Source organism: Elusimicrobiales bacterium (assembly GCA_041651175.1).
Classification (GTDB): domain Bacteria; phylum Elusimicrobiota; class Elusimicrobia; order Elusimicrobiales; family Elusimicrobiaceae; genus JAQTYB01.
The window spans coordinates 1-57,671 of the sequence record JBAZJT010000015.1; the positions used below are offsets into that span (position 1 = coordinate 1).

At 59.9% G+C, this 57,671-nt stretch carries 39 protein-coding genes, 1 tRNA gene and 1 riboswitch (1 of these 41 running past the window's edge); of the genes, 23 read left to right on the forward strand and 17 right to left on the reverse strand.

Annotated elements, in window-relative coordinates; translation table 11 throughout:
* Positions 1 to 139: 139 nt before the first annotated feature.
* From WC421_08785 to WC421_08840, 12 genes are all read right to left on the reverse strand, one after another.
* A complete protein-coding gene (locus WC421_08785; protein ID MFA5162328.1) occupies positions 140 to 1,975 on the reverse strand; it encodes a RecQ family ATP-dependent DNA helicase in 1,836 nt (611 codons plus the stop codon).
* A 46-nt stretch (positions 1,976 to 2,021) separates the two neighbouring features.
* On the reverse strand, positions 2,022 to 3,569 hold the full coding sequence (locus WC421_08790; protein MFA5162329.1) for an amino acid permease: 1,548 nt from the start codon (positions 3,567 to 3,569) through the stop codon (positions 2,022 to 2,024).
* Positions 3,570 to 3,632: 63 nt separating this feature from the next.
* Positions 3,633 to 4,439 carry an FKBP-type peptidyl-prolyl cis-trans isomerase gene (locus tag WC421_08795; GenBank protein MFA5162330.1) on the reverse strand — a complete coding sequence of 269 codons (807 nt, stop codon included), beginning with the start codon at positions 4,437 to 4,439 and terminating at the stop codon, positions 3,633 to 3,635.
* A gap of 147 nt (positions 4,440 to 4,586) precedes the next feature.
* Positions 4,587 to 4,844 (reverse strand): bacteriophage holin, encoded by a 258-nt coding sequence (locus WC421_08800; protein ID MFA5162331.1) that lies wholly within the window; start codon positions 4,842 to 4,844, stop codon positions 4,587 to 4,589.
* A 54-nt stretch (positions 4,845 to 4,898) separates the two neighbouring features.
* On the reverse strand, positions 4,899 to 5,936 hold the full coding sequence (locus WC421_08805; GenBank protein ID MFA5162332.1) for a PorV/PorQ family protein: 1,038 nt from the start codon (positions 5,934 to 5,936) through the stop codon (positions 4,899 to 4,901).
* Positions 5,933 to 11,380, reverse strand: coding sequence for a kelch repeat-containing protein (locus WC421_08810; GenBank protein MFA5162333.1), 5,448 nt, complete (start codon positions 11,378 to 11,380; stop codon positions 5,933 to 5,935). The genes WC421_08805 and WC421_08810 overlap by 4 nt, the downstream gene beginning before the upstream one ends.
* 121 nt (positions 11,381 to 11,501) lie before the next feature.
* Positions 11,502 to 11,575: transfer RNA gene (locus WC421_08815), tRNA-Gly, on the reverse strand.
* A gap of 38 nt (positions 11,576 to 11,613) precedes the next feature.
* Entirely contained in the window at positions 11,614 to 12,204 is a 591-nt protein-coding gene (folE, locus tag WC421_08820; protein MFA5162334.1) for a GTP cyclohydrolase I FolE, read from the reverse strand.
* A gap of 38 nt (positions 12,205 to 12,242) precedes the next feature.
* Entirely contained in the window at positions 12,243 to 13,418 is a 1,176-nt protein-coding gene (locus tag WC421_08825) for a PorV/PorQ family protein (protein ID MFA5162335.1), read from the reverse strand.
* Positions 13,415 to 16,900, reverse strand: a complete 3,486-nt coding sequence (locus tag WC421_08830; protein ID MFA5162336.1) for a fibronectin type III domain-containing protein — start codon at positions 16,898 to 16,900, stop codon at positions 13,415 to 13,417. The genes WC421_08825 and WC421_08830 overlap by 4 nt, the downstream gene beginning before the upstream one ends.
* A 24-nt stretch (positions 16,901 to 16,924) precedes the next feature.
* Entirely contained in the window at positions 16,925 to 17,296 is a 372-nt protein-coding gene (locus WC421_08835; protein MFA5162337.1) for an STAS domain-containing protein, read from the reverse strand.
* The gene (locus tag WC421_08840) at positions 17,293 to 19,617 is read right to left on the reverse strand and encodes a SpoIIE family protein phosphatase (GenBank protein ID MFA5162338.1); all 2,325 of its coding nucleotides are present in this window, start codon (positions 19,615 to 19,617) and stop codon (positions 17,293 to 17,295) included. The genes WC421_08835 and WC421_08840 overlap by 4 nt, the downstream gene beginning before the upstream one ends.
* Before the next feature lie 133 nt (positions 19,618 to 19,750).
* Here WC421_08840 and WC421_08845 point away from each other — a divergent pair, with 133 nt between their 5' ends.
* Positions 19,751 to 20,563, forward strand: coding sequence for a hypothetical protein (locus tag WC421_08845; GenBank protein MFA5162339.1), 813 nt, complete (start codon positions 19,751 to 19,753; stop codon positions 20,561 to 20,563).
* A gap of 62 nt (positions 20,564 to 20,625) precedes the next feature.
* Here WC421_08845 and WC421_08850 read toward each other — a convergent pair whose 3' ends face one another.
* Genes WC421_08850 through WC421_08860 form a run of 3 tightly spaced genes read right to left on the reverse strand, consistent with a single transcriptional unit; the run spans position 20,626 to position 25,365 of the window.
* Positions 20,626 to 22,086 carry an MFS transporter gene (locus tag WC421_08850; GenBank protein ID MFA5162340.1) on the reverse strand — a complete coding sequence of 487 codons (1,461 nt, stop codon included), beginning with the start codon at positions 22,084 to 22,086 and terminating at the stop codon, positions 20,626 to 20,628.
* Positions 22,070 to 24,214, reverse strand: coding sequence for an OPT/YSL family transporter (locus tag WC421_08855; GenBank protein ID MFA5162341.1), 2,145 nt, complete (start codon positions 24,212 to 24,214; stop codon positions 22,070 to 22,072). Before WC421_08855 ends, WC421_08850 begins: the two co-directional genes overlap by 17 nt.
* Positions 24,211 to 25,365, reverse strand: coding sequence for a M20/M25/M40 family metallo-hydrolase (locus WC421_08860; GenBank protein ID MFA5162342.1), 1,155 nt, complete (start codon positions 25,363 to 25,365; stop codon positions 24,211 to 24,213). The genes WC421_08855 and WC421_08860 overlap by 4 nt, the downstream gene beginning before the upstream one ends.
* A 243-nt stretch (positions 25,366 to 25,608) precedes the next feature.
* On the opposite strand from WC421_08860, the gene WC421_08865 reads away from it, so the two are divergent.
* The 6 genes from WC421_08865 (at position 25,609) to WC421_08890 (ending at position 30,486) form a co-directional block, all read left to right on the forward strand.
* Positions 25,609 to 25,854 carry a hypothetical protein gene (locus tag WC421_08865; protein MFA5162343.1) on the forward strand — a complete coding sequence of 82 codons (246 nt, stop codon included), beginning with the start codon at positions 25,609 to 25,611 and terminating at the stop codon, positions 25,852 to 25,854.
* Complete coding sequence (locus WC421_08870) at positions 25,842 to 26,102, forward strand: type II toxin-antitoxin system RelE/ParE family toxin (protein ID MFA5162344.1); 261 nt, start codon at positions 25,842 to 25,844, stop codon at positions 26,100 to 26,102. Before WC421_08865 ends, WC421_08870 begins: the two co-directional genes overlap by 13 nt.
* Before the next feature lie 171 nt (positions 26,103 to 26,273).
* The gene (gene typA, locus WC421_08875) at positions 26,274 to 28,106 is read left to right on the forward strand and encodes a translational GTPase TypA (protein ID MFA5162345.1); all 1,833 of its coding nucleotides are present in this window, start codon (positions 26,274 to 26,276) and stop codon (positions 28,104 to 28,106) included.
* Positions 28,107 to 28,316: 210 nt separating this feature from the next.
* Positions 28,317 to 28,922: a type II toxin-antitoxin system RelE/ParE family toxin gene (locus WC421_08880; GenBank protein MFA5162346.1), complete on the forward strand. Its 606-nt coding sequence runs from the start codon at positions 28,317 to 28,319 to the stop codon at positions 28,920 to 28,922.
* Complete coding sequence (locus WC421_08885) at positions 28,919 to 29,203, forward strand: helix-turn-helix transcriptional regulator (GenBank protein MFA5162347.1); 285 nt, start codon at positions 28,919 to 28,921, stop codon at positions 29,201 to 29,203. The genes WC421_08880 and WC421_08885 overlap by 4 nt, the downstream gene beginning before the upstream one ends.
* Before the next feature lie 356 nt (positions 29,204 to 29,559).
* On the forward strand, positions 29,560 to 30,486 hold the full coding sequence (locus WC421_08890; GenBank protein ID MFA5162348.1) for a hypothetical protein: 927 nt from the start codon (positions 29,560 to 29,562) through the stop codon (positions 30,484 to 30,486).
* A gap of 429 nt (positions 30,487 to 30,915) precedes the next feature.
* Here WC421_08890 and WC421_08895 read toward each other — a convergent pair whose 3' ends face one another.
* Positions 30,916 to 32,412, reverse strand: a complete 1,497-nt coding sequence (locus WC421_08895; GenBank protein ID MFA5162349.1) for an AAA family ATPase — start codon at positions 32,410 to 32,412, stop codon at positions 30,916 to 30,918.
* Positions 32,413 to 32,611: 199 nt separating this feature from the next.
* On the opposite strand from WC421_08895, the gene WC421_08900 reads away from it, so the two are divergent.
* From WC421_08900 to WC421_08970, 15 genes are all read left to right on the forward strand, one after another.
* Positions 32,612 to 41,410: an SDR family NAD(P)-dependent oxidoreductase gene (locus tag WC421_08900; GenBank protein MFA5162350.1), complete on the forward strand. Its 8,799-nt coding sequence runs from the start codon at positions 32,612 to 32,614 to the stop codon at positions 41,408 to 41,410.
* Between the two features lie 28 nt (positions 41,411 to 41,438).
* Positions 41,439 to 42,077 carry a 4'-phosphopantetheinyl transferase superfamily protein gene (locus tag WC421_08905; protein MFA5162351.1) on the forward strand — a complete coding sequence of 213 codons (639 nt, stop codon included), beginning with the start codon at positions 41,439 to 41,441 and terminating at the stop codon, positions 42,075 to 42,077.
* A 9-nt stretch (positions 42,078 to 42,086) separates the two neighbouring features.
* Positions 42,087 to 43,721, forward strand: a complete 1,635-nt coding sequence (locus WC421_08910) for an acyl-CoA carboxylase subunit beta (GenBank protein ID MFA5162352.1) — start codon at positions 42,087 to 42,089, stop codon at positions 43,719 to 43,721.
* The gene (gene dtd, locus WC421_08915) at positions 43,718 to 44,158 is read left to right on the forward strand and encodes a D-aminoacyl-tRNA deacylase (GenBank protein MFA5162353.1); all 441 of its coding nucleotides are present in this window, start codon (positions 43,718 to 43,720) and stop codon (positions 44,156 to 44,158) included. The genes WC421_08910 and dtd overlap by 4 nt, the downstream gene beginning before the upstream one ends.
* On the forward strand, positions 44,155 to 45,732 hold the full coding sequence (locus tag WC421_08920) for a hypothetical protein (GenBank protein MFA5162354.1): 1,578 nt from the start codon (positions 44,155 to 44,157) through the stop codon (positions 45,730 to 45,732). Before dtd ends, WC421_08920 begins: the two co-directional genes overlap by 4 nt.
* Entirely contained in the window at positions 45,729 to 46,193 is a 465-nt protein-coding gene (locus WC421_08925; protein MFA5162355.1) for a DUF192 domain-containing protein, read from the forward strand. Before WC421_08920 ends, WC421_08925 begins: the two co-directional genes overlap by 4 nt.
* Before the next feature lie 188 nt (positions 46,194 to 46,381).
* Positions 46,382 to 47,788: a M20/M25/M40 family metallo-hydrolase gene (locus WC421_08930; protein MFA5162356.1), complete on the forward strand. Its 1,407-nt coding sequence runs from the start codon at positions 46,382 to 46,384 to the stop codon at positions 47,786 to 47,788.
* Positions 47,789 to 47,810: 22 nt separating this feature from the next.
* Entirely contained in the window at positions 47,811 to 48,875 is a 1,065-nt protein-coding gene (gene asd / locus WC421_08935; protein MFA5162357.1) for an aspartate-semialdehyde dehydrogenase, read from the forward strand.
* A gap of 57 nt (positions 48,876 to 48,932) precedes the next feature.
* Positions 48,933 to 49,478 carry an RNA polymerase sigma factor gene (locus WC421_08940; GenBank protein ID MFA5162358.1) on the forward strand — a complete coding sequence of 182 codons (546 nt, stop codon included), beginning with the start codon at positions 48,933 to 48,935 and terminating at the stop codon, positions 49,476 to 49,478.
* Positions 49,456 to 49,899 (forward strand): zf-HC2 domain-containing protein, encoded by a 444-nt coding sequence (locus WC421_08945; protein MFA5162359.1) that lies wholly within the window; start codon positions 49,456 to 49,458, stop codon positions 49,897 to 49,899. Before WC421_08940 ends, WC421_08945 begins: the two co-directional genes overlap by 23 nt.
* Before the next feature lie 22 nt (positions 49,900 to 49,921).
* On the forward strand, positions 49,922 to 50,539 hold the full coding sequence (locus WC421_08950) for a hypothetical protein (GenBank protein ID MFA5162360.1): 618 nt from the start codon (positions 49,922 to 49,924) through the stop codon (positions 50,537 to 50,539).
* A 56-nt stretch (positions 50,540 to 50,595) separates the two neighbouring features.
* Entirely contained in the window at positions 50,596 to 52,791 is a 2,196-nt protein-coding gene (locus tag WC421_08955) for an autotransporter domain-containing protein (GenBank protein ID MFA5162361.1), read from the forward strand.
* A gap of 27 nt (positions 52,792 to 52,818) precedes the next feature.
* A riboswitch (SAM riboswitch) is annotated at positions 52,819 to 52,921 on the forward strand.
* An 84-nt stretch (positions 52,922 to 53,005) separates the two neighbouring features.
* A complete protein-coding gene (locus WC421_08960; protein ID MFA5162362.1) occupies positions 53,006 to 54,199 on the forward strand; it encodes a homocysteine biosynthesis protein in 1,194 nt (397 codons plus the stop codon).
* A 4-nt stretch (positions 54,200 to 54,203) separates the two neighbouring features.
* Complete coding sequence (locus WC421_08965; protein MFA5162363.1) at positions 54,204 to 54,932, forward strand: UPF0280 family protein; 729 nt, start codon at positions 54,204 to 54,206, stop codon at positions 54,930 to 54,932.
* Entirely contained in the window at positions 54,929 to 56,311 is a 1,383-nt protein-coding gene (locus WC421_08970) for an aspartate kinase (GenBank protein ID MFA5162364.1), read from the forward strand. Before WC421_08965 ends, WC421_08970 begins: the two co-directional genes overlap by 4 nt.
* Here WC421_08970 and WC421_08975 read toward each other — a convergent pair.
* Positions 56,292 to 57,416: a hypothetical protein gene (locus tag WC421_08975; protein ID MFA5162365.1), complete on the reverse strand. Its 1,125-nt coding sequence runs from the start codon at positions 57,414 to 57,416 to the stop codon at positions 56,292 to 56,294. The two genes, WC421_08970 and WC421_08975, sit on opposite strands and share 20 nt — an antisense overlap.
* A gap of 38 nt (positions 57,417 to 57,454) precedes the next feature.
* Here WC421_08975 and WC421_08980 point away from each other — a divergent pair, with 38 nt between their 5' ends.
* On the forward strand, positions 57,455 to 57,671 hold the 5' portion of the coding sequence (locus WC421_08980) for a YggS family pyridoxal phosphate-dependent enzyme (protein MFA5162366.1). Its footprint extends 497 nt past the window's final position; the window shows 217 of its 714 coding nt (coding positions 1-217); its start codon is at positions 57,455 to 57,457; its stop codon lies beyond the right edge, outside the window.

Consider the following 57,671-nt stretch of genomic DNA (forward strand, 5'->3'; position numbering starts at 1 on the left):
ACAGAACCGCTTTTGTTGCGTTTCTTCCTGACAAACATAACTATATTTTATCAACGGGACACCCAAATTCCAATACCCCTCCGACGAGGACGGGCTGATTTTAGAGAGGATTGGCGAAGTCAGGAAAAAAATTCCCTTGTTACGAGTTCACTTGTCCGGCGGCGGATTCGGGGGAATCGCCTGCTATGACGCGCAGGAAAGCGGCGCCGTAGCGCGCCATCTTGGCTTCGCCCACGCCTTTTATTTCCAGGAAAGCCTCCGGCGTCGCCGGCTTGGCGGCGGACATGTCGGCCAATGCCGCGTCGTGAAACACCACATAGGGCGGCAGGCCCAGCCTGTCGGCGATAAGCCGGCGCAACTGGCGCAGCCGCGCAAACAACTCCTGGTCCGGGGATAGGGCGGCCTGCTGCGCCGTTTTGGATTTTTTCCCGGCGCGGCGCGGCGGCGCGGCGGGAACGCCCAGCTGCACGCCCCCCTCCCCCCGGCAGAAGGCGCGCCCGGCTTCGGTTATTTTCAAAAGGGGATAATTGTCGCGCTCTTCCACGGCCAGGAAATCCTGCACTATAAGCTGGTCTATCCAGGAGCGCACCGCCGTCCTGCCGGCATCTTTGAGCAGGCCGAAAACCTTCAGCTTGTCGTGGCCGTTGCGCGAGGCGCGCCCGTCGTCTTTGCCCAGCAGCAGGTCCGACACGTATACCGAGCCGAAGCGGCCTTCTGTGCGCCAGGCGGCGCTGAGGATTTTCTTTGCGGTCAGGACGGCCTCTTCCTCCGGCAGGGCTTTGGTCTCGCCGAGGCAGACATCGCAGGCATTGCAGTTTTGCGCGTCATATTCCGCGCCGAAATGCTTCGCTATCAGCCGGTGGCGGCATAAGGGCGAGACGGCGTAGCGGCCTATGCCGGCTATCTGCCGTTCTATGGCCGCGCGCCGTTCCGGCGGGAGCGCGCCGTCGGCCAGCGCCAGCCGGCGGTGCATGGCAAGGTCCGGGGCCGAAAACAAAAGAACACATTCCGCCGGAAGGCCGTCGCGCCCCGCGCGGCCGGATTCCTGCTGGTAATGTTCCACCGAGCGCGGCGTGTTGGCATGTATCACATATCGCACATTGGAGCGGTCTATGCCCATGCCGAAGGCGATTGTGGCGGCGATGACGTCTATGCGCTCGCGCACGAAGCCGTCCTGCGCCTGCGCCCGCTCCTGTGCGGAAAGGCCGGCGTGGTAAGGCGCGCAGGAAATTCCCGCACGTTTAAGCCCGCCGGCCAGCCGCTCCACCTCTTTGCGGGTTTGCGCGTAGACTATTCCCCCCTCCCCTTTGTGCCGCGACACTATGTCCAGTGTCTGCCCCAACTGGTCGCCGCGCGGGAAGGCGCGGTAAATAAGGTTGGGCCTGTCCGGGTGGCCGCACAGCAGCGCCGGCTCGCGCAGCGCAAGCTGCCGCCGGATGTCCTGCTGGACTTCCGGCGTGGCGGTTGCGGTCAGCGCCATGCGGGCTGCCGAGGGAAACCTGTCCATCACCTGGGTGAGGCGGCGGTATTCGGGGCGGAATTCGTGGCCCCAGTGGGAGACGCAGTGCGCCTCGTCTATGGCGAAAAGAATTGGTTGCGTGGCGAATTCAAATAAATCCCCGGCCAGAAGCCTTTCGGGGCTGACATACAGAAGCTGCGTCCTGCCCGCCGCCAGGCTGCGGTAGGCGGCGCGGCGCTGTTCAGTGTCCAGGTTTGAATGCAGCGCGTCCGCCGCCAGCCCCGCCTCGCGCGCGGCGGCTGTCTGGTCGTCCATAAGCGCGATAAGCGGGGAGATGACTACAACAAGTCCGCGCCCCGCCGCCGCAGGCAGTTGGTAGCAGAGGCTTTTGCCGCCGCCGGTGGCCATGACCAGCAGGCAGTCCCTGCCGGACAACGCGAATTCCGCCGCTTCACGTTGCAGCGGGCGGAAAGACGAATAGCCCCAGTGCCGGCGCAGAATTTCTTCAAGTTTCATGCAATTGGGCGCTGCGCGCGCATGACCGGTTTGTCCCGCCGCAGCGCTATTTGGGATTGTCTTGCGGGGCGCAGCGCAGCGCGCTGTTTTTCATGCCGTAGGCGGCATATATGACAATCCCCAGAATCATCCAGACTACAAGCCGCACCCATGTCTGCCAGGGAAGCGACGCCATCTGGCCCAGCGAAATCAGCACGCCCATCACCGGCACGAAAGGCACCAGCGGCGTCTTAAACGGGCGCGCCCGCTCCGGCTGGGTGCGGCGCAGTATCCAAATCCCCGCGCAGACTATCGCAAAAGCCAGCAATGTGCCGATGGAGACCATTTCCCCCAGTATCCCTATGGGCAGCAGCCCGGCAAGCAATGCCGCCAGCGCGCCGGTTACCATGGTTGTTATATGCGGCGTCCTGAATTTCGGATGCACCTTGCGGAACACCGGCGGCAGCAGCCCGTCGTTGGACATGGAAAAGAATATGCGCGGCTGGCCCAGCAACAGCACCAGCATCACCGAGCTTAACCCCGCCACCGCGCCCAGTTTCACAAACGGCCTAAGCCACATAAGCCCCTGCCCCGCGGCGTCTACGCCCACGGCCATCGGGTCCGGCACGTTGAGCAATTTGTAGCTGACTATGCCGGTAAGCGTCAGCGCGACTAGAATGTAGAGCACCGTGCACGCCGCAAGCGAGCCCAGAATTCCTATGGGCATGTCGCGCTGCGGGTTTTTGGTTTCCTGTGCGGTGGTGGAGACCGCGTCAAAGCCTATATAGGCGAAAAAGATGACGCCCGCGCCGCGCAGAATGCCGCTCCAGCCGAATTCGCCGAACGGGCCGGCATTGGGCGGTATGAAGGGCGACCAGTTGGCGGGGTTGATGAACTTGAACCCGAAGGCGATAAACATCAGCACCACCGCCACCTTTATGCCCACGATGACGCTGTTGAATTTGGCCGATTCCTTTATGCCTACCACCAGAAGCGCCGTTACCGCCGCTATGCCAAGCATAGCGGGAAGGTTTATTATGCCCATGCAGTGCGGCAGCGCCGCCACGTCTAAGCCTTTGGCGGCGAGGGCGGAGGCCGCCTCCCGGGAGAGTATTACCCAGCCCTGTCCCGGCGCCTGCACCAGATGCGCGCCGCAGGCGTTGGTAAGCTCCGGCGGCAGGTTTATGCCGAAATCGCGCAGGAAGCTTACCACATATCCCGACCAGCCCACCGCCACCGTGGCCGCGCCGAAAAGATATTCCAGTATCAGGTCCCAGCCGATTATCCAAGCGGCAAGCTCGCCCAGAGTTGCATAGGCGTAGGTGTAGGCGCTGCCCGCCACCGGCAGCATGGCGGCGAATTCCGCGTAGCAAAGCCCCGCGAAAGCGCAGCCGAATGCGGAGAAAATGAAGGATAAAACTATGCCGGGGCCGGCATACTGCGCGGCGGCCTGGCCGGTAAGCACGAAAATCCCCGCGCCTATGATGCCGCCTATTCCAAGCAGCGTCAGGTCCAGCGCGGTCAGGCTTTTCTTCAGAGAATGGTCTTTGTCCGAGGAAAGACAGATAAGTTCGTCTATTGATTTGACCTGAAACAGCTTTTTCCCGATGCTCATGCGCGGCCTCCGATAAAACAGCGGCGGGCGGAGTTTGCTCCGCCCGCCGCATCGCTCAATGGTTTATTTGTCCGTCTTTTTGTCCGCCGCGGGCTGCGCGGAAGCCGCCGGAGCGGCGGGAGCCTGGGCCGGCGCCGCTTCCTGCGGGGCGGCCGGCGGCATGATCTCAAGCAGTTCCACTTCAAAAACCAGCGTCGCGCCGCCGGGTATTTTGGGGCGGCGTCCTTCGTCGCGGTAGGCGGTATCGGAGGGGCAGACCAGTTTGGCCTTGCCGCCGGCTTTCATTTTCTGCAGCGCCTCGGCCCAGCAGGGTATTATGCCCTGGAGCGGAAACACCGCCGGCGTGCCGCGCTTTACCGAACTGTCAAAAACCCGGCCGTCTATAAGCGTGCCGTGATAATGCACTTTCACGGTGTCGGTAATCGCGGGAGATGCGCCTGTGCCCTCTTTAACCGGCACTATGACCACGCCGTCCGGCAGAACCGCCGCGCCCTTTTCCTGGGCGGCCTTGCCGGCGAATTTTTTGCCCTTTTCCTTCATGAGGGCGATATGTTTCGGGCTTCTGTCCTGCGCCATGGTTTCTATGTCTTTTTGCGCGTCCTCGAAATTCTTTGCCGGTTTTTTGCCCTGGGCCGCGTCGGCGAAACCTTTCTGTACCTTTGCGTATTCATCGGGGGTGAGCATGAATATGTCCAGCCCCTGCCCCGCCCAGTATCCGAGCGAGTAGAACACGCTGTCTCCCGCCTTCTGTTCGGCCTTGGGAGCGCTTTTGGCCTTTTCCGCTGTTTTTACCGCGGCAGCGCCGGCTTGCGCCGATGCCAGCACCGGGCACGCAACCGCCGCCGCGATAGCAAATGACAATGTTCTCATCATATTCCCCTTGTCTTACCCGTTTTCCTGCTGCGGCAACGGGTTTAAGATATGCGCCAATTTCATGCGCGCATTTCCTGTTACTCTACAAAATGCGGCGCGCAAAAGCAAAAAAACGCGCCGCCAGCCGCCGATGCGCGGCAACTGCTATTCGCTCGCGCCGGAAAACTTGTTGTAAAGCCAGGCGACCAGCAGGCCGCCGATGCCGGCATCGGCAAAGCCCCATATCCCGCCGACAATGCTGCCCGCAAAAGTGGGCTTGTAGCCGATGTAGAAAGTTGACATCGCCTGCGCTATGCCGTTGCCCCAGCCGCAGAAAATGTTTATCAGGCCAAGCAGGAATATGCTTGCGCCCCACACGATGCCAAGGCTGAGCGCGAACGCGCGCTCATTGAGTTTATTCATACTATCCCTCTCTGTTCGTTGATTTGCGGTCGCGGTGGGCATGCGCTCCCCGGCCTATTGAGCGGCAGCCGACGGCGCTATTTCTTGGAATTCGCTGAACACCGTCTTGTCCTTGCGCTGGAACACAGGCAGCCAGTACGGGAAGTCAAAGCTCAGCGAAATTCTGTGGGTGTAGCCCAGTTCCCCCATCGGCACGAATGCGTAGTCCAGGTTGAAAAATTGCAGGCCTATGCCCGCGCCAAGCGAAATGCCGCTTGCTCCGCCGGTTATCTTCATCTGCTGCGAGTTGATGCCGGCGCGCAGGCTCAGGCGCATGTTTTCCTGGGCAATGGTGCTGTATTGGGCTCCCAGTGTGAAATAATATGGCCCGGCTTTCTGCAGCACCAAATCGCTTGCCACCAGAAAATCCGGGAACGGCGATATGGAGCCGCCCAGCTTTACGTTAAGTGGCAGCGGATCCACCTGCTGGTCAAACTGCGGGCCGCGCCCGAGATTTTGCAGCACAAAGCCAAGCCGGTACGGCAATTCGGAAAAATAATAGGCCATGAGGCCGAAATCCATCATATAGGCGCTGGCGGATTCCATTATCCGGGAGTTGACATACCGCATGGTAACACCCATGGACACGTCGTGATCCTTGTCCGACAGTTCCAATATGGCGCGGCTGTATGTGAGATTGTATGCCATGTCGCGCGGGCTGAAAGTGGAGCCGGTCAACGTGCCGTCCATGTCCGCATAGGGGATGTCGCCTATGTTGGTCATCAGCAGCGAGGCGCCCAGGACCGAGTAATAGTTAAGCCTCTGCGCATACGCCATGTACTGGTATGAGATGTCCGCCGCGTAGTTTGCGCGCATGAAGGTTGCGGAATATTTGTTGGTCTGCACCAATCCTGCGGGATTCCAGTAGCAGGCGGAGGCGCCTTCGGCCACTGCGGTATACGCCCCCCCCATGCCGGCGGCTTTGGCGTCCACTCCCAAGTTCAGAAAATCCATCGCCGCGGTGCCGGCGTTGTTGACGGTGAACGCCTGCGCCCGCGCCTGCTGGGCCAGCGCGGCCAGCGCGCACAGCGACGCCAAAAGGAGGCGGCTCATCTTTCCACCGCCAGCTTGAGAATTTTAGAGCCGCCCGCCCCGTTGAGCACCGCCAGATATACCCCGCTGGCAACGTCGGCGCCGCCGGAATTCTTGCCCGGCCAGGAAATAGCGGTGGACCCCGCGCCTTCCCATACTTTGACCCCGCTGAGCGTGTATATCCGCACCGAAGTGTTCGGCGGCAGATTGCGGAAAGTAACCGAGCCCTGCCCCCTGTTGGGATAGAACGGATTGGGCGATACGTACGCGGAGTCCAGATTGGTTATGGGCGCAGGTTGTATGATTTGCAGTCTGGAGACTCTGTCCAGCGCCACGGAAAATTGTTTCGCGGATGAATTTACTGTGGTTTGCATCGGCTTGCATTGGTTAACATCATTTAACCGCGCCAGCGCAAGCAGACTTTTGTCGGTTATTGCGGCAAACTCGTCTGCGGTGTTGTTTGTGGAATAACCTATGGTGATTTGCAGCGGCGTGCGCGGCTGTATATTGTCAGTCGTGTATATTGAAAACGACGGGCATGTGGTGGAGGCGGTCACGCCGTGATTGCAGACATGGCTGGCTCCGGTTCCCACGCAGGTGTCGGTGCCGAATGCGTCCTCCGAAACCGCAACCAACGTGGCGGTTGACAAAAACGCGCCTGCCGGTACGGTAAGCTGCAAAGTCCGCCCGTCGGTAAACGCGCCGGAGAGCTGCCCATCCCCCGCCGCCAGCACCAGTGAGCCTGCCGGCGCGCACTGCCCCGACCCTTTGCACGGCCCCGCGCCGGTAACAATATAGCCGTTTGGGAACAGCGGCGTAACCAGAGTGTTCACGCCCGCCTTGTTTTGCGTCATTACGGAGAAATAATAGGTGGATTGCGAGCGCAGCCCCGTAACCACATAAGTGGAAAGCGTCAGGTTGGTGGATGTGTCCACCAGCAGCTGGAAAGTGCCGGAAGTCCCGGACGGGTCGGTGGACATGTAGATTATATACTGGGTGTAATCGGGATTTTTCTGCGGGTCCCACACCAGCTTTGCTGTGGACGCGGTGACTTCAGCGGCGACAAATCCGGTGTTGCCCGGCGCCTGGGCGCGGGTGTATGTGGAGGTGGTCAGATACACCGGCGGAGTGGTTTGCACCTCCTGGGTGTTTACCGCGGTAACCCTCATGGCATAGCTGGTATTTGGGATAAGCGTCGTCGCAGCTCCGGTTATGGGCGCGGTGCTGGGTGCGGTTTGTGCTATGGTTTCGGTGAATATCTCGCTGGTGGATGAGAACGCCGCGTCAGTTGAAATTTCCAGTATGTATGTTGTTCCGGGCGGGTTGTGTATGGCGTACCAAGTGCCGGTCATGCTGGATTCGGACACCGTTACCGCCTGCGTCGGATGCGGGGTGGCCGGTTCCGCCATTGTATAGGTGGTCGGGCTGGAGACCAACGCGGTCTGCATGTCGCAGTTTAAATTGTTGCAGGTCTGCACCATTATGGAATAGGCCGTGTTGGGCAAGAGGCCGCCCTCGTTGTAGAAAGGCGTGTAATCGGCGGGTATGATGGCTATGCTGCTGGAGGTGGACGTGAATATCCTGTAGGCGTACGGTGTGGTGGTGGAGGCCGCCGGAACAGCGGCATTCCAGTTCCAGTGCACCACGGTGGAACTGAAAGCCACGCCGTTGATGGTTTCCGGCGCGCTGATTGCAAGCGCCGGCAGCGGAGTGCCGACATACAGCGGCCATGCGTTGGAGTATTGCGCGTTCTCTCCCACGCGGAACTGGTACCAGCCGTTGGGCAGATTGGGAATGTCTATGGTTATGGAGGACGGCAAAAGCGACCAGTTTGCCAGGCTGTCCGCCGGGTGGTAGGTGTCTGTGGACAAAAGCGCGGTCGCGTACACGTAGGTGCTCAGGTCCAGCATGTAGCCGCTGGGCGTGTCTGTCATGTATATGCAGACGCGCGGATGGTTGTGGGAGGTGTTGCTTGTCCCCCCGCCGGAGGCTTCCGTTATGCCGAAAAACGTTGTTGTCGCGCTGCGCAGCGTTATCGGCGCGCCGGTGTTGCTGTATACGGTGGTGTCGGCTGAAAGCTCCGTGGGGCTGCGCATAAGAGGCGGGTCGGTGGCGTCGCGCGGTTCCATGAAATAGGATGTTTCCGTGCTGGGCAGATAATGGTGGTTGCCGTCGTATCCGCCGGCAATTATCATGTTCCCGTCCGGCATGATGGTGGTGGTGTGGTCCACCCTGGAAACGCCAAGTTCATATGATGAGCCTGGTTGATTGAGAATGCGGCCAATCATAGTGTTGGGAAGTTCCGTGTATTGCAACGACACTATGCCCTGAGCCTGAACGAGCGATGAATCCGCCCCCGCCGCGCTGGCTCTTGCCCCGCCGATGAACATGATGTTCCCGTTTGGCAGCAGAGTGGCGGTATGACGATAACGCGGAACGTCCACGCGGTCCTGCACGGATGGTGTTTCCAGATCGTACTTTACCGGGAAATTCATCTGCGTCCAGGTGTCTGTGTCCGGGTCATATATTTCCTCGCTGAAAATTTCGCCCAGATTATTGCTTCCCCCTGCCACAAGGACGTTGCCGAATCTTGTCAGTGTGGCCGTGTGGTAATAGCGCGCCGTGTTCATGGCATGGACCGCTGTCCATGTATTGGCGGCGGGATTGTATATTTCTGCGGATGACAATGCCTGCCCGCCGTTGTATCCGCCGGCGACAAGTATTCTGCCATCATGCAATATCGTGGCGGTGTGGTAGGTTCGCGCCGCGTTCATGGAGGCCAGCGTTACCCATGCTGCGGTGCTCACCTGTGTCGCGGGGTTTACAGTTGAGAAATAAACCTCGCAGGAGGAGGTGTAACTGCCGCTGTTGGCCCTGCCGCCCATGACCATGACTCTTCCGGCGTACGGCCCTGACGGCAGAAGCACTGTGGTATGGCCCTGCCTTGCCGTGTTCATGGAGGATGTTTGCACGAAAGCGTTGGCTCCAGTGTAATAGATATCCGTGTTTGCCGCTATGCCGGTTGAGACTCCTTGCGTATAGCCGCCTGTGACCAGCACATTTCCGTCGGACATGAGTGTCGCCGCATGCCCGGTTCTAGGCAAGGAAAGCCTGCCGTTTGCCAGCGTCCAGACATTTGTGCCCTGGGCATAATATTCGCCGGTGTTGTGTGTCGCAAAACCATCGGAACCGCCAATTACAAGCAGCCGGTTGTCCGGGAGCAACGTTGCGGTATGCCCGCCCCTGGCATAATTCATTATCGCGCCAGAGTTCCAAACCGGAGGCCAGTATGACAGGGCGCCGGAAACATTTGTGGATTCCGTGCCTGAACAATCGTTATAGGGGTATGCGCCGGTGGGTATGCATTTTTTTCCGCCGGCGGCCAGCATGATGGAACCGGGTGTGTACAAAGACGAGTTTGCAAGAGTGCCGTACACATTGGCAAACATGGAACTGGCCGGGTCTGCCGGAATGCTGGCGTTGGGACTGCCACCTATCACCCAGTGATGCGCGCCGGTGTTGGTTGCCAGACTGTCTCCGCCCGGGTTTACCCTGTATGAGACGAAATCCGAGGAAATCATGCCGGCTATGACGACAGTCGCCGTTTGCGTGTTAAAGGAGTCGCTGGCTGTTACAGGGGAGATGAAATACAAAGCCGCTCCGCCTATGTCGCTGTTGGCGAATATGTTCGGGGCAATGGTGATAGGGCTGGAGTTGATGATGCCGCTGCTTGTGGTTATTGTGCCCTCAATTCCAACGAACTGCATGGTTACCTGCACTTCCGGCATCCCGGTGAGCGCGTTAATAACCACCGGTGTTGACAACCCCACGCTGAGCGCTGTCCCGCTTGTGATTGCCACGGTCAGCGTGCCAACATCGTAGGCCCCTGTTAGTGTACCGGATTGCAGTATGGCATACGCCTGCTTCAACTGCGATGTGCCGTCGGCCACGTAGTCGGTTTCTTTAAGCGGTATGGTAAACATCAGTGTGCAGTAGGAGTTGTTCGGATCCAGATTGACGGTTTGTCCCTCCGCCAGCGGAGCATTGAATGCCAACTGGCAGGCTTCGGGATTTGTGGTGGTGCCGGAAAAATCTCCGGGCTTGAATGACGCCGTCCCGCTGGGTGATTGCAGGTATAACGGATATGAAAACGAATCGTCCGGTGTTATCGGCGCCATGAAGGTGCCTTTGAGAACCTGATGGTTGACAAGCTGCGACATCGGAGATGTAAAATCCAGGTTTAAATCGGAATTCTCAATATAATGCTGCGTTATATCCGACGGGCGGCTGAAATATGCCTGGCCGTTGGCTATTATGCCCGTGGCCGACATTGTCCATGAATGCGTGCCTCTCAGGGCAATAACGGAGTTGGAGTTTATTGTGCCGTTGCTGTACGGGTATGTGGAAATCGGTGTCAGGTATATTTTCGTTACATCTCCCTGTATTTTCAGCGGACCGGAAAAATACTGGGTGGTGACATTGCCGAGTCCGCCGTAAAGCACGACTTTTCCCTGCGTATCCAGCGCCGCGCTGTGGGAGGCAAGCCGCACCGGCATATTCTCTCCGGGAATGACGGCGCTGGTGTACGGGTCGTAGAATTCCGTTGAGTCTATGTACCCCATGCAGTTGCCGAAAATATATTGGTTGCCGGCATTGTAGCCGCCGGCTACAAGCACTCTGCCGTTGTTCATGGCTGTGGCCGTGTGGAATGCGCGTGCGCGGCCCAGCGCCGGACCGCCGGCGACGCTTTGTTTGTCCGGTAGGTAGAGTTCGGTGGTTGAGATGTAATAGCTTGTGGTCGAGGCGCCAAGCGCCGGATTATATCCCCCTGCCAAAAATACCGTGCCGCTTGGCAGCAAAGTGGCGGTGTGGCCCCACCTGGCCGTGGCCAACGTGGCCGAAAGCGGGGTTACGGTGGGCAATACCGCGGGCAGCGGGTTCACAAGCTCAAGCGAGTTCAGCGCGTTCCCGGAGGCATCCCTGCCTCCGGCTATGAGAACCGTGCCGTCTTTAAGCAACGTGGCGGTGTGCGCGGTGCGCGGTGCGCCGAGGCTGCCGCACCACCTTAGCAAATGTGTCGTGGGATTGTATGTGCAGACGGAATTGGTTGTTACAACGCCGCTGTCGTCTGTGCCGCCGGCCACCAGCACGTCTCCGCTGGGCAGCAACGTGGCCGTGTGCGACGAGCGCGCCAGCGTCGCCACCCCCCCCCACAGCGGCGTATAATTGTGATAGGCGTAATCCTTTACGGAGTATTCCTGTATGGTGCCGGTGTAAGACGGCGAATCGTCGGTGTTGGTGTTTCCGCCGATGACCAGGAAGTTCCCGCTCGGAAGCAGGGTCAGGGTGTGGTTAAACCGCTGGACAAGCTGCGCCTGCGCGGCGGAACAGGCCATAAACACCGCCGCGACGGCTGGCGCCAGCGCTCTGCGCAAAACTGCGGCGTTTCTGGGCAACGCTGTCATCGTAAGGATAGTCTACAAATAGAATCACTGGAAAGCAACAGCAAGTTTTTGCCGCTGCGGAGTGTGTTCTAACCGGCGCCCCTGCGATAAGAGGTATTGCCGAAAAAATTGTTTTGAAATCTGGAGCGGGCGATGGGAATCGAACCCACGTCTAGAGCTTGGGAAGCTCCCATTCTACCATTGAACCACGCCCGCGACAATATAATTCTAACTCAAAATACGGCGGATTGCAACTACACATCGCCTGTCTTGCGTATGAGTCGCAGGAACTCGTCGCGGGCGGCGGCGTCTTTTTTGAGCTCGCCCAGCATGGCGCTGGTGACGCAGTTGGTCTCGGATGATTTTGCGCCGCGCATTTCCATGCACAGATGCCGCGCCTCCACTATGACGGCCACCCCGCGCGGCGAAAGTTTTTTGTCCAGTATGTCGGCTATCTGGCGGGTAAGCCGCTCCTGCACCTGCAGCCGCGCGGCCAGCGCGTGGACCAGCCTGGGCATTTTGGACAGGCCCACTATTTTGCCGTCGGGGATATAACCGATGTGGACCTTGCCGAAAAACGGCAGCATGTGATGCTCGCACATGGAATAAAAGTGGATGCCCGTAACCGCGACCAGGTCGTCGGACTGCACTTTGAAGAAAGCGTTGTTGAACAGCGCGTCAATATCGGCGCGGTAGCCGCAGGTTATCTCGCGCAGCGCCTTGGCGGCGCGCTGCGGCGTTTTCAGGAGGCCTTCGCGCCGGGGGTCTTCGCCCAGGGCGAGCAGAATGTCTTTTACGGCGGGCACAATGGCGTCTTCGTCTGCGGTTCTGATTTTAGTGGTCATAGCAGGACATAATTCTACAAATAAAGCCGCAGGCGCCGCTAATATTCCCGCAGCTTTTTCTCGTATGACGGGACGGCGGGCGTGGCGGAATTGTCCGTATCCGGCTTGATGATAACCGGCGCATCCTGCTTCGGGGCCTCCGGCTTTTTTTCCGGCTTGGGCGCCGGTTTAGGCGAAGGCGGCTTTGGCAGCTCCGGCTTGGGCGGTTTCGCCGCGGGTTCCGGTTCCGGCGCTTCCGCGTCGGTTTCGGTGTCGGAGTATTTGTTGAGCTTGTCCTCAAGCGATAGCCGGCGTTTCCCGAACAGCAGTTCCAGCGAGATTCTGTGCGCCGCGCCCAGCGCGCCGTAGGGCGCGAAGGCATAATCCACGCCCACATTGCCGCGCCTTGCGCCGAAGCCGAAGGCTATGCCGCTTACGCCGCTTACGTCTCCGGCGTTTTTGGTGGTGTAGCCGAATCTCCCGGCCAGTTCGTAACCGACAAACGGCAGCAGCGTCTCCACCCCGGCGGAGATGTACATGCTGTTGTCCCTGGGCATGGTCAAATCCGCGCCGGCGGTGGTCCTGTCGGAGAAGGCGTAGGCCGCGCCGAATCTGGTCGTCTGGGGAAGCGGATCTCCCTCCTGGTCGAATTTCATTTTGCCGCCCAGATTCTGTTCGGTGAAGGCAAGCGTCATTTTTTCGTTCAGGAAAGGCGCCGTGCGCAGCCCGATATCCAGCGCCATGGCGGATGCGGATTCCACAAGGGTGGAGCGGATGTATTTCCCGGTGAATCCTATGTCGCACCAGCCGAACCGGCGCGCGTATGCCACCGACAGCGCAACATCCTTTGGCGCCATGCTGGTTCCCGTGGTATAGCCGGCGTCGTCGGTCTCGGTTATGCTGCCTGCGGACAGATATTGCAGCCCCATTCCCAGCGCGCCGAAACTCCCGAAATTGCGCGCCGCGCCGATAAATTCGTAGCTAAGCTCCCCGAACAGGGATGCGTGCATGAAGGAAAGCGAGGTGTATTTGTCCGAGTCCGCCATGCCGGCGGGATTCCAGTACACCGCCTCCGCGCCGTAGGCCATGGCGCTGTAAGCCTCGGCCAGGCTGGCGGCCCGTGCCCCCACTCCCAGCTTCAGGAACTGCGCGCCGGAGGTTCCGGCGGCGTCGGAACCGGCCGCCGCGCAGCGCGCCGCGGAAAACAACACAAGAGCCAGCAGGCGGAGCCTCATTTTATTATCACCAGCTTTATAATCTTCTTCTCGGAGCCGGAGGTTATCAGCGCCAGATAAACGCCGCTGGCGACCTGCCTGCCGCTGCGGTTCTTGCCGTCCCAGACGGCGGCGCCGCTGGCGTCGGCGTTGGTTTCATGCAGAAGCTCGCCGGTATAGGTGTATATCCTGACATTGGCCGACGCGGTAAGGTTGCGGAAAGTGAATGCCTTGCCAGGCGCGCGCAGCGGGCGCAGCGGATTGGGGCCCACGGTTACGTTGGCAAGCGAGGATTCCGCCGCTCCGGTCATAAGCTGGAACACGGACAGGTGGCAGGCGTCCATATCCGCCGTTTTCGCGGTTTTGTCCTTGTTGGTGGCGAAAGGCGACCATTCGGAATGCGCCGTGTCGTAATACGCGCCGGCAAGGCTGCTTCCGTCGGAAGAACCGATATCCAGCCCGTTGTAGTTGAAGGAAATATTGAGGCAGCCGTAAGGCTGCATGGCGGCGCGGCTGGCCTGGTCATAGGATTCTATCTGCACCGCCAGCGGCTGTGGCAGCGCGACCAGTTTTCCCGTGCCCGGGGGAACCGACACCGGCGTGTTCACCGCCACTATGGCGGGGGTCAGGAATGTGTTTGCGCGTATCGTTATGGTGATGCGTCCGAAATGTATAACGGTTTCAACGCCGGGCTGCACCTGATACTCCGTGGGCGCCACCAGGGTTGAGATAAAAATATCGTAATCCGACGGTGTCCCGTCCCAGTTCACCGCGCGCGCGGCCATGTAGACCATGCCGCCCAGCAGCCCGGTGATGCTGACCGAAGATGTGTTGGCCGCCGTCAGTGTTTCCGTTGATTCGTAAAGCCGCCAGTACTTGATTTCGTAGGCCGTGCCGTCCGGGTTGCCGTTGGCGTTCCAGCTTACCGTGGCGGAACTGGACCACAGCGCGTCCACCGCGAAGCCGGTAGGCGGCATCGCCAGCGTGTGGAATGTTATCGTTGCGGACTGGGTGGAGCCCGCCGCGTTGTAGCATTCCGCGTAGCGGGTGTAGGTGGTGTTTGGCGCAAGCGCGGCGTTTATCCAGTATGTCGTGCCGGATGGCAGGTTATTGGACAGCACCCCGGTGTCGCTGTATACGCGATACTGTTCGAACAGCGCCTGCACCTGCCATTGCAGCGTCGCGGAAGAGGGATTTACCGCCGCCGTTGACAGAATCAGGTTCGCGGGCACCGGCATATAGACGGTCAGAGTGGACACCGCCGCGCTGAAATCCGAATAAACCCCGTCGTGATTTTGCGCGCGGACTTTCAGATAATAGGTGGCGTTGGGCGTCAGTCCCGTAGTCAGCGAGGGGGCCGCGCCGGTGGAGATGGACAGCTTTTCGCTGAAATCGGAGTGTGTGTCGTACCACACCTCGTAAGCCGTGCCTGAGGGGTTGCCGTTGCCGCTCCAGGTGAATGTGAAGGAACTCATCCACACGCTGGAAAACGCCGCCGCCGACGGCGGCATCGCCGCGGTGTATGCGGTTACAAACGGCGACAGCACCGAGCCGGAACTGTTCCAGCATTCCGCCCTGCGGGTGTAGGGCGCGTTGACGCTTAGCGGGTCTTCCGCCCAGAAGGTGGTTCCAGCCGGCAGATTGTTGGCCACAATGCCGCCGGTGTCTGTGTAAATGCGGTAATGCTCGTAGCTGGCGCCGTCTGCCTGCCAGCGCCAGGTTATGGACGACGGGTTCACCGCCGCGGTTGACAGCGTAATCCCCAGCGGCGCGGGTGGATGGGGAGTGGTGGTGGATGTTGTCGCGCTGAAATCCGAGAAAATCCCGTCCCCGTTCTGGGCGCGGACTCTGGCGTAATATGTTGTGTCCGCGTCCAGCCCCGGAATTTCCGCATAGACGCCGCCGGTGGACACGGTTATGCTGCCGCCGAAATCGGAGGCGGTGCTGTACCACAGTTCGTACCAGGTGCCGTCGGGGTTGGTGTTGGCGGACCAGCTCAGCGCGGCGGAACTGGGCCACACCCCGTCAAAAATCAGCGATGCGGGCGGATTGGCCAGAGTGCGTATAGTCAGCGCAAGCGACTGTGTGGAGCCGGAGGCGTTCCAGCAGTCGGCCTGGCGGGTGTAGGTGGTGTTGGGCGTCAGCCCGGTCTCCGGCCAGAAAGTCGTCCCCGCGGGGAGATTGTCCACCACAATCCCGGCGGTGTCGGTATAAAGCCGGTAATGCTCGTATTTGGCCTGCCCGATTGTCCAAGCCCATGTTATGGAGGAGATGTTCACCGCCGCCGTTGAAAGCGCCAGCCCGGAAGGTGGCGGAGGCGCGGTAAGCGTGGATATGGTGCTGGAGAATACCGAATACAGCCCGTCCCAGTTCTCTGCGCGGATTTTGACGTAGTAGGTGGTGTCGCTGTTCAGCCCCGAAAGCAGCGCGGAAACCGCCGATGTGGCAATGGTTATCTTTTCGCCGAAGTCGCTGTGGCTGTCGTACCAGACTTCATACAACGTGCCGGAGGGGTTGCCGTTTGCGTTCCATGCCACCGTTGCGGAACTCATCCAGACATAGGCAAATCCCGGCACGTCCGGAGGCGCGGCCAGAGTGTGTATGGTTACTTGTAGCGAGGAGGTGGAGCCTGTCTCGTTCCAGCATTCGGCATGGCGGGTGTAGGTGGTGTTGGGCGTCAGCGGCGTTTCAATCCAGAAAGTGGTCCCCGCAGGCAGATTGTTTATAACCGCGGTGCCGCTGCCGTCTTTCAGGCGGTACTGCTCAAATTGGGCGGTAACCGTCCATGCCCATGTAACAGACGAGATATTGACCGCCGCTGTTGACAGCACAAGGTCCGCGGGCGGCGGCAGGTATGGCGTGGTTGTGGATATCGGAGTGTCAAAATCGGAATAAACGCCGTCGTAATTCTGCGCGCGGATTTTAAGGTAATAGGTGGTTTCCTGCAGCAGGCCGGTTATGTTCCTGGGCGATTCATAAGGATACACCCGCGTGGAATCGCTGAAGTTGGAATATGTGCTGTACCACAGGTCGTAAAGCGTTCCGTTTGGATTGTTGTTATAAGCCCAGCTTACCGTCATGGAGCTTGGCAGCACTTCTGTGAACGCAAAGCCGGTGGGCGGCGCGGCAAGCGTGCGCGCAATGCCCAGATACACCCAGTCGCTGTGTTCGGTGCCGGAGGTGGCCATGACGCGGTATGCGTGTGCCGTGTTGGGGGTAAGATCCGACCCGCAGCCTCCCGCGCCAAACAGCATGTTGAGCCCGGTGGTGGAGCATGAGGATATCGCGGTGCTGTAACCGTCGGTGGAGTCCTGCACGGTGTACCAGGTGTCCGGCGGGTTTGTGCCGGCGCCCCAGGTTACCGTGGTGCTGCTATAGCCTATGGTTGAAAAGGTCGGCACCGGCGGGCCGATGGACGAGAGGACCTTTGGCGGCATCAAGGCCGCCGCCGGCGCGCAGGCCAGCGGCAACGCAAGACTTAGTGCCAGTAAAGTCCGTCTCATACGCCGGTCCGCTCTCCGGCGGGGTCAGCCGTTTTTCACCCGTTTCTGAATGCTGTCGTAATAGCGGTCCGCCTCTTCCACGCTGGTGAATATGGAATCGTCGTCTATGGCGTTGGCGATTTCAAAAACCTTTTTTATCTGCGGCTGAAGGTTTGTCAGCATAAGAAGGCCGCCGGAGGCTTTCATGTCTTTTATTCCCTTGAACACAGCGCGCAGCCCCATGCTGCTGATATAGTCCAGCAGCGTCATGTCCAGCAGCACCGCGCTGGCGCGGTTTTTAAGAAGCAGGCCAAGCTGCTGTTCAAGCTGCTGGTATGTCCCCGTGTCCAGTTTGCCGATAAGCGACACTTCAAACACTCCGACCCTTCGCTCGGATGATTTCATTACAAGGCTCATTGTATTTCCCTCCCCATGCAGACTGTGGTTATGTTCATGCCGCCGTTGCGGCGGTATCTCATGCTTGAAGACAGTTTCCTCACCAGTTTCAGCCCGGCCCCGCCTTCTGCGCGGTCGCGCGGGGGTTTATCTGCGCCGGCGCACGCGGATGCCGGATCAAAAGGAGTTCCCGTGTCGGAAACCTCTATGATTATGTCCCCCCCCGCCAGCTCCACCCGGATGAACACCTCGCCTCTGGCGCCGCCGTAGGCGTATTTTATCCCGTTGGTGGCCAGTTCCTCCGCGACCAGTCTGGCCTCTCCCGCAGCATCGCCGGAGACCGAGTTGACGCTGAAAAACCCGTCCAGTTCCTCCAGCAGCCGCACGGTTTCCGTCATGTCGTTTTTGAGGACAAGCGACAGAACCGCCTTGCTGTCGCCGCCGCGGCGCAGCACCAGCGCCGTCATGTCGTCAAACTGCGGCGCGTTTCCGGCAAAGCCATGCGCCGCCTGGAACATGCGGTTCAAAATATGCTCCGGGCTGCCGCCGGGGACCTTGCCGGCCAGGGCAAGCAGCCGCTCCTCGCTGAATATCTCGCCGGCCTCGTTCTGGCTTTCGGTGATGCCGTCGGTGTAAAGGACCAGCGCGTTGCCGTCGTGCATGGCCGCGGCGCCTGTTTTGTATACGGCGCGCTCGTCCAGCCCCAGCGGCTTGCCCGGCGGAACCGTCAGGAATTCCACGGTGCTGTCCTTTATAAACAGCGGCGGCGGATGGCCCGCGTTGGAAAATTTCAACTCGCCGGAGCCTGTGTCCAGCGTGGCGCAGAAAACGGTGGCGAACATCATCATGTCGTTGCCGGGGGCCAGCTCCTCGTTGGCCAGGCGCAGTATTTCGGACGGGTACAGCGTGCGCAGCGCCGCCGCGCGCAGCGCGGTTTTTGCCGCTGCCATGAAAAGCGCCGCCGGCATGCCCTTGCCGGACACGTCGCCTATGGCGATAAACAGCCGGCTGTCGTCCGGCATGAAAAAGTCGTAGAAGTCTCCGCCCACGGTTTTTGCCGGCTCCAGCGCCGCCCCCAGCGAGAATCCGGGGCCGCAGGGCGCCTGTTTGGGCAGCAGGCTGGTTTGTATGGCGCGGGCGATTTCAAGCTCGCTTTCCATTTTCTGGCGGGCGGTGGCCTCGCCTTCCAGCGCGCGGATGTACTGCTGTATGTCCCTGCGCATGTTCTCAAAGGAGCGCGACAATTCGCCCACTTCGTCCTGAGAGTCATGCGTTTTAAGCGGCGCGTCAAAATTTCCTTTGGCTATTTCAGCCGTCTGCAGCGAAAGCGTTTTCAGCGGCACCGTCAGGCTGGACGAGATTTTGAACACCGCCGCAAAAAGCAGCAGGAACCCCGCCAGGCCTATGAGCAGCGCGTGCTTTTCCAGCGCGTTCAGCTTTGCAAACAGCGCGCTTTCCGGCGCGGCTATGGCCAAAGTCCAGCCGTTGGACATCGGCGCGTAATAAACCCATGCAGGGCCGCCGGGGCCGGAGGCGACGCGCTCCAGTCCTTCCTCTCCGGCCAGCATTTTCGCCGCCAGCGCGGCAATCCGGGAGTCCTTGCGCGCGGCGGCAAGCTCAAAGACCGTCTTGCAGCCGGAATGCGTCGTCTCCGCTATTATCACCCCTGTGGACGAGAGCAGAAAGCCGTAATAGCCCGGGTCCGAGGCGGTTATGGCCGCCAGCTCCGCCGACAGCCACTCAAAAGACACGTCGGAGGTTATCACCCCGGCAAAGGTTTTTTTCCCCGATTTCAGCCCGTAAAACGGCGCGCTGTAGGTGAACATCAACGTGTCGCCGCCGCCTTCGTCAAAATACGGCTCGCTCCAGACGGAGCCGTTTTTCAGCCGGGGCTGCGCGTACCAGTCTTTTTCGGTGTACCGGTATTTCGGGGGAACGAGCTGCTTGACGGATATTTTTCCGCTGCTGCGGCTGGCGTAGGGCGCGAAATATTTCCGCCCTTCGGAAAAGCCGTAAGGTTCAAACGCGGCGGCGGCGCCAAACACGGCGTCGTTGGCGGACACCATGCCGGAGAGGGCGCGCTCCAGATTGTCCTGCGGGAGCTTTGTTTTCTCCAGCAGCCGCGCAAGCTGGTATGGCGCCGCCTGAACGCCGTACAAAACGCCGTCTATGCGGTTGCGCGCCACGCGCATGTTTATTTTCATGTCGTGGCGCAGATCCGCTACCAGTTCCTGCTTGACTATGCGGAACCCGTTCCAGAACGCCGCGGCAAAAACCGCCGCCGCCGCGGCGAAAATAACGGCCCCCATTTTGAGGGCGAGTCTTTTGCGGATAAATCCCATCACGGCATTATGGTAGCAAAAAAAACGCCTGTTTTTGCAGTTGCCCGACAATACCCTGCTCCTTGCTTTTCAAAAGGCGGGGCGTGTGGAGAGGCCCTTGCGGGAACGGGTATCGCGCTGTATACTGGAAACTATGAAAGCCATCTTTGCCGTTCTGTTTGCCTGTCAATTCCCGGCATGCGGATTAGCCTGGAGCGGCGACTTGTCTTCCTTTGAAATCAAGTCTTCCGAGGCTCCTCAGGTCCCGGAGCCTTCCGGCAGCGAAAGCCAGGATGAATACGAGACCAGTTCCGCAAAGAGCGGCTGGTCAAAACTGGCCGCCGGAGCGTGGATGATGGGCGGCTCCGGTTCCGCGCTTCTCATAGCATTTCCCGGCTACAGCGTGCAGGAGGCGGGCGCCAAGAATTGGGCGGCGGCAGTGGCCAAAGGCAGGGACTATGGCGGCGTTGTGACATTGCTGGGGCCCAACAAGCCCGGTTATTCCAACGATGAACTGAACGCCGCCAACAAAGCGCTGGTGAAAAAAATAAGGGAGCTGAGGCCCTCGGCGATAACCATAGTCGCCCATTCCAGCGGCGGTTTTGTCGCCAACGAGTTTTTTTCCATGTTCGGCGGGGAGGAGGCAGCAGGCAAGACAGCCTATTACAATCTTGACGGCGCGTTCTGCTCCAGATGCGCGTCCATTAAAGAGCGGCATTCCGGTTTCGCTTATAAGTGCGTGAGCGCGCGTCAGGGAAATTTGGTGTCGCCAAATGCGGGGTCTTCAAAACGTTGCGGCAGCGGCCATTACAAGCTGGTGGACGCGAGTTCCGGCTGCAGCGGCAAATGGTGCCTGCATGCCTGGCTTATCAACCGGCGCGCCGCAAAAATCAACGCCGACCGCCCGGGCATAGAAACCTATTACCGCGACCCGGATATAAAAGCCTATACGGATTATCTGGACTGACAGGGCGGCGGCTTGCCGTTGCGGAGTGCTGCTTGAGTCCGGTGAAATAACAACCGCCGCGCCTATTGCCTGCCGGACTCGTGAACCTGGATCTTTTTGCGCAGCGCCAGCAGGCCGAACGGCGTTATCAGCGCCATGGCCCCCACCATAAGCCACAACATTTCCGAGTTGCGCGGGCCTGTCGCGGGGCAGTATTTCGCCAGCATCGCGCCGCTCATCATTCCCACAAAGAATTTCGCTGCAAAAAACGGCAGCGTGGACAGCGCCATATACGACGCCTCCTGCCCCTTGGGCGCTATGGCGGCGGTATACTCGTAAAGCCTGGGCGACCAGAACGCTTCGCCTATGGAATAAACCACCATCGCCAGCGGAATGGCTATATAGAGCGGGTTGACAATATCCCCCGGCATGTTTAGCCATGTTTTCGCTATAAGATGGCCCAGCCAGCCCTGCGCCGCCGCGTGGAACCATTCCGGCGGCATGGCCATGAAAAACACCGACAGCGCCGATATGAGGCTGCCGAATATCACCATTTTATAGGCGGCGATTTTCTGCGTCAGCGCGCCCACTATCGGCACCAGGATGATGACGCATACCGGGTTTATCACCCAGAACAATCTGCCCACCGGCGCGCCGTCGCCAAGCTCCCGCAGGCAGTATTTCGGGAAGGTGTAGCACAGGTGGTAGTATATCAGCTTGACCCCCACCACCAGCGACAGGAACACCAGGAATTTATGGAAAGCCGGCTGTTTCCACACATCCGCCAGTATTCTGAAAGTGTTCGCCGCCGCCGCGCGCGCCCTGCCCGCCAGCGCGGAGGCCGCGTCCTGCTCCTGCGGCCGTTCTGTTTCCGGCGGGGCGATGACCACGCCCTCGTCTGTTGCCTCCACGCCGTTTCTAAGGAAAAACAGTATCAGCATGGCCGGAATGGTTACCACCGCTGCCCATAAAAATATCATGCGGTACGCGCTCATGGGAATATTCAGCACCGGCATGATGTAGACGCCATGCTCGCCGATTCTGCCGCGGATGAAATCCAGCATCCAGCCCGCTATGGCAAAGCCCAGGTTCATAATCGCGTAGTAAAGCGAGAACGCTATTGACCGCTGCGGCGTGCTGGAAAACCGCCTTACCGCCGCGTTCATCACCGGCGAGGTCATGGACAACCCCACCGCCATCAGGAACAGCCCGAAGGGAATGACCAGCCATTTCACCGTTACAAAAGCCAGCAGGAATCGGCAGGCCAGGCAAATGCCGAAACCTATCATGAAGGTGCTGCGTATGCCGATGGCGTCCGCGAAAGAGCCCGACAGCATCAGCGAAACCGACATCACCGTTGACCATATCGCTATCATGGAGCCGGCTTTCACATCGCTCATTCCCAGGTCGGCGGACAGCCACAGCACCAGCGTGGAGTTCATCACCCCGTAGGCGACTATTTCCAGCATATACGCGGCGTAGGTGGCCCACAGCTCGCGCGGGGCGGTTTTGAGGACGGTGAACTTTTCAATGAATTTGCGCATGTTTTGGTTTCCTGCTTATCGCGAAGCGGTAGATTGCTATCACTATCAGCGCGTACAGCGCGGTTGAAAGCGCGTCTTCAAACAGGCTTGCGCTTGCGGTGCGCAGCCTTACCGCCCTATCCAGCCCAAGCACTGTTATGCCCGCGATGGCGATTCCCATCAGCGCGTCGCCCGCGATAAGGCCGGAGCAGTAGAGCGAGCCGGGGTCGTCCTCGCCAATCGGCGCGTCCGAACTGTGTTTTTTTGAGACGAACCAGGCAACGGCGCCGCCGACCAGTATCATCGGCCAGTTGGTTATCGGCAGATACATCCCGATGGCAAAGGCCAGCGCGGATACGTCGCAGAGCTCGCATACAAGGCCTATTCCCGCGCCCAGCGCCAGCAGCGTCCACGGCAAACCGCCGCCGGTGGCGCCCTCCACCAGCTTGGCCATAAGCTGCGCCTGAGGCGCTTCCAGCGCGCGCGGATGCAGCGCGTCAACCGCGCCGAAGCCGCAGGCCTTATAAAGGATAATCAATATAAAGCCGGATAACACCGCCGAGGCCGCCGTGCTCATAATCTGGGCCAGTTGCACTTTCCATGGTGTCGCGCCGATAAGCGCGGCGCATTTTAAATCCTGCGACAGGTCGCCGGAGAGCGATATCGCTATGCACACCGCCGCCCCGCCGGTGATGGCCGCGATTTTTACGGTTTGCGACGGGTGGCCTATCGCGATGAAAAGCAGCGTCATCGCCAGCAGCGCGGTGATTGTCATGCCGGAGACGGGCTGATTCGTCGTTCCTATAAGCCCCACCATCCGCGCGCTGACCGCCACGAAAAACATGCTGACCACCACGATAATCACCGCCTCCCAAAATCCCAGGTGAAAGGGCGGATACAGCCACAGGAAAACGAAAGTGGCCGCTATTCCCGCGCCGACCAGCGGCATGGGAATGTCATGCTCTGTGCGTTTTGCCGCGCAGGACTGGGCCGACTTAAGCGCGGCGAAATGAAACACCGCCCAGCCTATCCCCGCGCCGATTACGCCATAGAGCAGAAACTTCGCTATGCCGCCAACCCAGGATTCCGCCCCGACGCCGAATACGAAGCCTCCCGCCAGAAAGCCCAGTATCGCGCCGCCTATGGCGATGCTGTTATGCTCCGGGTCGCGCGCGACGGGCTGTTCCGTCTGCGCGTCCGCAGCCTGCTTGCCGCCGCGCAGCGCGCACACGCCGTGGGTGAAAGAGGAAATTATATCCGGCATGGAGCGCAGCACGCCGATTAGTCCGCCGAAGGCCACCCCCCCCGCCCCGATATAGCGGAGATAGTTTAGCCGCAGGTCGTCTGTTACCATCGTGTCTATCGGCACGGTTCCGGGGGCGACGATGTTGTGCCCGCCGAAGGCGTGAATCAGCGGTATTATCACCCAGTAGCCGATAATGCCGCCCGCAAACATCACAGCCGAGATTCTCAATCCCACCAGATAGCCTATGCCCGCGAAAAGCGGCGACACCTCGTAGCCGAACCCCGCCTGATGCAGTTTCGGAAAAGTCCACATGATTACGTCTTTGAACAGACAGAAAGCCGACATCGCGAATTTGAAAAGCCCGCCGGTAAGCATTCCGGCGAAAACCGGCATGGCGCTGGCGCCGCCGGCGTCGCCGGCAATAAGCACCTTGGCGCAGGCGCTGCCTTCGGGGAACGGCAGCTTTTTATGCTCTTTTACCACAAGCGACTGGCGCAGCGGTATCATCATCAGCAGCCCCAACAGCCCGCCCGCCATGCCCAGCAGAAAGACGTTTTTGTTGGAAATCTCGCCGCCCAGGAAAATAATCGCCACGACGGTGAAAATCACCCCCGCCGCAAGCGACTCGCCGGTGGAGGCGAAAGCGTGGACAATGTTGTTTTCCAGAATGGTGCCGGTTCTGCCCAGCAGCCTGGGCAGTATCATGCGCAGCGTCGCCATGGAGATAATCGCCGACGGTATGGACGCCGAAACCGTCATCCCGATTTTAAGCCCCAGGTAGGCGTTGGCCGCGTTGAACACAACCGACAGCACAAGCCCCAGCAGCACCGCCTGAAGGGTGAATTCCGCCGCGGTTTTTTCAGGCGGAATGTAGGGGCGCAGTTCGTCTTTATGCGTTGTCATTCGGCCATGCGGGCAATCGCTCCCAGCGTTATCTCCGCGCAGCTGAAAAAGTCGTCAAGGCCGAGGTATTCGGCTGTCGTGTGCGGCTCCCACATCCCGCAGCCCAGATTGGGCGTTATTATGCCGTGCGCGGCGAATATGTTGGCGTCGCTTCCCCCGCCGCCCGGTTTCTGCTCCAGCTTTATCCCAATGGCTTTGGCGGATGCCGTCAGCGCGGCCAAAACCTTCGCCTGCGGCGGGATTTTCATGGCGGGATAGGTGTTGGTGTTGGCGCATTCTATCCGCGCGCGGACGGTTTTGCCGTCCAGTTTTATGGCGGAGCGTTTCGCCGCCGTCTCAAGCGCGGCTTTCATATGCGCGGTCTGGCGGCGCAGCTTGGCGGGGTTATGGCTGCGCGCCTCGGCCCTCATGGTTACGAGCGGGGTGATGATATTTGTCGCGCTTCCGCCGGAGATTACGCCCACGTTGGCGGTGGTTTCAAAATCAATGCGCCCGAGCTTCATTCGGGAGACCGCCTCCGCCGCAACGCGCACCGCCGAGATGCCGCGCTCCGGGAACATCCCCGCGTGCGCCGCCAGTCCGATGACATTGATTTCCATGCGGTCCGCCGCCGGAGCCGTAACCGTAACCTCTTTGGCGGATTCCGAATCCAGCACAATCCCCGTGCGGGATTTAAGCAGCGAAAAGTCCAGATGTTTGGCGCCCAGCAGCCCCACTTCCTCGCACACCGTGAAAACGATTTCCAGCGGCGGATGCGGCAGCCCGCGCTCTTTCAGAATCCGCAGCGTTTCCAGAATGACGGCGATGCCGGACTTGCAGTCCGCGCCCAGTATGGTGGTTCCGTCGGAGGTGATGCGGTCGCGCTTTATCTGCGGCTTGATGCCCTTTCCGGGCGAAACCGTGTCCATGTGCGACGACAAAAGCACAGGCGCCAATCGCGCATCTCCCGGAAATTTGGCGACAAGGTTTCCCGTCTGCGAGCCGGTTTTGGCAGCCGACCTGTCAAAGGCGGTTTTGCAGCCCAGTTCTTTGAGTATTTTATCCAGCCGCGCGGCGATTTTTCCTTCCTCGCGGGTTTGAGAGTCTATCCTGACCAGTTCCACGAAAGCGGACACCATCCGCTTTCTGCTCGCGGTGTCAATAAATGGCATGAGCAGAGTATATCAATAAATCCCCATTCGGTTCGCTGTTGCCGGTGCGCGGTTCGGGACAAGCGTGCCATCATAGTCAATCCAGAATAGCGTGCCGCATATTCGGTTGAAAGGATATAAAGGGAGAGTCCGGATAATCTGCGAAAATCTGTGATCCGTCTGTGGATTATATGCCGCGGTTTTTGTTGCGCGCGGGCGCGGGGCATGGTATAATAATGTTGCACTGGTTCAGCAGGAGGATGTATGCCGACTTCCAAAATGCGGGTTATGACTGTGTTAAACCGCGCAGACTACGCGATGCTGTTCAGCCTTTCAAAACGGCAGCAGAAATCCATCAGCCAGGAGATACGCGAATCCATCCTTGAACGGCTTGCGCGCGAGGACGACAGGCGGCTTTACGCCGTCTCGGAAAAACGCTACAAAAGCTATCTCAAGACGAAAAAATTCGTTTCCTACCGCAGCCTCAGGGGAAAAGGATGCACGAAGTAGTTTTCGCCGAAGGCGCGTTCAAAATATATGACAGGCTGCCGCGCAATCTTAAAGAGCGGGTCAACCGGGTTATAGAAGAGCGGCTGGAAAAAGAGCCTTTCCTGTACGGCGAGCCGCTGCGGTACGGCTTTATCGGATTTTGGAAAATAAGAACCGGCAAGCTGCGGATAATCTATAAGCCGGAAGACACCGGCAGAATCGTAATAACCGATATGGATTTCCGCAAAGAAGTCTACGGACAGCATTGAACTCCCATCCGGCGCGGGTTCCGCGGATTTTTCCATGTAAAATTCCCTGCCGTTATCCGCGGTCGTTTGTGGAACCCCGGTTCGCGTTTTTTGCGTTGGGCGTCGGAAAAATAGTACAGTATAACCGTTATCCCGCCGCGAAGGCGGGATTTTTTGCGGGAGCTTCTTGTTATGGACAACCGTCGCCAGGACGTGCGCAATATCGCCATCATCGCCCATGTGGATCACGGCAAAACCACTCTCGTGGACGCGATGCTTAAATACACCGGCTCCTTCCAGGTCAAAGCCGACGAGGCGCAGGAGGCCGTGCTGGATTCCAACCCGCTGGAGCGCGAGCGCGGCATCACCATCCTGGCCAAATGCACGTCGGTGCCGTATAAAGACCATATCATAAACATCGTGGACACCCCCGGCCATGCCGATTTCGGCAGCGAGGTGGAGCGCATCCTTCAGATGGTTGACGGCGCACTGCTGCTGGTTGACGCGGTGGACGGCCCCATGCCGCAAACCCGCTTTGTGCTGCGCAAGGCGCTGGCGCTGGGGCTTGCGCCCGTGGTGGTCGTCAACAAAATGGACCGTCCCAACGCGGACGCCGCCGCGGCGCTCAACGCGGTGTTTAGCCTTTTCATTGATTTGGGCGCCACAGACCCGCAGCTTGATTTCCCGGTGATGTACGCCTCCGGCAAGGACGGCTGGGCGGGCGATCAGACCTCCGGCGGCAAAGACGTCTCCCCCCTGTTTGAGACCATACTAAAGCATGTCCCCGCGCCGCTTGCCAACCCGGACAAGCCGCTTCAAATGCAGATTACCATGCTGGAACACAACAATTTCGTCGGGCAGGTGGGTATAGGGCGCATAGTCAGCGGCAATATCGCAAAAGGCCAGAACGTGGTCCTGGCAAAGCCGGGCGGGGCATTGCAGCCGTGTAAGGCGGTGAAAATAGAACGTTTCGCGGGGCTTGGCCGCCGGGAGGTGGACGCCGCCTCTGCGGGGGATATAGTGGCGGTCGCCGGGCTGGAAGGCGTAAATGTGGGCGACACTGTCTGCGCCGCGGATAATCCGGCGCCGCTTGCGCCGCTGTCCATAGACGAGCCTACGATTTCAATGGAGTTTCTGGTAAACGACAGCCCGTTCGCGGGGCTGGAGGGCAAATACATCACCAGCCGCCATCTTGCCGCCCGGCTTGAGAAAGAGGCGCGCACGAACGTCGGTTTGTGCGTTGAGCCGATGGAGGGCGAAGGCAAATTCAAAGTTTCCGGCAGGGGCGAGCTGCACCTGACTATCCTTATTGAAACCATTCGCCGCGAAGGCTTTGAGCTTGCCGTTACCGCCCCAGAAGTGATTTATAAGGAAGAAAACGGCAAGACGCTGGAGCCGATGGAATATCTGGTGCTGGATATAGACAGCGCGTATCAGGGCGCGATTTTTGAGCTTATCGGTCCGCGCGGCGCGAAACTTGAGAACATGGCCAGCGAAGGCTCAAACCGGCTGCGGCTGGAATATCTGATTCCGTCGCGCGCGCTGATAGGCTTTAAGTCCGATTTCCTGACGGCGACGCGCGGCACCGGGATGATGCATCACAGTTTTCACGGCTATTACCCGAAGGTCAGCATACAGCCGCTGCGCCGCAACGGCGTATTCGTGGTAAAAGACGCGGGCGAGAGCAGCGCCTACGCGCTCTACGGCCTTCAGGACGGCGGACAGATGTTTGTCGGCCCCGGCGTGAAGGTCTATGAAGGCATGATAGTGGGCCAGAATTCGCGCGACAACGATTTGATTGTCAACCCCAACAAGATGAAAAAGCTCACCAACATGCGCACCAAAGCCGCCGACGAGGCGCTGGTCCTGACCCCCCACAGGGTGATGAGTCTGGAGCAGGCCATAGAATACATCGCCCCCGACGAGCTGGTTGAAATAACCCCCAAGTCAATCCGCCTGAGAAAGAAAATTCTGGTAAGCCATCTCCGCCGCCGCGCCGAACGTCCCGACAGCGAAGAGGAATAGCCCCGGTCCAAAAAGTTAAACAACGTATTTCTCATCGGAAGCTGCGCGCAGGACGGGGAATTCTTTCCACAGATTGACCACAGAGTTTCACAGATTATCCGGACTTTTCTTTATACTGTGAGCCTGGTTTGAGCCCATCTGTGGGCATCTGTGGTTAAAACTCCCCATAGTAAAACGGGTTTACTTCATGATTTAACCTGAAAGTTTCAGTTGGCTGCGGGATTCGGCGAAAAATCGCTTCATACTGCCTTCACAAAATTATCCTTTCGTGCTGTGAAGCACGCGCGGATAATTTTGTTCGGCATTATCTCGCGCTTTTTCGCCTCGGTCCTCGCACCAACTGAAACTTTCAGGTTAACGGCTTTTCAACCACAGATGGCCACAGATAACGGCGGGCTGCGGGGGCAGGAAAAATCCGAGAAATTCCGGGGGCTTGATATTACATGGCATACCATGTATAATATGGGTATGAAAATGTATGCGGTGGAGTTTTATCAAAGCGAGCGCGGCGAAAATTACGTGGAGGATTTCCTTGACGGACTTCAGGAAAAAACCAGAAACAAAACACTTGCATGGATTAGGATACTGCAGATGCATGGCCCTGAATTGAAACGTCCCCATGCGGATTTGCTTGAAAGCCCTGTTCATGAGTTGCGCGTGTCATTTTCAAAAGATGAGGTGCGGATACTTTATTTTTTCGCCGGCGATGCTATAGTGCTGACGCATGGTTTTCTCAAGAAAACGCGCGATGTCCCACCTGGTGAAATTGAGCGGGCAAGACGCATTATGTCCGACTGGCAAAGGAGAAACTTATGAACGCCAAAAAGCGCTATACCTTTGACGATTACCTCAAGAAGCAGGAGGCTAAAGACCCCGCATTCCGGGCTAGGTACGAGCATGAGGTCCGCCTCGCCGAAATTGCCGTGCAGATAGCCAAAGCCCGCGAGGCTAAGGGCCTCACGCAAGCCGCTCTGGCAAGGAAGATTCACACAACGCAGCAGGTCGTTTCGGATATTGAGCGGCTCAAGTACCCGAACATGACGCTTAACACTTTGCTTAGAATCACTTCAGCGTTGCGTATACATATAACCCTGTAACCTCGTTATCCAGCGTTAACGCGGGAGAAATGTTGATTTGAAACTGCGGGGGACTTCTTGTATAATTTGATGAGTAACGCGCACCGCAACCCTGTATACTTTCAGACGGAGGAATGCTTATAGCGAGATAAAACTTTTCGCTGAATTTTTGGCTTGTTTTCGGGAGTCTGCATAAGAGCAGGCTGAGCTTCTGAAGTGATTCGGAAGCCCACACTAGACCGAAAGCAGGTCGCCCGTTGTTGCCCCCGCAAGGGGGCAGGGCGACATTGCTTTGGGTTCCTAGTGTGACTCAGGTGATGTCGCCCCTTTTATTTGGGGTATTCATCTAGTTCGAAACGGGGAAAAGGGGAAGGTTTATGGCTTGCAACTTCATAAAAAACGGCAAATGTATAAAACTGAATGAGGTAACACGCCAAACCATATCTGTTAACAGTATGTTAAAACTTGTTATTGCGTTCTTTGTACTTTTAGCACTGGTATCCACAAGTTCTATGGCAGAAGGCAAAGCGGATGGGGTGCGAAAAATATTCAGGAAAATGCTGAAGGTGGAATTGTCTCCAGAGGAAGTATTGAAAAAATATCTTGCCGCCAAGACGTGGGAAGAAAGACTGCCCCTCGTTAGAAATCCAAATAAAGTAAAGTCTCTTATGAAGGAACATTATGGTGAAAATTATAAGGGGCCAGCGAAGTATATAGAAATGTCAAATCCAGAGGAGATAATCGAGAATGCGAAGGATAACGTGTACGCATCCAGAGTGGTTTTTGAAAGGGGTAAAAACGTTTTTGGCGGCACCGTTGAGGACGCCATTAACTATCTAATAATCAAAACACCAGATGGTTATAAGATTGACTGGGAGGCATCCACAATCTATAACCCCATGAGTTGGGTCGCTTTCAAGGTACAACGTCCTTCAACTCCAAATAAATTCAGGGTTATGGGAGAATTGTCAGATTATTATGACGATGGCGTGATTCGTCAAGGGATGCCTGGATTTTACTATAGTATAGAACTAAGTGCTGTGGAAGAAGGCAAGATTGTTCCTCTATTTCTTTACGCATATATAGGAAAAGAATCTCCTGACGGGCGGCGCCTTTTTGAAATTTTGAAAGATGGCAAATCGAAACCGCTTATATTGGAGTTACATTGGGAGCCGGGCTGTGCTATTTTGAGTATAGATAAGTTTATTCAACCTGGGTTTCTAGAGTATGACGACGAGAGCGGTAATTCTTCCGGAGAAAGAAAGCGGACCGATTTGAGTCATCAACCGCACAAAGCAAACTAAACTGTTGCTGTACGGGTGGAGCGTATACTATTTGGCAACTGATGTTGAGCAAAGGGGAGGAATTGCGCTATGTCTACCGGAATCGGAGTGGCTAGATTATTTAGAATAAACCTTAATCAGAACCTATGGTTCTTGGTTGTGAGCTATGGTTTTATGGGGTTTGCTGAATACAAAATTACTACTGGGCATATTTTGCTATGCTTTTCATTCATTTTGTCTGTTGTTACTACATGCTCGGCTGTGATGACACTAATGGCATACACAATGGAATATTGTTGCTCTAAAATGCGAAACATCCCTAATTCAGGTTGCCGGAGTTTTGCACCTCCAATGTGTCGTGATTGTAGTGCTGACAAAAAATAGACTTGTTCCAGAATAAGACGAATAGGGGTCTTGCTCCCGAACAAAGTTCGGGAGCAAGCCTTTTTTTCAAACCTGCGCGTGGCCGGGGCCGTAGAGCGCCTTGACCGCCGCCGGAGTGGCGCGCTTGGCCGCCCAGTCGCGGATAGCCTTGACCTGCTCGGCCATTGTCTTTGAGAGCGGCACCATTATCTGGGTCTGATGCCAGACGTCCTCGCTGTTCATGGCGCGGTTGGCCTGGCGCGCCTCTATGCGCGCGGCGATGACGGCCTGCTCTATCTCGGCGCCGCTCCAGCCGTTGGTGTAGTGGACCAGGTATTTCATCTTGAATTCCTTGGGGTCCGCGCTGTTGGCGGTCAGATGGATGTTGAATATCTGGGCGCGCTCCTCGTCGTCGGGCAGGTCGCAGAAGAACACCTGGTCAAAGCGGCCTTTGCGGATGATTTCCGCCGGCAGCATTTCAATGCGGTTGGCGGTGGCGGCGACAAAAACCAGAGGCGGCTTTTCCTGCATCCAGGTGAGAAACGCCGAAAACACGCGCGACTGCGCCGTGGCGGCCTCTTTGGGTGTGCTGAGGGCGCTTTCCATTTCGTCTATCCACAGCACGGCGGGGGCTACCGACTCTATGGCGTTGAGCGCGCGGTTGAACGCCTCTTCCGGGCTGCCGTAGGCGCCGGAAAAAATCAAGCTCATGTTGAGGCGGAACAGCGGTATGTCCCACAGCGCGGGGATGGCTTTTGCCAGCAGGCTTTTGCCGCAGCCGCTGACCCCCATTATCAGAATGCCCTTGGGAATGGGCATGCCGGAGTCCACCGAGGCCTGGGTGAACAGGTCCTTGCGTTTCATCGCCCATGTCTTGATGTTGCCTGCGCCGCCGATGATGCTGGTGTTGGGCCGTATCGGGACATATTCCAGGAATCCCGCTTTTTTGGCGATGGCGGCTTTTTCCGCGAAAATCTCGTCCAGCGGCTTGGTTTTGGAGGCGCCGCTGCTGTAGGTGCGGAACATCACATGGTCCACTTCCTTTAGCGTCATGCCGCGCAGCGCAAGCACAAGCTGCGATTTTACCGCCGCCGGCAGGGCGGCCTCCGGCGGAAACTGCTTCTCTATGGCCAGCACGCGGGCGGAGAGTTCTTCAGGGGAGGGCAGGTCCATATCCGCGTGGAATATCTCTTTTTCAAGCGACTCGGGCAAAACGTTTATGGCGGAGGTTATCACTATTACCGCCTGGTAATTGCGGGATAAAACCGAATAGGCCTCCCGCAGCCCGCGGACGGAGCGCGGGTCGGTCATGAAAGCCGGCAGGTCCTTCATCACATAAAACCCGCGCCGGGGCTGGGTGATGATGTTTTGAATCGCGGCCACCGGGTCGCGCGTGTCCACGCCGTTGGCCGGCGGGTTGAAGCCGTAAACGCAGCTCCAGGTAGTCAATGTGCCGTTGGCGAAACACCTGGGCAGCAGGGTCCTGAGGTTGTCTATGACGCGGTCTTCTTCCGAGGAATGCACGTACACAATCGGATGCCGACCCTGCAACGCACGTATAATCTGACTTTCAAAGCTGGCCATAATCGTCCTCCGAGAGTACACGATATAATAAAAAGCCTTTCATTTGCAAAAACACCAAAAACGCCAAAAACAGTGAAAACAGCGAAAACAGTGAAAACGGCCCTTGTCCCGTTCGGACGGTTTTTATAAAATCAAGAGATATGCGCAGCAACCGTCCCCCGCTTTTCCCGGCTGATGCCGGCAGGAGGAGAGTTATCCCATGAAATGCGACAACTTAGAGCCTATTGCCATTGTCGGGATAGGCGCGGTCATGCCCGGCGCGCTTAACAAAGACACCTTCTGGAACAATATATTGGGCATGAAGTCCTCCATAACCGAAGTTCCCTCCTCCCACTGGGACTGGCATGTCTATTACGACCCGGACCCCAAGGCGCCGGATAAAACCTATTCCAAAATAGGCGGTTTCATAAAAGATTTCAAATTTGAATCGGTCAAGTACCGCATCCCGCCACAGGTCGCAAAGCAGATGGATGCCGTGCAGCATCTGGCCATAGAGACCGCGCATATGGCCCTGGCGGACGGCGGCTACGATAAAAAGGTTTTCAACCGGGAGCGCTGCGCTGCCGTCATCGGCAACGCCATGGGCGGGATGAAAAACGAGGCCAGCCTGCTGCGCATCGGCCGCTACGATTATTACGAGATGCTGCGGAAAAGCAGGACTTTCGCCTCCCTGGGCGCGGCGGGGGCGGCTGTTATAAAGGAACTGGATGAAGTCGTGAGTTCCCGCTACCTTCCCATCACGGAAGACACCATGCCGGGCGAGCTTTCCAATGTGATAGCCGGCAGGGTGGCCAATGTGTTTGACCTCAACGGCGCCAATTTCTCGGTTGACGCGGCCTGCGCCACCTCGCTTGCCGCGGTTGACCAGGCGGTAAACGGCCTGCGGCTGGGTAATTTTGACATGGCCATAGCCGGCGGGGTGGACCAGATGATGTCCGCCTCGGCCTATGTGAAGTTCTGCAAAATCGGCGCGCTTTCGGCGGACGGGTCTTTCGTGTTTGACGCGCGCGCCAACGGCTTTGTGATGGCCGAGGGCGCCGGGCTGCTGCTGCTTAAACGTTTCTCCGACGCGGTGCGCGACGGCGACAAAATCTACGCCCTCATCCGCGCTATCGGCGCTTCCAGCGATGGCAGGGGAAAAGGCATCACCGCGCCCAATCCAAAGGGTCAGAAGCTGGCCATAGAAAAAACATTCGCCCAGCTTGATTACACCCCGGCGGACGTCGGTTTTGTGGAGGCGCACGGCACCGCCACCCGCGTAGGCGACGTGTCCGAGATGAGCGCGCTGGTGGAGGTCTTTGGCAAATACGGGATTGCGAAGGGAGCCATAGGCATAAGCTCCATAAAGTCGCAGATAGGCCATGCCAAGGCGGCGGCGGGGGTGGCCTCGCTTATAAAGGCCGCGCTGGCTTTGCATAACAAGACGCTGCCGCCGTCTATAAATTTCGCCACGCCGAATCCTAACATAGACTGGAACGGCCCTTTCCGTGTTATCACCGGGCCGGAGCAATGGCAGGGTGGCAAGCTGCGGCGGGCCAATGTGTCGTCTTTTGGTTTCGGCGGGACCAATTTCCACGCCGCACTGGAAGAATACGTGTCGGGAACAAGGCTGCCGGATTACAAGGCAGCCAAGGCCGCCGTTCCGGCGGTTGAATCCTCACAGGGGAGGCCGGTTTCCATGCATACAGAACCGCAAAAACTTCAGGGGGAAGCGATAACTTTCTCCGCCGCCAGCAAGGCGGAGCTTGTCTCCAGACTCAACAGTTTCGCCGCATCGCTGAAAAACACGGACCCCTATCCCGTCATCGCCTACGCCCATGCGCTCAACTGCGCGCCGCGCGGCGATTTCGCCGTGGCGCTTTCCGCCAAGTCGGCGGCGGAGCTTAAGGACAAAATCTCGTTTTTTGTCAAAACCGCCCAGGCTGGCGATGTGTGGCGGGTCCCCTCGCTTCACCTGAAAATGAAGGGAATATACCCCTTCCACCCGGCGACGGGGCGGGCGAAAATAGGCTTCATGTTCCCGGGGCAGGGCTCCCAGTACGTAGACATGATGAAGGACCTGGCCTCCAAATATCAGGTGGTGCAGGACACTTTTGACGAGGCCGACCGTATCCTGAAGGCCCTTATCGGCGTTACCATAACCGAAACCGTCTGGTCCAAACCCGGCGAAAACGCAGACGAGCTCGCCAAGCGCGAGGACGCCATCCGCCAGACCCAGATGACGCAGCCCTCGGTCCTGACCGCGGATATCGCGATGATGCGGCTGCTGACCTCCTTCGGCGTAAAACCCGATATCGCCATGGGCCACAGCCTGGGCGAATACGCCGCCGCCGTCGCCTGCGGGATATTCACTTTTGAGAGCGGCCTGCGCGCGGTGACCAACCGGGCCAAGGAAATGTCCAATATCCAGGTGGACGACACGGGCAAAATGGCCTCCGTCGCCGCCTCCTGCGAGCGGGTGGAGGCGGAGCTTAAAAGCATAAAAGGCTATGTCATCGCCGCCAACAAGAACTGTCCCACGCAGACCGTCATCTCCGGCGACAGCAAGGCGGTGGCCGAAGCCATAAAGCTGTTCAACGCGCTGGGCGTCCAGGCGGCGGAGATACCGGTTTCTCACGCCTTCCATTCCGAAATCATACGCCCCGGCGTGGAGCCGTACCGCAAATACCTGGGCGGTATTCCCGTTTCCAGCCCGGTAATTCCGATACTTTCAAACGTGACCGCCGGCTATTTCCCGCCGGACGAGCCGGGCGTGCGCGAGCTGCTGCTGCGCCAGATAACCAGCCCCGTGGAGTGGATGAAGCAGCTGCACAAAATGTATGACAGCGGCGTGCGCGTTTATGTGGAATGCGGCCCCAAACGGGTGCTGAGCGCCCTGGCCACCGGCACTTTGCAGGACAGAAAAGACATAGTGGTGCTGGCATCCAATCATCCCAAGAAAGGCGGCATCAACGAGTTCAACGACCTGCTGGCCAGCCTCACCGCCGCCGGCGTGGCTGTTGACTGGAGCGGCGCCGATATCTCCAAAGGCCGCGGCGCATTCACCCCGGCCTACGCGGAATGGGCCGCGCAGACGGCGGGCATCAACGTTCCCCCCGCCCCGCCGCCTCCCGCGCCGGCTGCTGTTGCGCATGTTCCCGCCAACCCGGAGCCGGCCCGCGAATGCGCGCCGGACAAGTTCGGCTTCAATTCCAACGACATAGCCGTAAGCGGTATAGCCGCCGGCACGCCCGGCAGCTGGGACAAGGTGTTCCGCGACGGCAATATAGACGAGATTCTGCGCGGCCAGAACATGATAGAGCAGCTTTCGCCGGAGGATATGCGCCGCCAGATAGACAAGAACATAGTCTCCGTCCTCAAATCCGCCACGGGCGACCACCGGATAGAGCGGCTTTCCTCCATAGAAAACGCCATAAAGCTGGCTGCGGTGCGCGGCGGCTTTGACCTGGAAAAAGAGTTCGGCCTGCCCGCAAACTGGGTGGGCGCTATGGACGCCTCCTTTCAGCTGGCCCTTGCCGCCGGCGTGCTGGCGCTGCGCGACGCGGGCATACCGCTGGTGCAGCATTACCGCAAAACCTCCACCGGCGGCTATCTGCCGGACCGCTGGGGCCTGCCGGCGCAGATGATGGACGATACCGGCGTTATTTTCGCCTCGGCTTTCCCGTCGGTGAACGCGCTTATAGACGAGGTGTCCCGCTGCCTCACATATACTTTCCGCAAAAAAAGCTCGGACGAAATCTACGGCTTTTACGACGCGCTTATCCAGCGCGTTACGGACCCGGCGCTGCGGCGCGAGCTGTCGCAGTGGTTTGCGGAAAACTACAGCAAGACCAAAGTTTCGGACTCGGAACAGGCATATACCTTTAACCAGAACTTCCTTCTAAGGATCATCCCCATAGGCCACAGCCAGCTTTGCCAGTGGATACGGGCGCGCGGCCCCGCCACGCATATCAGCGCGGCCTGCGCCAGCACCACCCAGGCCGTCGGCATAGCCGAGGATTGGATACGGGTCGGGCGCGCAAAGCGGGTGCTGGTTGTCGCCGCAGACGATATCACCAACGAGCGTGTGCGCGACTGGCTGTTCGCCGGCTTCCTTTCCACCGGAGCGGCCACCACCAAGTCCGCGGTCAGCGAAGCCGCGCTTCCCTTTGACCGCCGCCGCCACGGCCTGATAGTTGGCATGGGCGCCGCAGCCCTGCTGGTGGAGGATGAAACCGAAACCCGCAAACGCGGCATGAAGCCGCTGGCGCGCGTTCTGTCCACCGAGACGGCCAACAGCGCTTTCCACCCCACCCGGCTGGACGTAAACCATGTGGCGCAGATTATGGACAGGCTGGTGGCCCGGGCCGAGAAGCAGCGCGGCCTCAGCCGTTCCGAAATGTCGCGCAACATGCTTTTCATGTCGCACGAAACCTATACGCCCGCGCGCGGCGGCAGCGCGTCGGCGGAGGTTAACGCCTTAAAGAGCACATTCGGCGCGGACGCGCCGAACGTGGTGGTCAGCAACGTAAAAGGCTTCACCGGACATACAATGGGCGCGGGGCTGGAGGATGTAATCGCCGTGCGCGCGCTCAACACCGGCACGGTGCCGCCGATTGCCAATTATAAGGAGCCGGACCCGGAGCTTGCCGGCATAACGCTCAGCAAGGGTGGCGAGTATGATTTGAAATACGCCATACGGCTTGGCGCGGGTTTCGGCTCGCAGACCGCGATGACGCTGCTGGAGCGCACCTTCAAAAAAGGCGAGGCGCGCGTTGAATACCCGGAGAAATACAATGGCTGGCTTAAAGAGATTTCCGGCCAGACACTGCCGGAGCTTGAGGTGGTCAACAACACCCTGCGCGTCAAAGACAGCGGCGAGTTTCTGCGCAAAGGCGGACAGCCGCCCGTTGTGGTGGAAGCGCCGCAGGCTTATGTTGACAAGGCCGTGGCCGCAGCCAGGCAGCCCGCCGCTCCCGCCCCGGCTGCACATGCTCCCGCCGCGCCGGCGGTTTATGCCGCTGCCGCGCCGGTTGCCGCGGCTGTGGCGGCTCCGCCGTCTGCCGCGCCGGTTTCCGCCGCGCATGGCGGGACCGAGGTGCAGGCCGTCATCATAAAACTCATCACTGATAAAACCGGCTATCCGCAGGACATGCTTGAGCTGGACCTGGACATGGAAGCCGACCTGGGCATAGACACGGTAAAACAGGCCGAGCTTTTCGCTGCCATACGGGAGCATTACAGCATCCCCCGCAAGGAAGGCGTCAAACTAAAGGATTATCCGACGATACGGCACTGCATTAACTTTGTCCTGTCCGAGACCGGCGGACAACCCGCCGCGTCTGCGCCGGCAGCCGCAAAACCGGCGGCGCCGGCTGCTGTTCCCGCCGCAGTCGCGCAGTCCGCGCCGGCTGCCGTTTCCGCCGCGCATGGCGAGGCGGAGGCGCAGGCCGTCATTATAAAACTCATCACTGATAAAACCGGCTATCCGCAGGATATGCTTGAGCTGGACCTGGACATGGAAGCCGACCTGGGCATAGACACGGTTAAACAGGCCGAGCTTTTCGCCGCCATACGGGAGCATTACAGCATCCCCCGCAGGGAAGGCGTAAAACTGAAAGATTATCCGACGATACGGCATTGCATCAACTTCGTTCTGGCCGAGACCGGCGGCAAGTCCGGCGCGTCCGTGGCTGCTGTTTCCGCCGCGCCCGCTCCGGCTGCCGCCGCAAAGCCCGCGGTTGCGGCCCCTGTTGTTGCTCCGCCCGCTCCGGCTGCTGTTTCCGGCGCGCATGGCGAGGCGGAGGTGAAGGCCGTAATCCTTAAACTTGTCACCGACAAAACCGGCTATCCGCAGGATATGCTTGAGCTGGACCTGGACATGGAAGCCGATTTGGGCATAGACACGGTTAAACAGGCCGAGCTTTTCGCCGCCATACGGGAGCATTACAGCATCCCCCGCAGGGAAGGCGTAAAGCTGAAAGATTACCCGACGATACGGCATTGCATCAACTTCGTTCTGGGAGAGACGGGCGGCAAGTCCGGCGCGTCCGCGCCGCCGGCTCCGGCGGCGCCTGCTGCGCCTGTCGTGCCGGCTGCGCCCGCTCCGGCGGCCAAACCCGCCGCTCCCGCTGCCGCCACGTCCGCGCCCGCGCCGAAACCGGCGCAGGGCCCCGCGCCTTCGCCAAAACCGTTTTCAGCCGCGGCTCCGGCCCGCCTGAGCGACGGGGAAGTGAAGGCCGCCGTCCTTAAAATGGTGGCCGAGAAGACCGGCTATCCGCAGGACATGCTGGACCTGGACCTGGACATGGAAGCCGATCTGGGCATAGACACGGTGAAACAGGCCGAGCTTTTCGCCGCCATACGGGAGCATTACAGCATTCCCCGCAAGGAAGGCGTGAAACTTAAGGATTACCCGACGATACGGCACTGCATCAATTTCGTGCTGTCCGAATCCTCCGCCCCGGCGTCCGCGCCGCAGGCGGCCCCCGCCGCCGCGCCGCAGCCGCCGAAGCCTGAAACAGGCACTATACGGCTGATACCGACGCTGGTGGATGTTCCGCTGGAGGCAAAGGCGGGGCGCAAACTTTCCCCCAAGCGGCCCGTAATCATAATGTCGGACAATGCCGCGCTTACGCGCGCGTTCCAGTACGAGCTGTCGCAGCTCAAGGTGCCGGTGTATGTGTTCACCTCCGCCAAATCGCGCGGTAAAAACACCGCCACCGTTGACTGGCGCAGCCTTGAGGAGACCGAAAAGGCGCTGCGCGACTATGCCTCCGACAATCCGCGCATACAGGGCATAGTGTATCTGCTGGGCGCGGGCAATCCACGGCTGGACAAAAGCGCGGACCCGCATGCGGATTTGATCCGCTATGTGATGCCGCTGTTCCACGCCTGCAAAATATTTGAAGGCAATCTTGCCGACCAGGCCGACGCCGATACCTTCATATCCGTCAACATCACCATAGACGGCGCCTTCGGCATGAAAGCCGCCAGGGATTTTGACCCGTTCCCCGGCGCGCTCTCCGGCGCGGTGCAGTGTTTCAGAAAAGACATGAAGGAGCTTGCCAAAACCCGCACCAAGCTGCTGGACTTTGAACCGGAAACCGCAGCCGAGGAAGTCGCCCGCGCCACCCTGGCCGAAGTGCTGGAAGGGGACGACCGCCTCGCCATAGCCATGCGCGGCGGGAAACGGCAGACCTATCACGCCCTGCCGGTTCCGCTGGACAAAAGCATAAAGCGCTTTAATCTGGACGGCAAAACCGTGCTTGTAACCGGCGGCGGGCGCGGCCTGGGCGCATTGTTTACAAAGATGGCCGCACAGCAGCATAAGATGCGCTTTGTGGTGCTGGATATCATCCGCCACGACGAGCAGAGCGCCCGCTGGGCCGCCATGAACGCGGAGCAGCTGGCGGAGCTTAAGAATTCGCTCTGGGTCAAAATGCGGGCCGACAAGTCGCGCAAGGGGACCCCTGTTATACTGGAAAAGGAGTTCGGCGCGGTAATGGACGCCGTCGGCCTGCACCGGCATATAGAGGAGATTCAAAAGCTCGGCTCGCAGGTGGAGTATTTCAACTGCGATCTGCTGGACCTTTCCGCGCTTAACAAAACCATGGCCGATATCAAGGCCAAATTCGGCCAGATAGACGGCGCCGCGCATTTCGCGGGGCTGGAACGCTCCAAGCTGGTCAACGAAAAGACGGCGGAAGAGTTCATGCGCATCTACGACGTCAAGGCCGCCAGCGCGATGGCCATGCTGGCCTCCGGCGCGGTGAAGGAGAAAGGGTTCTGGGTGTTCATCTCCTCAATAGCCGGCAAATTCGGCAACCTGGGCCAGTCGGATTACGCCAGCGCCAGCGATTATATAGCCAAGCTGGCCATCAGCCTCTCCGCTTCGGGAATACGCGCCTATGCCGCCGACATGAGCGGTTATGCCTCCATAGGCATGGCGGTAAGGCCGGGGGTGGAGGCTTTCCTGAAATCCCAGGGCATGGTGTTTTTGCAGCCGCAGGAAGGGATGCAGACGCTTATAGACGAAATAATCCACGGCGACGTGCCGGAAATAGTGCTTAGTGCGTCGCTTGGCAAACTGGACTGGGACGGGCAGGTGAAATCCCCGCTGACCGGCGAGACGTCCGGCCCCGCGCCTTCCGCCCCCCCCGCCGCTTCCGGCGGCATGCATTTCGTGGAGCGGATAGCGATGGTTGAGGAAGGCCGCTCCCTTCTGGCCGAAAAGGAATTCTCTCTTGAAAAAGACCCCTATCTGGCGGACCATTCCATAGACGGCACGCCCTATGTCCCCGGCGTGATGGGCATAGAGACTTTCATGGAAGCCGCCGCCGCGCTGGCGGGCAAGCCTTCCGCCGGGCTGGAGGATGTGCATTTCTCCCTGCCGATAAAATTGCTGCGCAACAGGCCGCAGGGCGTGCGCGTGTCCGCCTCCAAAACCGGCGCGCAGGCGGAGATGTTTATTGAATCCGACTTTGTAAACCCGCAGGGCGAGAAAATGGGCGCGCCGCGCCGGCATTTTTCGGCCAGGACGCTGGGCGCGTTTGAGACCGTGTTCAAAGACGCGCAGAGGCCGCAGCCCGCGCTGCGCCCGCCCTCCGCGGACAAGGCGGCGATATACAAGCTCTATTTCCACGGCCCCAGCTTCCAGGTGCTGGAATCGGTTATATCGGTAACGGCGGATTCGGTTACGGCGCGCTACCGCCGCCCCGCAACACCAGTCTGGCCCGGAGAGGTAAAACTGTGCGCCTTCCCGCTGCTTATAGAGGCGGCGTTCCAGGCCTGCGGCTTCCGGGATTTGACGGTTGACAACCGCATGGCCCTGCCCGACTACGTAGGGAAGCTGCGTGTTTACGCCCAGCAGTCCGACGCGCCGGAAACGCTGGACGTGCATTGCCGGTTCAAAGGCAAGGACCAGCAGGGCAAAAGCGTTTACGACGCCTGCGTCTGCGACAAGGACGGCAATATCTGGATTGAGCTTCAGGATTACCGGATGATAGCCCGTTCCTGAGCGGCGTATCCTCCGACTGTGGCGGCTTATGAAAGCGATACTTGTCATCTCAAGCCATGGCGAAGTTCCCCCGCGGGACGGGTTTCTGTCCGGCGGGGAGGAGAGTGAATTCGCGGTCCTGCTGGCCGAAAAGCGCCGGCGCGACTGGCTGTGCGCCCGCTTTGCCGCCAAAAAGGCGTTTTTGGAAGCCTGGCCGGACTGCGGGCTGGGCATGAAGGAGATAACGGTTTCCAAAACCCCTGCCGGGGAGCCGTTTTTTGTGGCGGGCGGGCAGCGCAGGCCGCAGCCGCTGTCGCTTTCGCACAGCGCGGGGCACGCGGCGGCGGCGTTGGGGCTGGATTGCCGCGCCATCGGAGTGGACCTGGAAAAAATAGAGGCGCGCCCCCAGTGCTGGATTGACGATTGTTTTCAGCCCTCGGAAATTCCCGTGGGCGCCGACGCGGCTTACTGCACCGAACTGTGGGCCAAGAAAGAGGCCGTTCTCAAGGCGCTGGGCATAGGGCTTTCAGCGGACCTCTATGACGTGCGTTTTGACGGAGGCTGCCACAAACCCGCGGTTTTCAGCCGCGCGCGCAAGGCGTGGCAGGACAGGGGCGGCGGGAAATTTCTGATGCGCGTTCACCGCATGCCCGAAGGCTGCGTAACCTGCGTGGCCATGCTTTCATAGGAGACTGTTATGGATGATTTGATAAACCAGCCCCCCTCAAGTTCCGCCGAAAGCGGCGCGCCCTCCAAGGGCAAGCCGCGCAAGGTGCGCGAGGCGCCGGCCAGCCTGCGCAAATTCCGCGAAATCTACGGCAAGGCGCTTGAAGGCGCAGGGCCGGATAAGGTGGCGGCCCAGAAGGCCAAGGGCAAGCTCACCGCGCGCGAGAGAATACAGTACCTCGTGGACGAGGGCACCTTCAACGAGGTCGGCGCGCTGGTGGAAACCACCTGCACCGAATTCGGCCTGCGCGACAAGCATATAAAAGGCGACGGCGTCATCACGGGTTTCGGCAAGGTCAACGGGCGGGACGTGGCCATATTCTCGCAGGATTTCACGCAATTGGGCGGCTCGCTGGGGCTGGCGCATGCCAAGAAGATAGCCGCCGTCATGGACAAGGCGATAGAGGCGCGCACCCCCGTCATCGGCCTGCTGGATTCGGGCGGGGCGCGCATACAGGAAGGCGTGGAAAGCCTGGACGGCTACGCCCGCATTTTTGCGCGCAACGTCAAAGCCTCCGGCGTGGTGCCGCAGATTTCCGTCATACTCGGCCCCTGCGCCGGCGGCGCGGTATACTCGCCCGCTCTCACCGACTTTGTCTTCATGGTGGAAGGCATAAGCCATATGTTTATCACCGGGCCGGAGGTCGTCAAAGCCGCCACGGGCGAGCAGGTGGATTTTGACACGCTTGGCGGCAGCGGGCCGCATTCCTCCAAGTCCGGAGTGTGCCACTTCGTCGCCAAAAGCGAGCCGGACTGCTTCCGCCAGGTGCGCGAGTTGCTGAGCTTCCTGCCCCAGAGCCGCTGGGAAAAGCCTTCCGTGGGCGACAGCCCCGACCCCGCCAACCGCCAGGTCCCGCTGCTGGAGAAAATCTGCGAAATCCATCCGCGCAGGCCCTACCGCGTAACTCATATCATCTGGTGGCTGTCCGACGAGCATAAATTCCTGGAGGTCCACCAGAACTTCGCCAAAAACATAGTGGTGGGCTTTATGCGGCTGGGCGGCGAGGTCGTGGGCGTGGTGGCCAACAACCCCGCCGTGATGGGCGGCGCGCTGGACATACAGGCCAGCGTGAAGGCCGCGCGTTTCGTGCGTTTCTGCAACAGCTTCAATGTCCCGCTTCTGACGCTGGTGGACCTGGGCGGCTATCTGCCCGGGGTGGAGCAGGAGCACGGCGGCGTCATCCGCAACGGCGCGAAGCTGCTTTTCGCCTATGCCGAGGCCACCGTGCCGAAGGTGACGCTCATCCTGCGCAAGGCCTACGGCGGCGCGTATATAGCGATGAGTTCCAAATACCTCAACGGGGACTTCAATTTTTCGCTGCCCAGCGCGGAAATTGCCGTGATGGGTCCGCGCGGCGCGGTGGAAATACTGCAATCGCGCCTCATAAAGGAAGCCCCGCCGGAGCAGCAGGACGCGCTTAAGGAAAAGCTTACCGCCGAGTATGCCGAGAAATTCGCCTCGCCTTATCAGACCACCTCCACCGGCTCCATAGACGAGGTGATAGAGCCTTGCCAGGCGCGCTACCGGCTGATTTCGGCGTTCCGTTTCCTGCGCAACAAGCGCATTCCGGGAACAAACGAATCCCGCGGCAACATCCCGCTGTGAAAGCCCTTGTGCAGCGGGTTGAGAAAGCCGCCGTCGCCATAGCGGGCGGCCCCAGGCGGGAGATCGGGCGCGGCTTTGTGGTTCTGCTGGGCGTGGCTGAAGGCGATACAGAGGCCGCCGCGCTCTGGCTTGCGGCGAAAACGGCGAAGCTGCGGGTGTTTTCAAACACGGAAGGCAAGTTTGACCTGTCGCTTGCCGATGTGGGCGGGCAGGCGCTGGTTGTTTCGCAGTTCACGCTGCTTGGCGACTGCGCCAAAGGCTGCCGGCCCGATTTTGCCGGCGCGGCCCGGCCCGAAGAAGCGAAAAAACTTTATCAGGCTTATGTTGACGCCCTCGCGCGAGAGGGCATACCCGTGCAGACCGGCGAGTTCGGCGCGCACATGGATGTGGAAATTCACAACAACGGTCCCGTAACCATCATGCTAGAGCGTATATGACAAATCCGCGAGGCCGCCCGCGCATCGCGCGTTCGCGGCAGCCTTTTCTGTTTGATTTTAGCGGCGGCAAAATATCCCGGCGGGAGTATGCGCTGTGGACTGCCGCCGCCGCGCTGTGTTTTTGCGGCTTCTATATATTCCACCGGTTTTGGTACAACGCGGTGTCGCTGAAAGCCGCCGCGCCGGTTTACTATCACGACGATATAATAAAGGTCAGGCTTTCCACCCGCAACAGGGCCTTGCTGGAGAATTGGCGGCTTCATCCGCCGGTTGTGCGCCTTGCCGGGATGAACGCAAGGCCGGTAGGCGGCATGGCGCGGTTTTACATGACGCCGGTCCGCAACGGCTGGGCCGGGCAAATGCCCTGCCCATGGAATGCCCCGCCCGGCAGCTACCGGCTTGAGCTGGAAGGCGGCTGCAAATATCTCAAGGCCGGCAATGTGGAGATAGCGCGCCGCGTCCCGGCGAAAATGCCGCCCAAATTCGTGGTTCTTACTATGGAGTATGCCGGGGATTACCGTTCCCTCCGCATGAAGCTGCCCGACGGCACTATTGGCGGCAAAGACGCGCCCGCGCGCTGGGCAAAGCATCTGGGCGCGGACGCGGTGTGGGCGCTGGTTGGCAAAACCTCCGGCGTCAAAGGCGCGCCGTGGAACACTGTGGACCTTGCCTCCGTGCGCGAGGTGGGGCGGCAGTGCCATGCGCGGGGCGTAAAATTCGGCGTGTGGGTGATGTGCTATCTCACGCATATAGAGAAAAACAATTTTTTTCCCCGCTACCAGTGGGCGCAGGAGATTGAAAACGGCAGGCTCAAAAACGTGCGCGCCGTCTCGCTGCGCGACGGCAAAAGGCCCGACGACATCGCCGATTTGCTGATTAAATTCCGCGATATGCCCGAGGTTGATTATCTGGGGCTGGATTATATCCGCAATGCTCTTGGCGGCTACGAGCTGATGGACGATTTCTACGCCGAAATGCCCTGGGCCCCCAGGCCGGAAAACTGGGACAGGCTTTCGCCCGGCGGAAAAACGGCCGCTTTCGCTGCCATGAAGGTCGCGCGCAAAAACAAGCAGTTCATAGACGACTGGCAGTGGTGGCGCGCGCGCAGTGTCGCGCGGATAGTGCGCCATATAAAAGACCGGCTGGGTCCCTCCAAGCCGCTGTGGGCGTTCACGCTGGGCTGGGAAAGGGGCTGGCAGCACGGGCAGGACCCGCCCATGATAAACGATGCCGGCGCGGACTACGATGCGGTCATGCTTTACGAGGCCACCTCCGGCCAGTTCGCCGAGATGATGTCAGACTGGGGAGGCTACCTCAAATCCGCCGACGTCCAGCTTGTTGCCGGAAATGTGATAGACTGGCCCCTGCACCAGAACGCCGGGCTGGGCGAGTATAAAAGCCGCTTCTCGCGCGCGATGCGCCGCATGTATTCCGACGGGAACGTGCCGGGCATATTCGTCCATGACCTGTGCCGGCTTGTGGGCGGGCGCAAAGGCCCCGCCTCAACCGAGGACTGGGCCCGCGCCACGCGCGAGGTCATAGCCGAATTCCGCGCGCTGCCGGATAAAAAATGAAGAGTCTGCTGCTTGCCGTAACCGTTTCCGCCGCGGCTTTTGCCGCGGCTAAAACCGCGCCGAAAACGGTGAAGATAACTTTCCCCCCCTCTAAAACGGTTGTGGAGGCAGAGCTTGCCCTCACGCAGGCGGAACATGAGAAAGGGCTGATGTTGAGGACCAGCCTCGCCTCCGGGCGCGGGATGCTTTTCGTTTTCCCGGAGGAGGATATGCACGTTTTCTGGATGAAGAACACGCTCATAGACTTGGACATAGTTTTTATCGGCGCGGACAAAAAGATACTGCTGGTCTACGACAAAGTCCCCAAATCCCGCAAAGACACCCCCGACGACAAGGTGGCCCGCGTCCCCGGTTTTGGCCGGTATGTGCTGGAACTGCCAGCCGGATACTGCGCCGGGCACGGGATAGTCAAAGGCTCGGCGCTTGAGTTCAGGCTGCCGCAGCCGAAGGCCGGGAAATGAAAATAGACTTGCTCCCGAATAAGGTTTATGAGGCAAAAAGACAGGATTTTGGCCTGCAACGCAGCGGACAGAGGCGAGCACACTCCGGCGGGGTGTGTAAGCCGGTGGCCGCGAAGTTGCAGGCCAAAAGCCGTGATTTTTGCCCAAAAAATTATTCGGGAGCAAGTCTAATAATTGCGCTGCTTCTTTTGCTTTGCAGGCCCGCCCTTGCCGCCGATATTGACTGGGATGCGGCTTACAGGGAAACCAGGGCGCATCTGATAAATCTCATCAACATAAAGACCGCCCAGCCGGAGGGTAGCGAGGTTGCGGCGGCGCGCTACATATATTGCGCGCTAAACCGCGAGGGCATAGACTGGGAGATTTACAAGTCCGCGTCCGGTAGGGCGAATCTGGTGGCGCGGCTGAAAGGCTCCGGCAACGGAAAACCGCTGCTTCTGATGGCGCATCTGGACACCGTGGGCGCCGACGCCGCGGAATGGGCGTCGGACCCGTTCAGGGCGGCGGAGCGCGGCGGCGCGATATACGGCAGGGGCGCGGTGGACTGCAAAAGCCTTGCCGCTATCAATCTGAGTACGCTGGTCTGGCTCAAACGCAGCGGCATAAAGCTGCGCCGCGATGTCATCATGCTTGCCAGCGCCGACGAGGAAGCCGGCGGCGCGCTGGGCCTGCGCTGGATGCTGGACAAGCACCCCGGCGCGATAGACTGTGGCTTTGCCCTTAACGAGGGAGGCGGCATGATACTGGGCGCGGACGGCTCCCCCCGCGCGCTGTATGTGGACGTGGGCGCAAAGCCGTGCATGAAAGTGGTCGTTTCCGCCTCCGGCCGGCCCGGACATCCGGCCATGCCGCCGCGCGGGCAGGCCATATACAGCCTTTCCGCCGCCCTGAACCGGTTAAAGTCCGGTTACAGGCCGCAGACGCGCATGACGCCACTTGTCCGCAGACTCTTTGAGGGGATTTACCCCTTCCAGAATCAGGACGGCAAAACCACTCTGGACATGTTGTTTTCGGAAGACCCTGCCGCCCGCCGCCAGGCGGAGGACGCAATCGCTCTTGACCCGTTTCTTGACTCCCAACTGCGCGACACCTGCTCCCCCGTTATTTTGCGCGCCGGAGATGACGGCAATGTGATACCTGGCCATGCCCGCGCGGAACTGGATTGCCGCCTGCTGCCCGATTCGGACCCGGAGGCCGCGCTATCCGAGCTTAAAGCCGCCGTTGGCGACGCCGCGGAGGTTTCCGTAAAGGAGAGTCCAGAAAAGCCGTTTCCCAAACCCATGGACATGACGGACGAACTGTATGAGACCATAGTGCGCGTAAGCTCCGCCGCCATGCCCACCGCCGTGCTTGCCGGCGGCGCGCTTTCGCCCGCAAGCGATTCCGAATGGCTGCGCCGCAGGGGGATAATAACTTACGGCCTTTGCGGACCGTCAACTTACGGCGAATCCTCCGGCGTGCACGGCGCGGACGAGCGTATTTCCGAGGCGGAACTGCGCCAGCAGCTGAAGCTCATTTATCTTGTAACCGCCGCCTTCGCCGGGGAGGCGGCCCCGCCGCAGCCGCCGGTTCCCCCTCCCGCTGCCGCCAGATAACGTTTTTTGCTTTAATTTATATATGCGAAAACTAAAGGCCGCCGTGCTAGGCGCCACCGGAACGGTGGGCCAGAAGTTCATAACCCTGCTGCAGGACCATCCCTGGTTTGAAATAGGCGCGCTGGGCGCGTCCGAATTTTCCGCCGGCCAGACATACGGCCAGGCCGCCGCCTCCAAATGGCGGCAGTGCGTGCCGCCGCCGCAGGCGGTGGCGTCCATGAAAATCCTCTCCTGCAAGCCGGAACTGATGGACTGCGATCTTGCTTTCTCCGGCCTTGAGCCTTCCGCCGCAAACGAGGTGGAAAAGGCGTTTGCCGCCTACGGCATCCCGGTGATTTCCAACACCCGCAATTACCGGATGGAGCCGGACGTGCCGCTTCTGGTCCCGGAGGTCAACCCCGAACATGCGGAGCTGGTCCTGCTCCAGAAAAAGCGCGGCTGGAAAAGCTTTATCGTTACCAACCCCAATTGCGTCGTCGCGCCGCTGGTGATGGCGCTAAAACCGGTGCTGGACGAATTCGGCCTGTCTAAGGTGATGGTTTTTTCCATGCAGGCGGTGTCCGGCGCGGGGTATCCGGGCGTGGCGTCGCTGGACATACTGGACAATGTTATCCCGCATATCGGCGGCGAGGAGCCCAAAGTGGAGGCCGAGCCGCTAAAAATTCTGGGCGCTCTCAAAAACGGCGTTGTGCAGAGCGCCCCTTTCAAAATATCCGCGCAGTGCAACCGCGTTGCGGTATGCGACGGACATACCATAAACGTCTCCTTCGCCACGAAGAAAAAAACCTCCATCCAGGCAATACGCGACGCGCTTGAGGGGTTCACTGCGCTGCCGCAGCGGCTGAAGCTGCCCTCCGCGCCGCAGCCCCCGCTGATTTATCTGGAGGATAATTTCCGCCCCCAGCCGAAACTGGACAGGGACGCCGGGCGCGGCATGGCGGTAACCGTGGGCCGGCTGCGCGACTGTCCGGTACTGGGCTTTAAGATGGTCGTGCTGGGCCATAACACCGTGCGCGGCGCCGCCGGCGCGGCCATACTCAACGCCGAACTGCTGCTCCGGCAGGGATATATAAAGCCCCGCTCCTGATTTTTGCCGCGACGGTTTTTCGCAGCTCCCGCAGTCTAACTATATACGGGTGCGATTATGCCTGGCGAAAATGAAATAATCCGGGACATTCTTGACGGCAGGGGCGATTTTGCCGGACTGGTGCGCGAGCATCAGCGGGCGGTTTATGCCTTCTGCCTTTCTTTTTTGCGCTCGCCCGAAGACGCGGAGGACGCCGTTCAGGACGTGTTCGTCAAGGCATACCGCAATCTGGGCAGATTCCGCTTTGAGTCGTCGTTTTTTACCTGGCTGCGCCGGATAGCCTACTGCCGCTGCATTGACGGGCTAAAGCAGAGGGCAAAGCGGCGCGAGGAAGCGATGGAGCGCGATTTCGCGGAGCCGCCCGCGTCCCGCGGTTCCGGCGACGGCGAGATGATTGAAAACGCACTTGCCGCGCTGCCGGAGGATTACCGCGCCGTCCTTGTCATGCGCGAGGGCTGCGGCATGTCTTACGAGGAAATCGCCCAGGCCATGGATATATCGGCGGACGCCGTGGATGCCAAAATCCGGCGGGCCAGGGCGCTATTTTCCGAAAAAGCCCGGAAATTTGCGGAGGACTGCTATGAACTGCGCGAAAACAGATGAGGTTTTCCGGCTGTTGGACGGCAGGCTTTCCGGCGCGGAGCGCGGGCAGGCGCAGCGGCATCTGGAAAGCTGCCCGCAATGCCGGGAAGATGTGCGGAGGTGGAGTGATCTGTCCCGCCGGGCTTTCAGTCTGCCGGAGAGGGTGGAATGCCCGGATTTCTCCGCCAGCGTTATGGCGGAAATTGGCAGGGAACAACCATTTTGCGGCGTTATAGCGTGCCGGCTGAGGGGTTTTTTCACCGTTCCGCGCCTGGCAGCTGCGGGGGCGGCTATTTTGCTTATAGCGCTTGTCGCGGCGCGCGCGGCAAAGGCGCGTCGCCAGTCGGAAAAAGAGGCGGCGGTATTTGTGGCGGAGTTTGTTTCCGGCGGCAAGACGGACGACAGCTATACGGCGCTGTCGGAGCGGCTGTTCGGACTTTAGCGGAACATCGCAAGGAGGCGGTATGAACAGGAAAATCAGGGTTTTTGCTCTGGCGGCGGTTGCGGCTGCCGGGCTGTGCGCGGTGGCCTGCGCTCAGGAGGGGCCGGACGGCCCGCCGGAACACGGGCGCGGCGGTTTTCGCGGCGGCGAAGGGATGATGCGCGACGAGGGCCGGATGCTGGATAAAATTGCCGCGAAAATCGGCATCAGCGACGAAAAGGCCGCGAAAATGAAAAGCCTGCGCGAGGCCCGCTCCGCCAAAATGAAACAGCTTGGCGAAACTCTCAAGACCAGGCGCGAGGCGATGCTGGCCGAGTTGAAAAAATCCGGCTACAGCGAGGATGCCGTGCGCAAGCTTCAGGCCGAGGCGCAGAAGACGGAAAACGAACTTGACAATAACCGGCTGGAAGGCCTGCTTGAAATACGCAAACTCCTTAGCGACGACGAATTTAAAAAACTGATGGACATGCTGCCCCGCCCGCCGGACGGCCCGGGCCGGGGTATGCGCCCGGACCGCTCCGGCGGCGGGCGCGGCGGCCCGCCGCGCGATATGGAGCCTCGCGGTGAAGGCGGCCCCGGAGGGGACGGCTTTTCACGGCCTTACGGAGGCGATGACGGCAAAATGCCGTCCCAGCCATGACGCGCGGAGAGGCTGGCGCGGGACGGCACGGCGCGTTGCCCGGACAGGGTGGCGCAATGAGGGCGCGCATCGCCGCTGTCTGCGTTGCCCTTATGCCGGGTGTGTGCGGGGCCGGCACCGTCTATGTCTATAACAACAACGACTCCGGCGACGGCAGCCTGCGCCAGGCCATAACGGTCTCCAATGCGGCGGGCGGGTCCAACACCATATTATGGGCTTCCGCCGGGGGCGAGAGCATATTCCCCGCCAGCGATTTAAGCAGCATAAACGGCGGCACGACGCTGGATGTATCCGCCTCCACCTCTCCGGTTTCCATAGCCGGCGATTACGCGGTGCCGCTGGGCGGCGCGGTGACATTCAGAAACGACACTCTGACATCCACTTTCACCGTGTCGGCTGTGATATCCGGCGCGGGCTCGCTGACAAAAACCGGAAGCGGGGTTCTTGCCCTGTCCAATTCCAACACTTATTCCGGCGGAACCTCCGTAAACGGGGGCGTGCTGCTCATCGGCGCGGATTCGGCGCTGGGCGCGTCTTCCGGCGGGCTGGCCTTCGGCGGCGGGACGCTGCGCGTGTCGGCGGATATGTCGTCCGCGCGGAACGTCGTCCTTAACTCCGGCGGCGGAGCGTTTGACACGGATTCCTACACGTTGGGGCTTTCCGGAATAATCAGCGGTTCCGGCGCGCTCGGCAAAGAAGGCAGCGGCGTTCTGGTGCTTGGCGGAGCCAATACTTATTCCGGCGGGACTGTAATAAGCTCCGGGACTATTCAACTGGGCGCGGACAATGCGCTTGGCACGGGGGACATAGCGGTTTCCGGCGATGGGACGCTTGACCTGGCCGGTTACACGCAAAACGCGGCGGCGCTGTCCGGCGGCGGCACAGTGAAGATGAAGTTGCAGCCGGGGGTTGCAAATCTCAACATCTCCGGCAATGCCGCGCTTGGGGGCGTGCTGTCTGTTAATTTTTCGCCGCAGCTTATTTTGCAGGGGCAGACGTTCACTCCGATAACCGCGGGTTCGGTGTCGGGGACGTTTTCGTCCATAGCTTCCCCGGCGGCAGTGTCTTTCGTCCCGGTATACGATGCGGTCAGCGTTATGCTGACGGCGGATATGGTCCCGTTCGCAAACACCGCCGCCACCGCAAGCCAGCGCGCCTCCGCCGGGGTGCTGGAGGGATTCCGCGCCTCGCCTTCCGGCGATATGGCGACGGTGATAAGCAACCTCTACACTTTGAGCGCGGCGCAGTTGCAGTCCGCGCTGGAGCAGACAAGCCCGTCCCCGCTGCTGTCGCTGCGCGCGCTGGAGGCGGCGGGTTCCGATGTCCAGTCCTCCGTGCTGCGAAGGCGGGCCCTGCATCTGGCCGGAGCCGATGATTTGGGCCGCGCCGCCTATCCCGGCGCGAAAAAAGGCGCCGCACAATCCCGGTTGGGGTTTTTTGTCTCCCCCGCCGGGGTGAAAAGCGAAACCAGGAATTCGCAGGATGCCGCCGGCTATTCGCTTTACGACGGCGGCCTTCTGGCCGGGGCGGATTACCGGTTTGGCGAGCGCGCCGCGGCGGGCGTGCTGGCCGGTTATCTTGCAGGCAGCGCGGATTTTGCGTATCCCAACTCAGGCAGCGTATCCGCGCGAAGCGCGCGCTACGGCGCGTATGCCGTGGCGGCTGGCGAGCGAGCGCGCATGGCGCTGTATGCGGGCCGCGCAAACGACTCATTTTCGGTTAAGCGGGATTTGGCTTTCGGCGAGATATACCGGCAGGCGCAGTCGGATCCGCGCGGCTCGGAAACAAATCTTTATGCCATGGCTAGCTGCGATTTCCGGCATCTGGGGCATGGCACTTTCTCCCCCTCCGCGGAGCTTAACTACGACGATATGCGCGTGGATCCGTTCACCGAAACAGGGGCGGATTCGCTGAACCTGTCTGCGGACGGGCAGCATGCCGTTTCGCTGCGCTCCATTCTGTGGCTGCGCTATTCCGACAGGCGGGAGATGGGGGCTTATGCCCTTGCCTCGCATCTGGGTGCGGGCTGGCGGCACCAGTTCCGGCAGCAGTCCGCGCTGACGGCGCGCCTGGCGGCAGGCGGGGACGCGATGTCGGTGTCCGCGTCGTCCGGGCGGGACGGTTTGCGCGCGGAGGGCGGTGTGTCGGCAGGCTGGGGCGCGCGGACCGCCTTCAGCCTGGATTACAACGGCGATTTCAGCTCCGATGCGACCGAGCATATCGTGAACGCCGGCCTGCATTTCGCGTTCTGAAAAATATGCTATAATAACTCCGTTGCACTACCATCAAGAGAGGCGGAGGGACAGGCCCTGCGAAGCCTCAGCAACCTGTTTATTCAAGGTGCTAAATCCTGAAGTGATGACTCATCACTTGAGATGATAGGGAAGAAAAAGCACCCTTCCTTACAAACCATCACTATGAGGATGGTTTTTTTATGCCCTCCTCTCCGCAAAACATGGAGTTGTTATGGCAAAGACTGTCGCAGAAATAAACGATAAAATTAAAAAAGGCGAAGCCGTAGTGCTGACCGCGGAGGAAGTCATAGACTTCGCGGACAAACACGGCGTTGAGGAAGCCGCCCGCAAGGTGGATGTTGTAACCACGGGCACGTTCGGGCCGATGTGCTCCTCGGCGGCGTATTTCAACCTGGGGCACAGCAAGCCCAGAATCAAGCTTGGCGGCGGGACGGCCACGTTCAACAATGTGCCAGTCTATACCGGCCTTGCGGCGGTGGATGTGCTGCTGGGCGCCACCGCCATGCCGGCGGACGACCCGGCCAACGCTACCCACCCGGGAAAGTTCGCCTACGGCGGTGCGCATGTGATAGAAGAGCTTGTGGCGGGAAAAGACGTGCGCCTCAAAGCCTCCGCCTACGGCACGGACTGCTATCCGCGCCGCGGCATAGACACGGCAGTGAACCTCAAAACCATAAACGAGGCCGTGCTTTTCAACCCCCGCAACAGCTATCAGAACTACAACGTTGCCGTGAACCTTTCCGGCAAAACCATATATACCTATATGGGAATCCTGAAGCCGGATATGGGCAATGCCAATTACTGCAGCGCGGGCCAGTTGTCGCCGCTGCTGAAAGATCCGCTGTACAAAACGATAGGAATCGGCACCAGAATATTCCTGGGCGGAGGGGTGGGCTATGTGGCCTGGCCGGGGACGCAGTTTAACCCCTCCGTCCCGCGCGGCGAAAACGGCGTGCCCAAACGCCCTGCCGGGACGCTGGCGGTCATAGGCGACCTTAAGCAGATGAACGCGCGATTCCTGAAAGGGATGAGTTTCACCGGCTATGGCGTTACGCTGGCAGTGGGCATAGGCGTGCCGATACCGGTGCTCTCGGAAGAGATTTTGCGCCATGCAATCGCGCGCGACAACGAAATATTTGCGCCCGTGGTTGACTATTCGCAAACCTATCCCAACCGCGGCCCGGAGGTCATAGCCGAGGTCAGCTATGCGGAACTGCGCAGCGGCGAGATAACCGTTAAGGGGCGCAAAATACCGACGGCGCCGTTATCCAGCCTGCCGCGCGCGCGGGAGATTGCCGGCATTCTCAAGGACTGGATAACGCGCGGCAGCTTCCTGCTGTCGGAGCCAGTGTCGCCCCTTCCGGCTGCGGATTCTGGGATAAGCCTGAAGCCGCTTAACGGATAAACTGATGAAATCGCCGCTGTTTGTGCCGCGCGCCTACCGCGACGCGCCTGCCGCAGGCAGGCGCTCGTTCACCGTATGCTGTCGCGATACAGACCTCTGGATAGCGGCGGACCCCGTGCTGGAACCGCTGGCGCGGCGGGAAGTTCTGGCGCGGCGGGCGGAACTGGAAGCATACATCGCCCGCCGCCGGGATTTCCTTACAGCGCTGGCGCCTCTGCCGGATGACGAGACCGCCCCCCCCATAGTCCGCGAAATGATGGCCGCCGCGCGGCTTGCCGGGGTGGGGCCGATGGCGGCGGTGGCCGGGGCCGTGGCGGAGGCTGTGGGCCGCCGGCTGCTGGAATCCGCGGACGGGGTTATCGTGGAAAACGGCGGAGACATATTCCTTAAATCGGGCCAGCCCGCTGTTTGCGAGGTTTTCGCCGGGAATTCGCCTTTTTCCGGCAGGCTGGCCTACGAGGCGGACGCCTCCGCCGGCTGCGGGCTTTGCACGTCTTCCGGCACGGTGGGGCATTCGCTGAGCTTTGGCAAGGCGGACGCCGCTACCATACTCTGCGCCGGCGCGGCAGAGGCCGACGCCTATGCGACCGCCGTCGGAAATATGATAAAAAACAGGGATGATATCGCAGCCGCTCTGGCGTATGTTAAAACTCAGCCCCGCATAAAAGGCTGCGCCGTGATAATCGGCGATGCCATCGGAATCTACGGGGATTTGCGCGTGGTGAAACTATGAAAAATCCAGTGGTGGTCAAATTCGGCGGCTCCAACATGAAAAGCGGGCGCGACATCCGGCTGATTGTGGATGTCGTCAAACGTTACGACACTCCGCTTATCGTCGTCGTTTCCGCGCTTTACGGCCTGACCGAGAGGCTGACGGAGGTGGTGCGCTCGGTCAAAAATGACGCGGGGCTTATCTCGCAGCTGCGGCAGTTCCTGCTTGGCACAAAGCGCGACATCGTGGCGCAGTTCATAGACGACCCGGAAAAGATGCGGATGGTGATGGACAAGCTCTCCGCCCGCGCGGGCGAGCTGGAGCGTTATCTTAAAGGCATTCATTTTCTGGGGCAGACGCCGGATTTCGCCGGAGACCTGATACTGAGCTACGGCGAGCGGCTTTCCTCCTGCCTGCTGGAGTCCATACTGCGCGCCGAATCCGTTGACTGCGAGGAGGCCCTGCCGGAGGAGATAGGCCTTTTCACCGACGGCGAGTTCAGAAACGCCAGCGTGGATTTCGCGGCTTCGCGTTCGCGCGTGCGGCGGCGGCTGCGCCGGGACAAAGTGTATGTGGTGCCGGGGTTCTACGGCATCTCGCCCGACGGGAAGGTGAATCTGCTGGGGCGCGGCGGCAGCGATTATTCGGCTGCGGCCATAGCCCGCTGCGTGGACGCCAAATCCCTGGACATCTGGAAGGACGTAGACGGCTTCATGAGCGCCGACCCCAAAGCCGTGCCGGGCGCGCGGCCCGTGCGGCGGCTTTCGTACCGGGAGGCGTCGGAGCTGGCCTATTTCGGCGCGAAAATACTGCACCCGCGCACCATGGAGCCGCTGGCGGGGGCGGGCATACCCATACGGATATTCAATATCCACGGCAGGCCTGGGGCGGACGCCGTGTCGCTGATAGACGGGCGGATTTCCGCAAGCAAATCGGTTGTTAAAAGCGTGGCCTCAACCGAGCGGCTGGGGGTGCTGCATCTTGGCGGGCCGGGGCTGGGCACAAAGCCCGGCATTCTGGCAAAGGCCACCGCCGCGCTGGACGCCGCGGGGATAAACATAAAATCCGTAATTACCGCGCAGACGGCCATCACCATACTGCTTTCCGACGAGGATTTGCCCCCCGCGCTCAAGGCCATAGGCCGGCTCGGCATAGCGGCGGTGGCTTCCGTTTCAGGCGACGGCGACGCGGCGCTGGTGGCGGTGGTGGGAGAAGGGATACGCGACAGGCACGGAATACTCTCGCGTGTAACAAGGGCGCTGGCCGCGCAGGGGATAAACATCAAGATGACGGCATCAGGTCCGTCGGAGGTTGCGGCCTATCTGGTGGTCGGGCGGCGCGACCGGCGCCGCGCCGAAGCCGCCATCCACCGCGAGTTCTTCAAAGCCAGAAAGCTCTGACGGGACGGAACGCGAAATAAGTAATGGCCGCGGTAAAAATGAAAAACAGCGCGACCAGCCTGGCCAGGATGCTGAACTGTTCCTGCGGCGGCCTGCCGCGCAACACGACTGCCATTGCCATCCCGGAGCACATAGCGAAAGACGGCACCATTTGCTTGAACTGGTGGCTGAAGTATTTTCCCGGCACATTGACGGCTATCACATCCGCGGCCAGCCATATCAGAAAAGGCCAGGCCTCCCGCCTGGGAATCAGAACGTAAAGTATAAGCGCGAACGATGGCAGCCACTCCAGCCACACATACCAGTCAAACAGCGGCAGGGCCGAGCGGCTGGGCATCAGAAAGCGGATCGGGCGCAGCGCGTCGCAGAGCTGTGGAACGGTGGTGCCCTGAATTAGTATCGGCAGCAGCGCCAGCGCGCATACCGCCGCCGCGGAGGCCAGCATGGCCGCCGGTTCTTTCAGCCCGCGCCGTTCCAGCAGTGGCCAGCACATCAGCGCGGCCAGCGGCAGCGCCGCCGACTGCTTGAAGCATATCGCAACGCCCATGGACAGCCCCGCCAGCGCCGCGCTGCGCAAACCGCCGCCGGAGCCGTAGATGAAAAAAGCCAGCGCGCAGAACGGATGCAGGAAAGCCTCGGTGGTTCCGCCGTTGCCCACATCAGTGCTGCTTGTTGAGATGACCGCCACATAGGCGGCAAGGCACCACAGCCGCTCCAGCGCAGGCATGAAGCGCCGCGTTATGCCGTAAACCGCCAGCGCGCCGCCAAGTTGCAGCGCCGCCGCAATCAGCCGGGCGAAGTACGGCGTGGGCGCGAACAGCCAGTTGGAAAGGCGGTGTATGTAGAATATCCCCGGCAGCTTGTTGTCTCCGGGAATGCCGTTGGCGTAAAGAAGGGCGCCTTCGCTCCACAGCCGCGCGCCGGTGTTCCAGAAACGCTCGTCGCCCAGAAAATAGGGGGTGGCGTAAACGCGCGCGATTAATATGGCCGCCAGCCCGGACAGCAGGCAGACGGCGGTTATATTTTCATGTCGCCGGGGATTGGACTGGTAATCCAGCATCAGAGATATTTTAACTAAAATCGCGGCAGCATTCGCGTCTGCCATGTTGTGTATGACAAAATATTGCTATAATATGTCAAGGCATGACTGACGCCGCCCTCCGCGCGCGGATAAGCGCGAAACTGGATTTGGTGTTTGGCAGAGTAGCCGCGGCGTGCGCGCGGGCGGGCCGCAGCCCCGGGGAAGTGGAGGTGATGGCGGTAACAAAATACGCCTCTCCGCTTCAGATAGGGGCTCTTGTAGAGGACGGCAGGGTTTCGGTTCTGGGAGAAAGCCGGGTGCAGCAGGCGGAGGAGAAAT

Coding starts and splice junctions, on each gene's coding strand:
- WC421_08795 (MFA5162330.1), bottom strand. CDS start 4,439: ATGAGAACATTGTCATTTGCTATCGCGGCGGCGGTTGCGTGCCCGGTG.
- WC421_08785 (MFA5162328.1), bottom strand. CDS start 1,975: ATGAAACTTGAAGAAATTCTGCGCCGGCACTGGGGCTATTCGTCTTTC.
- WC421_08890 (MFA5162348.1), top strand. CDS start 29,560: ATGGCTTGCAACTTCATAAAAAACGGCAAATGTATAAAACTGAATGAG.
- WC421_08900 (MFA5162350.1), top strand. CDS start 32,612: ATGAAATGCGACAACTTAGAGCCTATTGCCATTGTCGGGATAGGCGCG.
- WC421_08790 (MFA5162329.1), bottom strand. CDS start 3,569: ATGAGCATCGGGAAAAAGCTGTTTCAGGTCAAATCAATAGACGAACTT.
- WC421_08845 (MFA5162339.1), top strand. CDS start 19,751: ATGAAAGCCATCTTTGCCGTTCTGTTTGCCTGTCAATTCCCGGCATGC.
- WC421_08895 (MFA5162349.1), bottom strand. CDS start 32,412: ATGGCCAGCTTTGAAAGTCAGATTATACGTGCGTTGCAGGGTCGGCAT.
- WC421_08975 (MFA5162365.1), bottom strand. CDS start 57,416: ATGGCAGACGCGAATGCTGCCGCGATTTTAGTTAAAATATCTCTGATG.
- WC421_08805 (MFA5162332.1), bottom strand. CDS start 5,936: ATGAGCCGCCTCCTTTTGGCGTCGCTGTGCGCGCTGGCCGCGCTGGCC.
- WC421_08905 (MFA5162351.1), top strand. CDS start 41,439: ATGAAAGCGATACTTGTCATCTCAAGCCATGGCGAAGTTCCCCCGCGG.
- WC421_08910 (MFA5162352.1), top strand. CDS start 42,087: ATGGATGATTTGATAAACCAGCCCCCCTCAAGTTCCGCCGAAAGCGGC.
- typA (MFA5162345.1), top strand. CDS start 26,274: ATGGACAACCGTCGCCAGGACGTGCGCAATATCGCCATCATCGCCCAT.
- WC421_08970 (MFA5162364.1), top strand. CDS start 54,929: ATGAAAAATCCAGTGGTGGTCAAATTCGGCGGCTCCAACATGAAAAGC.
- asd (MFA5162357.1), top strand. CDS start 47,811: ATGCGAAAACTAAAGGCCGCCGTGCTAGGCGCCACCGGAACGGTGGGC.
- WC421_08840 (MFA5162338.1), bottom strand. CDS start 19,617: ATGGGATTTATCCGCAAAAGACTCGCCCTCAAAATGGGGGCCGTTATT.
- WC421_08870 (MFA5162344.1), top strand. CDS start 25,842: ATGCACGAAGTAGTTTTCGCCGAAGGCGCGTTCAAAATATATGACAGG.
- WC421_08955 (MFA5162361.1), top strand. CDS start 50,596: ATGAGGGCGCGCATCGCCGCTGTCTGCGTTGCCCTTATGCCGGGTGTG.
- WC421_08830 (MFA5162336.1), bottom strand. CDS start 16,900: ATGAGACGGACTTTACTGGCACTAAGTCTTGCGTTGCCGCTGGCCTGC.
- WC421_08865 (MFA5162343.1), top strand. CDS start 25,609: ATGCCGACTTCCAAAATGCGGGTTATGACTGTGTTAAACCGCGCAGAC.
- WC421_08860 (MFA5162342.1), bottom strand. CDS start 25,365: ATGCCATTTATTGACACCGCGAGCAGAAAGCGGATGGTGTCCGCTTTC.
- folE (MFA5162334.1), bottom strand. CDS start 12,204: ATGACCACTAAAATCAGAACCGCAGACGAAGACGCCATTGTGCCCGCC.
- WC421_08850 (MFA5162340.1), bottom strand. CDS start 22,086: ATGCGCAAATTCATTGAAAAGTTCACCGTCCTCAAAACCGCCCCGCGC.
- WC421_08855 (MFA5162341.1), bottom strand. CDS start 24,214: ATGACAACGCATAAAGACGAACTGCGCCCCTACATTCCGCCTGAAAAA.
- WC421_08920 (MFA5162354.1), top strand. CDS start 44,155: ATGACAAATCCGCGAGGCCGCCCGCGCATCGCGCGTTCGCGGCAGCCT.
- WC421_08940 (MFA5162358.1), top strand. CDS start 48,933: ATGCCTGGCGAAAATGAAATAATCCGGGACATTCTTGACGGCAGGGGC.
- WC421_08960 (MFA5162362.1), top strand. CDS start 53,006: ATGGCAAAGACTGTCGCAGAAATAAACGATAAAATTAAAAAAGGCGAA.
- WC421_08925 (MFA5162355.1), top strand. CDS start 45,729: ATGAAGAGTCTGCTGCTTGCCGTAACCGTTTCCGCCGCGGCTTTTGCC.
- WC421_08885 (MFA5162347.1), top strand. CDS start 28,919: ATGAACGCCAAAAAGCGCTATACCTTTGACGATTACCTCAAGAAGCAG.
- WC421_08965 (MFA5162363.1), top strand. CDS start 54,204: ATGAAATCGCCGCTGTTTGTGCCGCGCGCCTACCGCGACGCGCCTGCC.
- WC421_08945 (MFA5162359.1), top strand. CDS start 49,456: ATGAACTGCGCGAAAACAGATGAGGTTTTCCGGCTGTTGGACGGCAGG.
- WC421_08950 (MFA5162360.1), top strand. CDS start 49,922: ATGAACAGGAAAATCAGGGTTTTTGCTCTGGCGGCGGTTGCGGCTGCC.
- WC421_08800 (MFA5162331.1), bottom strand. CDS start 4,844: ATGAATAAACTCAATGAGCGCGCGTTCGCGCTCAGCCTTGGCATCGTG.
- WC421_08835 (MFA5162337.1), bottom strand. CDS start 17,296: ATGAGCCTTGTAATGAAATCATCCGAGCGAAGGGTCGGAGTGTTTGAA.
- WC421_08810 (MFA5162333.1), bottom strand. CDS start 11,380: ATGACAGCGTTGCCCAGAAACGCCGCAGTTTTGCGCAGAGCGCTGGCG.
- WC421_08825 (MFA5162335.1), bottom strand. CDS start 13,418: ATGAGGCTCCGCCTGCTGGCTCTTGTGTTGTTTTCCGCGGCGCGCTGC.